The sequence below is a fragment of the Geomonas diazotrophica genome (assembly GCF_019063885.1).
GTDB classification, from domain to species: domain Bacteria; phylum Desulfobacterota; class Desulfuromonadia; order Geobacterales; family Geobacteraceae; genus Geomonas; species Geomonas diazotrophica.
Window position 1 is genome coordinate 755001 of sequence record NZ_CP077684.1, and the last position, 57671, is coordinate 812671.

The 57671-nt window shown below is 61.2% G+C and carries 47 protein-coding genes, 2 rRNA genes and 1 riboswitch (1 of these 50 only partly in view); of the genes, 34 read left to right on the forward strand and 15 right to left on the reverse strand.

Features of this window, described 5'->3' with window-relative positions:
• The 6 genes from KP003_RS03280 to KP003_RS03305 all read left to right on the forward strand — a co-directional run.
• A 23S ribosomal RNA gene (locus tag KP003_RS03280) occupies positions 1-2908 on the forward strand; it begins 51 nt to the left of the window's first position.
• Between the two features lie 123 nt (positions 2909-3031).
• A 5S ribosomal RNA gene (gene rrf / locus KP003_RS03285) occupies positions 3032-3148 on the forward strand.
• 296 nt (positions 3149-3444) lie between these two features.
• Entirely contained in the window at positions 3445-5136 is a 1692-nt protein-coding gene (locus tag KP003_RS03290) for a methyl-accepting chemotaxis protein (RefSeq protein WP_216500467.1), read from the forward strand.
• Between the two features lie 217 nt (positions 5137-5353).
• Complete coding sequence (locus tag KP003_RS03295) at positions 5354-6847, forward strand: DUF3943 domain-containing protein (protein WP_236027062.1); 1494 nt, start codon at positions 5354-5356, stop codon at positions 6845-6847.
• 42 nt (positions 6848-6889) lie between these two features.
• On the forward strand, positions 6890-7696 hold the full coding sequence (locus tag KP003_RS03300; protein WP_216790510.1) for a M48 family metallopeptidase: 807 nt from the start codon (positions 6890-6892) through the stop codon (positions 7694-7696).
• Between the two features lie 84 nt (positions 7697-7780).
• Positions 7781-9235 carry an aminoacyl-histidine dipeptidase gene (locus tag KP003_RS03305; protein WP_216790512.1) on the forward strand — a complete coding sequence of 485 codons (1455 nt, stop codon included), beginning with the start codon at positions 7781-7783 and terminating at the stop codon, positions 9233-9235.
• A gap of 3 nt (positions 9236-9238) precedes the next feature.
• Here KP003_RS03305 and KP003_RS03310 read toward each other — a convergent pair whose 3' ends face one another.
• Positions 9239-9481: a hypothetical protein gene (locus KP003_RS03310; protein WP_216500457.1), complete on the reverse strand. Its 243-nt coding sequence runs from the start codon at positions 9479-9481 to the stop codon at positions 9239-9241.
• 106 nt (positions 9482-9587) lie between these two features.
• Positions 9588-11264, reverse strand: coding sequence for a B12-binding domain-containing radical SAM protein (locus KP003_RS03315; RefSeq protein WP_216790514.1), 1677 nt, complete (start codon positions 11262-11264; stop codon positions 9588-9590).
• Between the two features lie 332 nt (positions 11265-11596).
• Between KP003_RS03315 and KP003_RS03320 the strand changes: the two genes are divergently transcribed.
• Positions 11597-12943 carry a radical SAM family protein gene (locus KP003_RS03320; RefSeq protein ID WP_217300348.1) on the forward strand — a complete coding sequence of 449 codons (1347 nt, stop codon included), beginning with the start codon at positions 11597-11599 and terminating at the stop codon, positions 12941-12943.
• Positions 12944-13063: 120 nt separating this feature from the next.
• On the opposite strand, the gene KP003_RS03325 is transcribed toward KP003_RS03320, so the two are convergent.
• From KP003_RS03325 to proC, 3 genes are read right to left on the reverse strand one after another with little or no spacing between them, the layout of a single operon-like run.
• Positions 13064-13567 carry a thioredoxin fold domain-containing protein gene (locus KP003_RS03325; RefSeq protein ID WP_216500451.1) on the reverse strand — a complete coding sequence of 168 codons (504 nt, stop codon included), beginning with the start codon at positions 13565-13567 and terminating at the stop codon, positions 13064-13066.
• Between the two features lie 2 nt (positions 13568-13569).
• The gene (locus KP003_RS03330; RefSeq protein ID WP_216500449.1) at positions 13570-13845 is read right to left on the reverse strand and encodes an acylphosphatase; all 276 of its coding nucleotides are present in this window, start codon (positions 13843-13845) and stop codon (positions 13570-13572) included.
• Positions 13842-14645 carry a pyrroline-5-carboxylate reductase gene (gene proC / locus KP003_RS03335; RefSeq protein WP_216500448.1) on the reverse strand — a complete coding sequence of 268 codons (804 nt, stop codon included), beginning with the start codon at positions 14643-14645 and terminating at the stop codon, positions 13842-13844. The genes KP003_RS03330 and proC overlap by 4 nt, the downstream gene beginning before the upstream one ends.
• A 160-nt stretch (positions 14646-14805) precedes the next feature.
• Between proC and KP003_RS03340 the strand changes: the two genes are divergently transcribed.
• From KP003_RS03340 to KP003_RS03410, 15 genes are all read left to right on the forward strand, one after another.
• Positions 14806-15981: an MFS transporter gene (locus tag KP003_RS03340; protein WP_217300349.1), complete on the forward strand. Its 1176-nt coding sequence runs from the start codon at positions 14806-14808 to the stop codon at positions 15979-15981.
• 899 nt (positions 15982-16880) lie between these two features.
• The gene (locus KP003_RS03345) at positions 16881-18209 is read left to right on the forward strand and encodes a hypothetical protein (protein WP_217300350.1); all 1329 of its coding nucleotides are present in this window, start codon (positions 16881-16883) and stop codon (positions 18207-18209) included.
• Positions 18199-18636: a cytochrome C gene (locus KP003_RS03350; protein ID WP_217300351.1), complete on the forward strand. Its 438-nt coding sequence runs from the start codon at positions 18199-18201 to the stop codon at positions 18634-18636. The genes KP003_RS03345 and KP003_RS03350 overlap by 11 nt, the downstream gene beginning before the upstream one ends.
• A complete protein-coding gene (locus tag KP003_RS03355) occupies positions 18624-19271 on the forward strand; it encodes a hypothetical protein (RefSeq protein WP_216790523.1) in 648 nt (215 codons plus the stop codon). Before KP003_RS03350 ends, KP003_RS03355 begins: the two co-directional genes overlap by 13 nt.
• 51 nt (positions 19272-19322) lie before the next feature.
• Positions 19323-20825, forward strand: a complete 1503-nt coding sequence (locus KP003_RS21455) for a fibronectin type III domain-containing protein (protein WP_216790525.1) — start codon at positions 19323-19325, stop codon at positions 20823-20825.
• Between the two features lie 93 nt (positions 20826-20918).
• Positions 20919-23966, forward strand: coding sequence for an OmcA/MtrC family decaheme c-type cytochrome (locus KP003_RS03365; RefSeq protein WP_217300352.1), 3048 nt, complete (start codon positions 20919-20921; stop codon positions 23964-23966).
• Between the two features lie 121 nt (positions 23967-24087).
• Positions 24088-24708: a hypothetical protein gene (locus tag KP003_RS03370; RefSeq protein WP_217300353.1), complete on the forward strand. Its 621-nt coding sequence runs from the start codon at positions 24088-24090 to the stop codon at positions 24706-24708.
• A gap of 566 nt (positions 24709-25274) precedes the next feature.
• A complete protein-coding gene (locus tag KP003_RS03375) occupies positions 25275-26606 on the forward strand; it encodes a hypothetical protein (RefSeq protein ID WP_217300354.1) in 1332 nt (443 codons plus the stop codon).
• A complete protein-coding gene (locus KP003_RS03380; RefSeq protein WP_216790533.1) occupies positions 26596-27033 on the forward strand; it encodes a cytochrome C in 438 nt (145 codons plus the stop codon). The genes KP003_RS03375 and KP003_RS03380 overlap by 11 nt, the downstream gene beginning before the upstream one ends.
• Positions 27021-27668, forward strand: coding sequence for a hypothetical protein (locus tag KP003_RS03385; protein WP_217300355.1), 648 nt, complete (start codon positions 27021-27023; stop codon positions 27666-27668). The genes KP003_RS03380 and KP003_RS03385 overlap by 13 nt, the downstream gene beginning before the upstream one ends.
• Before the next feature lie 48 nt (positions 27669-27716).
• Positions 27717-29222, forward strand: a complete 1506-nt coding sequence (locus KP003_RS21460) for a fibronectin type III domain-containing protein (protein WP_217300356.1) — start codon at positions 27717-27719, stop codon at positions 29220-29222.
• 100 nt (positions 29223-29322) lie between these two features.
• Positions 29323-32448, forward strand: coding sequence for an OmcA/MtrC family decaheme c-type cytochrome (locus tag KP003_RS03395; protein WP_217300357.1), 3126 nt, complete (start codon positions 29323-29325; stop codon positions 32446-32448).
• Positions 32449-32616: 168 nt separating this feature from the next.
• The gene (locus KP003_RS03400; RefSeq protein ID WP_217300358.1) at positions 32617-33225 is read left to right on the forward strand and encodes a hypothetical protein; all 609 of its coding nucleotides are present in this window, start codon (positions 32617-32619) and stop codon (positions 33223-33225) included.
• Between the two features lie 15 nt (positions 33226-33240).
• Positions 33241-34722 carry a glycerol kinase GlpK gene (gene glpK, locus KP003_RS03405; protein WP_217300359.1) on the forward strand — a complete coding sequence of 494 codons (1482 nt, stop codon included), beginning with the start codon at positions 33241-33243 and terminating at the stop codon, positions 34720-34722.
• 61 nt (positions 34723-34783) lie between these two features.
• The gene (locus KP003_RS03410; protein WP_217300360.1) at positions 34784-36397 is read left to right on the forward strand and encodes a glycerol-3-phosphate dehydrogenase/oxidase; all 1614 of its coding nucleotides are present in this window, start codon (positions 34784-34786) and stop codon (positions 36395-36397) included.
• Between the two features lie 186 nt (positions 36398-36583).
• Here KP003_RS03410 and KP003_RS03415 read toward each other — a convergent pair whose 3' ends face one another.
• From KP003_RS03415 to KP003_RS03430, 4 genes are all read right to left on the reverse strand, one after another.
• Entirely contained in the window at positions 36584-37429 is an 846-nt protein-coding gene (locus KP003_RS03415; protein ID WP_217300361.1) for a cytochrome C, read from the reverse strand.
• The gene (locus KP003_RS03420) at positions 37417-37851 is read right to left on the reverse strand and encodes a cytochrome C (protein WP_216500428.1); all 435 of its coding nucleotides are present in this window, start codon (positions 37849-37851) and stop codon (positions 37417-37419) included. The genes KP003_RS03415 and KP003_RS03420 overlap by 13 nt, the downstream gene beginning before the upstream one ends.
• A complete protein-coding gene (locus KP003_RS03425) occupies positions 37851-39152 on the reverse strand; it encodes a porin family protein (protein WP_217300362.1) in 1302 nt (433 codons plus the stop codon). The genes KP003_RS03420 and KP003_RS03425 overlap by 1 nt, the downstream gene beginning before the upstream one ends.
• 102 nt (positions 39153-39254) lie before the next feature.
• Positions 39255-41996, reverse strand: a complete 2742-nt coding sequence (locus tag KP003_RS03430) for an OmcA/MtrC family decaheme c-type cytochrome (protein ID WP_217300363.1) — start codon at positions 41994-41996, stop codon at positions 39255-39257.
• A 383-nt stretch (positions 41997-42379) separates the two neighbouring features.
• Here KP003_RS03430 and KP003_RS03435 point away from each other — a divergent pair, with 383 nt between their 5' ends.
• The gene (locus KP003_RS03435) at positions 42380-42655 is read left to right on the forward strand and encodes a GSU3473 family protein (RefSeq protein WP_239027604.1); all 276 of its coding nucleotides are present in this window, start codon (positions 42380-42382) and stop codon (positions 42653-42655) included.
• Between the two features lie 7 nt (positions 42656-42662).
• Here the strand turns inward: KP003_RS03435 and KP003_RS03440 are convergent, their stop codons facing one another.
• Positions 42663-44954, reverse strand: a complete 2292-nt coding sequence (locus KP003_RS03440) for a coiled-coil domain-containing protein (RefSeq protein WP_217300364.1) — start codon at positions 44952-44954, stop codon at positions 42663-42665.
• 63 nt (positions 44955-45017) lie between these two features.
• A riboswitch (cyclic di-GMP riboswitch) is annotated at positions 45018-45094 on the reverse strand.
• Between the two features lie 361 nt (positions 45095-45455).
• On the opposite strand from KP003_RS03440, the gene KP003_RS03445 reads away from it, so the two are divergent.
• A complete protein-coding gene (locus tag KP003_RS03445) occupies positions 45456-45662 on the forward strand; it encodes a hypothetical protein (protein ID WP_216500423.1) in 207 nt (68 codons plus the stop codon).
• Between the two features lie 305 nt (positions 45663-45967).
• Positions 45968-46660, forward strand: coding sequence for a C40 family peptidase (locus KP003_RS03450; protein WP_239027605.1), 693 nt, complete (start codon positions 45968-45970; stop codon positions 46658-46660).
• 81 nt (positions 46661-46741) lie between these two features.
• Here KP003_RS03450 and KP003_RS03455 read toward each other — a convergent pair whose 3' ends face one another.
• From KP003_RS03455 to KP003_RS03465, 3 genes are all read right to left on the reverse strand, one after another.
• Entirely contained in the window at positions 46742-47296 is a 555-nt protein-coding gene (locus KP003_RS03455; RefSeq protein WP_216500419.1) for an NADPH-dependent FMN reductase, read from the reverse strand.
• A 139-nt stretch (positions 47297-47435) separates the two neighbouring features.
• Positions 47436-48557, reverse strand: coding sequence for a sensor histidine kinase (locus tag KP003_RS03460; protein WP_216790556.1), 1122 nt, complete (start codon positions 48555-48557; stop codon positions 47436-47438).
• A 172-nt stretch (positions 48558-48729) separates the two neighbouring features.
• Complete coding sequence (locus tag KP003_RS03465) at positions 48730-49095, reverse strand: MGMT family protein (RefSeq protein WP_367620867.1); 366 nt, start codon at positions 49093-49095, stop codon at positions 48730-48732.
• Positions 49096-49393: 298 nt separating this feature from the next.
• Here KP003_RS03465 and KP003_RS03470 point away from each other — a divergent pair, with 298 nt between their 5' ends.
• From KP003_RS03470 to KP003_RS03495, 6 genes are all read left to right on the forward strand, one after another.
• Complete coding sequence (locus KP003_RS03470; RefSeq protein ID WP_216500413.1) at positions 49394-49732, forward strand: ArsR/SmtB family transcription factor; 339 nt, start codon at positions 49394-49396, stop codon at positions 49730-49732.
• Positions 49733-49890: 158 nt separating this feature from the next.
• Entirely contained in the window at positions 49891-50838 is a 948-nt protein-coding gene (locus tag KP003_RS03475; protein ID WP_217300366.1) for a permease, read from the forward strand.
• A 14-nt stretch (positions 50839-50852) separates the two neighbouring features.
• The gene (locus KP003_RS03480) at positions 50853-51083 is read left to right on the forward strand and encodes a thioredoxin family protein (protein ID WP_216790560.1); all 231 of its coding nucleotides are present in this window, start codon (positions 50853-50855) and stop codon (positions 51081-51083) included.
• Positions 51080-51457 carry a thioredoxin family protein gene (locus tag KP003_RS03485; protein WP_216790562.1) on the forward strand — a complete coding sequence of 126 codons (378 nt, stop codon included), beginning with the start codon at positions 51080-51082 and terminating at the stop codon, positions 51455-51457. Before KP003_RS03480 ends, KP003_RS03485 begins: the two co-directional genes overlap by 4 nt.
• Complete coding sequence (locus KP003_RS03490; protein WP_217300367.1) at positions 51454-52140, forward strand: cytochrome c biogenesis CcdA family protein; 687 nt, start codon at positions 51454-51456, stop codon at positions 52138-52140. Before KP003_RS03485 ends, KP003_RS03490 begins: the two co-directional genes overlap by 4 nt.
• A 156-nt stretch (positions 52141-52296) precedes the next feature.
• Complete coding sequence (locus KP003_RS03495) at positions 52297-52707, forward strand: hypothetical protein (protein ID WP_216500407.1); 411 nt, start codon at positions 52297-52299, stop codon at positions 52705-52707.
• A 78-nt stretch (positions 52708-52785) separates the two neighbouring features.
• Here KP003_RS03495 and KP003_RS03500 read toward each other — a convergent pair whose 3' ends face one another.
• On the reverse strand, positions 52786-53388 hold the full coding sequence (locus tag KP003_RS03500; protein WP_217300368.1) for a DUF6944 family repetitive protein: 603 nt from the start codon (positions 53386-53388) through the stop codon (positions 52786-52788).
• 150 nt (positions 53389-53538) lie between these two features.
• On the opposite strand from KP003_RS03500, the gene KP003_RS03505 reads away from it, so the two are divergent.
• The 3 genes from KP003_RS03505 to KP003_RS03515 all read left to right on the forward strand — a co-directional run bounded on the left by KP003_RS03505 (position 53539) and on the right by KP003_RS03515 (position 55946).
• Complete coding sequence (locus tag KP003_RS03505) at positions 53539-54048, forward strand: hypothetical protein (protein ID WP_216790565.1); 510 nt, start codon at positions 53539-53541, stop codon at positions 54046-54048.
• A gap of 675 nt (positions 54049-54723) precedes the next feature.
• Positions 54724-55362 carry a hypothetical protein gene (locus tag KP003_RS03510; protein WP_217300369.1) on the forward strand — a complete coding sequence of 213 codons (639 nt, stop codon included), beginning with the start codon at positions 54724-54726 and terminating at the stop codon, positions 55360-55362.
• A 17-nt stretch (positions 55363-55379) separates the two neighbouring features.
• Positions 55380-55946: a hypothetical protein gene (locus tag KP003_RS03515; protein WP_216790569.1), complete on the forward strand. Its 567-nt coding sequence runs from the start codon at positions 55380-55382 to the stop codon at positions 55944-55946.
• A 128-nt stretch (positions 55947-56074) separates the two neighbouring features.
• On the opposite strand, the gene pdxR is transcribed toward KP003_RS03515, so the two are convergent.
• Entirely contained in the window at positions 56075-57466 is a 1392-nt protein-coding gene (gene pdxR, locus KP003_RS03520; RefSeq protein WP_216790571.1) for a MocR-like pyridoxine biosynthesis transcription factor PdxR, read from the reverse strand.
• Positions 57467-57671 lie beyond the last annotated feature (205 nt).

Sequence of the window (57671 nt, forward strand, 5' to 3'; positions counted from 1 at the left end):
AAGGACGTGGTAAGCTGCGATAAGCTTCGGTGAGCCGCTAAACAGGCTTTGACCCGGAGATTTCCGAATGGGGAAACCTACTGGAGGTAATGCTCCAGTAACGTAGAGTAAATTCATAGCTCTACGTGGCGAACGAGGGGAACTGAAACATCTAAGTACCCTCAGGAAAAGAAAACAATAGTGATTCCGTCAGTAGCGGCGAGCGAAAGCGGAACAGCCCAAACCGGCACCATTTCGATGGTACCGGGGTTGTGGGGCCCCGACGTGGGATTGATGATTGGTAGGAGAACGGTCTGGAAAGGCCGGCCATAGTGGGTGATAGCCCCTTATCCGAAACCATGACTCACCCTAGGGTGTCCCCGAGTACTTCGAGGCACGTGAAACCTCGTGGGAATCCGGGAGGACCATCTCCCAAGGCTAAATACTACTCTCTGACCGATAGTGAACCAGTACCGTGAGGGAAAGGTGAAAAGTACTCCAATGAGGAGGGTGAAATAGAACCTGAAACCGTATGCCTACAAGCAGTGGGAGCACTATGGAGCAATCCAGTGTGACCGCGTGCCTTTTGCATAATGAGTCAGCGAGTTACCCTCAGCAGCGAGGTTAAGTTCATAGAACGGAGCCGCAGCGAAAGCGAGTCTTAATAGGGCGAATTAGTTGCTGGGGGTAGACCCGAAACCGGGTGATCTATCCATGTCCAGGGTGAAAGGAAGGTAACACTTCGTGGAGGCCCGAACCCACTGGCGTTGAAAAGCCAGGGGATGAGGTGTGGATAGGAGTGAAAGGCTAATCAAACTCGGAGATAGCTGGTTCTCCCCGAAATATATTTAGGTATAGCCTCACAAAGTAAGTAGCGGGGGTAGAGCACTGGATGGGCTAGGGGCCTCACCAGGTTACCAAACCTAACCAAACTCCGAATACCGCTAACTGTTATTGTGGGAGTCAGACTGCGGGTGATAAGATCCGTAGTCAAAAGGGAAAGAGCCCAGACCGCCAGCTAAGGTCCCAAAATCTATGCTAAGTGGAAAACGATGTGGAAATGCCCAGACAACCAGGAGGTTGGCTTAGAAGCAGCCACCCTTTAAAGAAAGCGTAATAGCTCACTGGTCGAGTGGGTCTGCGCGGAAAATGTAACGGGGCTAAGCATAGTACCGAAGCTGCGGATTTGATCCTTAAGGATCAAGTGGTAGGGGAGCATTGTGTAAGCCTGCGAAGGTCGACCGTGAGGACGGCTGGAGGTATCACAAGAGATTATGCTGACATGAGTAGCGAAAAACAAGGTGAGAAACCTTGTCACCGAAAACCCAAGGTTTCCTACGTAAAGGTAATCTGCGTAGGGTTAGTCGGTCCCTAAGGCGAGGCCGAAAGGCGTAGTTGATGGGAAACAGGTTAATATTCCTGTACCACCTGTTGTTGCGATGGGGGGACGGAGAAGGGTAGACGATCCTGGCGCTGGTTGTCCAGGTTTAAGGTTGTAGGCGGGAGAAGGAGGCAAATCCCTTTCTCCATTCAACGCTGAGAACTGATGACGAGGGGGTATCCCCGCAAAGTCGTCGATCCCATGCTTCCAAGAAAAGCCTCTAAGCTTCAGACAGCAGGTGACCGTACCGTAAACCGACTCAGGTGGGTGAGGATAAATGTCCTAAGGTGCTTGAGAGAACACTGGTTAAGGAACTCGGCAAAATGATACCGTAACTTCGGGAGAAGGTATGCCCTTTTTGGTGAAGGCGATTCGCTCGCACAGCTGAAGAGGGTCGCAGAGAAATGGCGGTAGCGACTGTTTACTAAAAACATAGGACTCTGCAAAGTCGCAAGACGACGTATAGGGTCTGACGCCTGCCCGGTGCCGGAAGGTTAAGGGGATTTGTTAGCCGCAAGGTGAAGCTTTGAACCGAAGCCCCGGTAAACGGCGGCCGTAACTATAACGGTCCTAAGGTAGCGAAATTCCTTGTCGGGTAAGTTCCGACCTGCACGAATGGCGTAACGATTTCCGCGCTGTCTCAACCAGTGGCTCAGCGAAATTGAATTCTCGGTGAAGATGCCGAGTACCCGCAGAAAGACGGAAAGACCCCGTGCACCTTTACTACAGTTTGACAGTGACATTCGAATAAGCTTGTGTAGGATAGGTGGGAGACTTTGAAGCTGGGACGCTAGTCTCGGTGGAGTCAACCTTGAAATACCACCCTGGTTTGTTTGGATGTCTAACCCAGGCCCGTCATCCGGGTCGGGGACACTGTCTGATGGGTAGTTTGACTGGGGCGGTCGCCTCCCAAAGAGTAACGGAGGCGCGCGAAGGTTCCCTCAGGCTGATTGGAAACCAGCCGTAGAGTGTAAAGGCATAAGGGAGCTTGACTGCGAGACCAACAAGTCGAGCAGGTACGAAAGTAGGTCTTAGTGATCCGGCGGTTCTGTATGGAAGGGCCGTCGCTCAACGGATAAAAGGTACGCCGGGGATAACAGGCTGATCTCCCCCAAGAGTTCACATCGACGGGGAGGTTTGGCACCTCGATGTCGGCTCATCGCATCCTGGGGCTGAAGTAGGTCCCAAGGGTTTGGCTGTTCGCCAATTAAAGCGGTACGCGAGCTGGGTTTAAAACGTCGTGAGACAGTTTGGTCCCTATCTTCTGTGGGCGTAGGATACTTGAGAAGAGTTGACCTTAGTACGAGAGGACCGGGTTGAACGTACCTCTGGTGTTCCAGTTGTTCCGCCAGGAGCAGTCGCTGGGTAGCTATGTACGGAAAGGATAACCGCTGAAAGCATCTAAGCGGGAAGCCTCCTTCAAGATTAGGTATCCCTGGGAGCAATCCCCTAAAGGCCCGTTGTAGACCACAACGTTGATAGGCCGGGTGTGTAAGTGCAGCAATGCATTCAGCTTACCGGTACTAATCGGCCGTGAGGCTTGACCATAAAAAATTCTTAGAGAGGGGGGTGGTTCTCCACCCCCCGATCATAAACTGCCAAAAATCCTACAGACACGAAATGCGATTGTGAGAAACATACTGCGATGGCGCAAGCCAAAGCTAAGAGTTTCTCTGTGGCTATGCCGAGAGGGTCACACCCGTTCCCATCCCGAACACGGAAGTTAAGCCTCTCAGGGCCGATGGTACTGCATTGGAAACGATGTGGGAGAGTAGGTCGCCGCAGGGAATTTAATAGAAAAAGCCCCGTCTGGAAACAGACGGGGCTTTTTCGCGTCCTGAGGCTGGCTTCTACTCTCGCAAGCTCACCCCCCGGCACCGTCCCTCACCCGAACACCCTCTCCCCCTGGTCGCAGTTTGGAATTCCTTTCCCCCTTTTGACGCCACGCTGCACGCGTCCGCAGATATCGGCGTCGCTGCGCAACAGTCATAGATCGGCTCCGTTTGGGGTGATATACCTATTGGATTGACAGTATGTCTATTTTAATGTAGTAATTGGAATATTTATATGCGATCGGGGTCCCTATGTTTTTCAAGAAATACCTTTCTTCACTCCGCAGCACGTACATATTCATGGTCTGCTTCGGCCTGCTTATGGGGCTTGTCTTTCCTTTTTATTCATGGCTATTTTTTGGAGCCAAGGCCTTTGCCCCACTGTACGCCATCGGCTGTCTGGCGGCAGGCTTCATCGTCGGCACTTTCTGCTACCACATCATCAAGGAAGCCCTCAGGCTTTACGTTGAGCAGCAACTGAAGATGCTCGGAAAAATAACCGGTGAAACATCCATCCGGTCGGTGTCTGGAAAGGGCGATGAGCTGCAGCAAGTGATGGAGTGCAACGAGGCCCTGATGAACCGGGTCCTGGTGATGGTGGAAAACGTATCGAAGCTTGCCGCAGACATCTCCAGCCGGCACGGCCGTCTGACCGCCGACTTCAGCAAGACCGTTCACAACAACGAGAAACAGGCTGCCAGGGAACAGGAAACGATCGGCGCTGTGGATGACATGAACGCCTTCTTCAGGGACCTCTTGAAAGAGATCGAGGACATAGCGGTGCGCACCGATGAGCGCGCCTCCATCTCCACTGAAATGAGCGCCGCCACCGACGCCATCGCTCTCAGCATCCAGGAATATTCGGCATCAGTCATGGAAACCTCCGCTTCCATCGAGGAAATGGCCGTCAGCATCAAGGGGACCGCCTCGAATATCGAGGCCCTCACCAATTCTACTGAACAGACCTACAACTCCATCCTCGCCATAGGCAGCTCCACCGTCGACATCCGCGATAACGCACGCCGCACCTCCGACTGCTCGGACAAGGTCCGCGTCCAGGCCGCCGAGGGGATGGAGGCCATGTCGGCTACCATTGCGGCCATGACCGCTATCGAAGAGCACAGCGACCGCTCGGTTGATGCCATCAACAGGTTGTCGCAGCATTCCCTGCGCGTCGGCGAGTTTCTTGATGTCATCAAGGAGGTGGTCGCGCAGACCAACCTTCTCTCCCTCAACGCGTCCATCATCGCTGCCCAGGCGGGAGAGCGGGGCAAGGCCTTTGCCGTGGTTGCCGAAGAGGTTCGCGCCCTCGCCAAGAGAACCTCGGCTTCCACCAACGAGATCGAGGAGCTGGTTGCCAACATCCAGAAGGAGACCGCCGCTGCGGAGACGGCCGCCCGCCTTGGCAAAGACAAGGTTGCCGAAGGTGTAGCGGTTTCCGAGAAGGCCGATGAAGCCCTGCACAGGATCGAGGACAGCGCCGCCGAGGCATCACGCATGGTGCAGCAGATCGCCGCCGCCACGGACGAGCAGGCATCGGGGAGCCAGCTGATAACCGAGGAGGCGGAGAAAAATCTGGCCCGCGTCAAACAGTTCAGCCGCGCCATCCAGGAAGAGGAGACCGGTGCTCAACTCATCGTCCGCAGCCTGGAGCGCATGCGCGCCCTTTCTGCGAAAATAACGAACTCCACCGAGGAGCAGGTCCGCGGCAACCGCCTGTACATGCAGAGCGTGCAGGAAGACAACGACAAGGTGAAGCGGTTGAAGGATACCTGCATGGAGCAGATTGCCATCGGTGACGTGCTGCGCAGCGACGTGGCCGAGGTCGATCGCCTGATCCAAGGGACCGCAGAGGATGCCAAGAAGATGCTCGGGGAAATCGAGACCATCAACGAACTGATAGGATCGATGCACCGGGAGATGGAAACCTTCCGCAAGATGTAACCTGCTCCTTCACCTTCCTCTCAAGCCCCGTCGGCGCCACCGGCGGGGTTTTTTGCATTCCGGGGATGGGGTGGGAGAGAGGGAGGCGAGACCTTGACAAAGAAAGGGGGGGGGGTAAATTATAGCCTGTTGATTTGACCGACATTCTGCCTACACCGGTCGGCCAGACATCCCCCAGGTTGGGCGACAAGCGGATGGTTTCCAAGTGGGAGGCGGTATGAGAAGCTTACCGAGGTCCGTTGCCTCCTTCCTGCTTGCGGTGGGCGTCTTGTGCCTTGTTCTGGGCGTGCCCAAACGTTCCCGGGCTGACACTGTTCCCCAGCTTACCGCGGGGAGCGAATCGGCCCAGGTCCTCTCCTGGGAGACGGGCGCGGGGAAAAGCTACCTCGTCCCCGCGGCCGAGATTCCCGCCTTTATCATCCTCTTAAACGGCTTCGACAGGGTCGTGCTGCACGACAAGATGACCGAGGATGGGAAGAGGACCTATGCGACCAACCCCTCCACCTTTTGGCGCCAGCTTACCCAGCAGGACTGGTCCTTCGACCAGGACACCTTCAAGGTCAACCAGTTCGGGCATCCGTACGAAGGGGCCACCATGTACGGCCTGGCCCGGTCCTCGGGGCTGAATTTCTGGCAATCCCTGGTGTACAGCAATGCCGGGAGTTTCCTGTGGGAAATGGCCGGCGAGAATTCGCGTCCCTCGACCAACGACCTGATCACCACAGGCAACGCCGGAACCCTGCTGGGAGAGGCACTGTTCCGGATGGCCGACCTGGTGCTGGAAGAGGGTGGGAAGAAGCCGCCTGTCGGGTACGAAATCGCCGCGGCCGCGATTTCCCCGCCGACGGCGGTGAACCGGGCGCTCTTCGGAAAGCGGTTCGATACGGTGTTTCCGAACCACAGCCCGGCCACACTATGGATGTGCAGGGGCGGCTTCAGCCTCGACGTTCATTCCAAGAACCTCAGCGCACCGGTCAAGGAGCCGAGCAAGGAGGGCATAGGCATCGCCGAATTTTCGATGGAGTACGGGCTCCCCGGGAAACCGGACTACAGCTACCACCGCCCCCTTGACTACTTCAACTTCGAGATTTCGACCAGGGCCAGGAAACACAACCTGGTGGACACCCTCACGGTACGGGGGCTGTTGAAGGGGACCTCGTACCAAGTGGGGAGAGACTATCGCGGCATATGGGGACTCTACGGCAGCTACGACTACATCTCACCCTACCTGTTCAGGGTCTCGAGCACGGCCCTTTCCCTGGGAACCACCGGGCAGTACTGGCTTGCGCCCGGCGTGGCCGCCCAGGGCTCGCTGCTCGGTGGGGTAGGTTTCGGCGCAACGGGTCTCGAATCGGAGGTTGCCGAGGAGCGGGGCTATCATTACGGTGCGACGCCGCAGGTGCTGTTGGCGATGAAATTGCTCTTCGGAGACCGGACAATGGTGGACCTGACCGGACGCTGGTACTATGTAAGCAGCTGGGGGCCTGATCATGACGGCTCGGAGAGTGTATTCAGAGGGCATGGCGGTTTGACTGTTAGAGTTTACGGCAGGCACGCTATAGGCCTGCGATATTCTGAGTCGATACGCGATACGAACTATGCTAACATAGCCAGCAAACATCGGTCGGAAGGTACGATAAGTCTCGTCTATACCTTTGTAAGTGACAGGTACTTTGGCGCAGTTGAATGGAGAGATCCCGCCGGACGTTGATTCCTCCCGTACTGAACGATACGCTGTTTCGGAGGTTCCCTGATGAACTGCCTAAAAAGGCTATTTCTCCCCGTCCTGCTGGGCCTTTCCCTCATCTGCGGCTGTGCCGTCAACAAGTCCTCGGTGGGCGGTTTCAACATGATCTCGGTCTCCGAGGAGAAGGACTTGGGCGACAAGTTCGCGGTGGAGGTGGAGAAGCAGCACAAGGTGGTGCGGGACCCGGAGGTGCAGGCCTACATCGATGGAGTGGGGAGGAAGCTCCTGACCGGGGTGCGCAAGCAGGATTTCCCTTTTACCTTCCAGGTCGTCCAGGACGACAGCGTCAACGCCTTCGCCATCCCGGGAGGCCACACCTACGTCAACACCGGTCTGCTCAAGGCGGCGGCCAGCGAGGCGGAACTCGCGGCGGTCATGGCGCACGAGATGAACCACGTGGTGGCCAGGCATTCGACCCGGCAGATGACGCAGCAGTACGGGTACGGCCTCATCGTCAGCCTGCTGCTGGGGGGGCAGGGGGGCGAGCTTTCCAAGATCGCGGCCGACCTCTTCGGCAAGGCCGGCGGCATGTACTACAGCCGGGAGATGGAGAGCCAGGCCGATTACCTCGGCGTGGAGACCATGTACAAGGCGGGCTACAACCCTCAGGGAATGGTCAGCTTTTTCAGGAAACTCGATGCCGCGGAGGAGAGGCAGCCGGGCAGTATCGCCAAGTATTTCTCGTCTCACCCGGAGACGGTGGACAGGATCAAGGATATCCAGCAGGAAATCTCCAAGCTGCCACCCAAGAGTTGGCTGCCTGACTCGACCCAGGAGTTCGCCAGGGTGAAGGCCAAGGTGAAGAACCTCTAGCCTCTTGCCTGTACCAAGATCATCGAGATACACCTTCATCCCCTGCAAGGACGTTGCAGGGGAATTCTTTATTCGGGAGCCGACATGACTGACGCGATTCGTGGCATGGAACCTCACATCTTTTGGAACTGCTTCGCTGCTATTTCGGCACTGCCCAGGCCGTCGGGACACGAGGAGCGCATCGGCGCGTACATCCTGGAGCGTGCCGGACAACTGGGGCTGGAGCGGGCCAAGGATGACTGCGGCAACATCGTGGTGAAGCTCCCGGCCACGTCGGGGAAGGAGCGGGTGCGCAGCATCTGCCTGCAGTCTCACCTGGACATGGTCTGCGAGAAGAACGCGGACAAGGTGCACGATTTTCTCAAAGACCCCATCGAGCTGGTTCGCCAGGGAGAGGTGCTGACCGCAAACGGGACCACCCTCGGCGCCGACAACGGCATCGGCGTGGCCACCTCGCTGGCCATCATGGAGGACAAGAGCCTGGAGCACGGTCCGCTGGAACTCCTCTTCACGGTGGAGGAGGAGACCGGGCTGCGCGGGGCGAAGAACCTCAGTCCTCAACTGGTGGCAAGCCGAACCCTCTTGAACCTCGACTCCGAGGAGGAGGGGGCGCTCTACATCGGCTGCGCCGGCGGCAAGGATACCGTGGCGCGGTGGGGCGTGGCCAGGGAAGCCGCTCCTGCCGGTTGGAGCGCGCTCCGACTCGCCGTAAAGGGGCTGAAGGGGGGGCACTCCGGTCTCGAGATCGACAAGGGGCTGGGCAACGCCATCAAGCTCCTGAACAGGGCGCTCGTGCCGCTGGCTGAGCTGGGGGCGAGGCTGGCCACCATCGACGGCGGCAACATGAGAAATGCCATTCCGAGGGAGTGCGGCGCCATCATCTACCTGGCGCCGGAGCAGGCGGCAAAGGCGCAGGCGGTGGTGACGGAGCTCGCGGCGACCTTTCTTGCCGAACTGCCGACGGTCGATCCCGGGGTGAAGCTGGTCCTGGAACGCGCCGAGGAGGGGCCGGCAACGGTAATGGATCTGCAGCTGCAGCGGCAGGTGATGAAGACGATAGCCGCCCTCCCCAGTGGCGTGCAGCGCATGAGCGCCGAGATTGCCGGGCTGGTCGAGACATCCACCAACGTGTCGGTGATCGGCACGGAAAAGGACGCGTTGGTCCTGGTAACGAGCCAGCGCAGCTCCAGCGCTTCGCGGTTGAACGAGGTGGTGGAGACGGTCCAGTCCATCCTGGAGCTGGGTGGCGCCGTGGTCGAGGTGAGCGAGGGGTACCCGGGGTGGCAGCCGAACATCGACTCGCCGATACTGAAGCTGGCGCAAAGGTGCTACCGGGATCTTTACCAGAAGGAACCGGAGGTGAAGGCGATCCACGCCGGGCTGGAATGCGGCATCATCGGAGAGCGCATTCCCGGCATGGACATGGTGTCGTTCGGGCCGAACATGGAGAAGGTGCATTCGCCTGACGAACGGGTCTATATCGAGAGCGTGGCCAGGCACTGGAGGTTCGTGCAAGAGATACTGAAAACCGCGCAGTAGCCGCTACTGCTGCAGGTCGCAGAAGAAACGGACCACCAGGGGGACGATGGCGTTGGTGCCACAGATGGTAACCCTCTGGGTCATCTCCCTGCATTTCTGACCCACGCGGCACCGCAGCGAAATGTCGTGCAGTCCGGCGTTGCACCGGAACACCCGGGGCGTGTCGCCGTCCTTGTTCTCGCCCTGGTAGGCCCCATCCAGCGAGACGCTTCCCCTGCGCTGGCAGCAAACCGTGAAGTATTCCATGGTCTCTCCGCTGCGGCATGGCTTGATTGGAAAACGCTAAGCGTTTAGTATCGCCTGCTGCGCCGAGAGTGCAAGCGGGGGGAGTGCGGCGGAAAGGGAGGCGGGCCTAGAGTACCTGCACCCGGAGTCCGGCACCCGGGGCGGAGCGGTAGACGAAGGTGATCGTGGCGGGCCCTTCGCACCAGGGAGTGCAGCGGTAATCCCTGGCGAAGGTACGGCGGTAATAGCGGACGCGTTCGCCCGGCTTCGACTCCAGGCGCAAGGGCACGCCGGGTTCGCCCTGCTCCTGCCCGCCGGCGAAGAAACTGGGCAGGTTGCCCCCGGGGTAGCCGGTCAGGCAGAAATCGAAGCAGAGCGCGTCGCGCAGGCGCTCCCGTTGTTCCCCGTCGCTCCACTCGGCCACGAAACGCCAAAGGGCATCGAAGAGCGAGGCAAGGGAGAGGGTGTTGGTCAAGAACCCGGCCGAGTCGAAGAACTGCGCCGCCTCGTTGAAGAGCCGTGACAAAGGGCGGTCGGTGGCGAATACCTGCAGCGTCGCGGCGAACCTGCCGCTGTTGTAGACCAGGTCCAGGAGCCGGCTGATGCCTTCGATGCGCCTGATCTCCTCGAAGCTGAGCCAGGGTGTGCGCAGAATCTTGTAGGGGGCGGCCTCCGAGTAGGCGTACCCTTCCTTGCGCGCGATGCCCCGCATGGCCGTCCCCTTCAGGACCTTCAACGGCTCGACCTGGATGTGGTCGGCGTTGAGCGCGAAGAGCCCCTGCACCGAAGCCAGAAATCCTTCAAGGGATTCACCCGGCAGCCCGGCCACCAGGTCGAGATGCACGGTAACCCCCGTCGCAGATTTGAGTCGTTCCACGTTGGCGTACAGCTTTTCGAGACTCGATGTCCTTTCCACCTTGGCCAGCGTCTCCTCACCGCCCGACTGAACCCCTATCTCGAAACGGAACATCCCCGCCGGCACCTGCGCGAGCAGGGCCAGGTTGTCCTCGGTCAGCAGTTCCGCCGCTATCTCGAAATGAAACTTGCTGCCGCGGTTGTGCTCGAGGATGAAGCGCCAGATCTCGTCCGCCCTCCTGGCGTCGTAGTTGAAGGTGCGGTCGGCGAGCTTCACGGTCTGCACCCCGGCTTCCATGAGCAGCAGGAGATCCCCCTTGGTCCTCTCCAGGGAAAAGGAGCGGACGCCGCTCTCGATGGAAGACATGCAAAAGGCGCAGGAGAATGGACAGCCGCGCGAGGTCTCGTAATAGACCAGCGGCTTTCCCAGATCGACGAGCCCGGCCGCAAAGGGGGAGGGGATCCGGTCCAGCTCGGCGAGCGCGAGGCGTTCGGGGTTGGCGATCACCTCCTCGCCCTCGCGGTAGGTGATCCCGGCGATGTCGTCCAGCGGCATGCCCCCGTCCAGGGCCTGGAGCAGTTCGCGGCAGCTTTGCTCCCCCTCGCCGCGCACGATGCAGTCGATGGCGCCGTTGCGCACCATCATGTCGAAGGAGCCGAAGGAGACTTCCGGGCCGCCCAGGACGATGAAGGTATCGGGTGCCAGCTGCTTCAGATCAGAGGCCAGCTTCAGCGTCAGTTCGGTGTTCCAGATGTAGCAGGAGAACATGACCACGTCTGCACGCTCGGCGTAAAGCTTCGCCAGCAACTGGTCCGGCTGTTCGTTGATCGTCAGCTCCAGGATGCCGCACTCAAGGCCGGGGAGGGTAGCAGATGCCGAGGCGAGATAGGGGAGGGCCAGGGAGGCGTGGACGTACTTGGCATGCAGGGTGGCGAGCAGGATCTTCATGGGCGGGGATTGTAGCCGATTAGAGGAGGCGTTGCCAGAAAAATGGTGGCAGCGGTGCAGCGGCGCCCAGAGCGGTACGGGATGCATCCCTTGCCCGCGCCACGGTTTTTTGTTACTGTAGGCGGCCGCGGAAATAAAACCCAAACCATTGGCCACGGAGAAAATCTGAGGACTTCTGAGAAAGGCACAACCCCGGAGGCTTTTGTTAGTTCAAAGTCTTTGGCTAGTTTCTAACCCTGCTTTTTGCAGTTCTCGGATTGTCTCAGAAGTTCTCGAGCCTCCGCGACGCTACGTCCCGCAAGCTCGTGGCTAACGGTTTTCACAGGATAAACATGAAAGCAAAGAAACTACCGAAACTGCTCTACGCCGACAGCCAGGGCAACATCTACGACCATCCCTATCTCACCATGGCGGGGATGAGCGCCGACGAGGCTGTTTTGCCGGAATCGGTCGAACTGATCCCGCTGCCGGACGACAGCCGCCTGTTCACCATACCCGACACCCCACCCATCGCCTGGGACGAGGACCAGGGAAGCTTCGTGACGCTGAGCCAGGTCAGGGAGGGGCGGCGCAGCATGAAGATCCAGGCCGTTTCCGCCTTCATGGCCCCGGGATACATGCGCACCCTGCTCCCCGCCTGCGACTACAGCAAGAAGAAGGTGCATCTCCCGCTTTGGTCCTACACCGCCGTGGGGTGGGACGAGGAGAGGGAGTGCTTCGTGGTGGCCGCAACCCGCGTGGACGACAACGAGAACTGGCTCCCCAAGAACTACGACGACAGAAAGCTCGATCCGCTGGTGCGGAGCATGCTGGCCGAGTTCCCCAAGAACCGGCTCATAGAGCAGCTGTCCCGCTGCGCCGTCGACTACCACTGCTTTGCCGCCAAGAACCTCTTCTTCCGCAGGTGGGAGGCGCCCATTCCGACCTCGCCGGTCTGCAACTCGCGTTGCCTTGGGTGCATCAGCCTGCAGCCTTCCGACTGCTGCCCGTCCAACCACGAGCGCATCCCCTTCGTCCCGACGCCGGAGGAGATCGTTGAGCTCATGCTGCCGCACCTTTTGCAGGCGCCGGAGCCGATTGTCTCCTACGGGCAGGGGTGCGAGGGGGACCCGATCATGCAGGCGGACACCATCGCCGAGGCGACCCGGAGGCTCAAGGCCGGGACCTCGCGCGGCACGGTCAACTTCAACTCCAACGGCTCCATCCCCGACCGGGTCCGCATGCTCTGCGATGCCGGCATGGACTCCATGCGCTTCTCGATGAATTCGGTGCAGGAAGGGTTCTACAACAGCTACTACCGGCCCAAGGGGTACCGTTTCGCCGACGTGGTCGAATCGGTCCAGGCGGCGAAGCAGAAGGGGCTTTTCACGATGATCAACTACCTGGTCTCCCCGGGGGTCACCGACAGCCCCTCCGAGCTCGAGGCGCTTTTGAAGTTCATCGAGAAGACCGGGGTGGACATGCTGCAGATGAGGAACCTTTCCATCGATCCCGCCTTCTACAACGAGAGAATGGGTGTGCAAAAGCGCGGGGTCGGCATGTACCGGATGTTGCAGGAGGTGAAGAAGGCCTTCCCGCGGATCCAGTACGGCTACTTCAACCGCACCAGGGAGCGGTTCTTCCCGGACGGGTTCGAGAAGGGGTGGCCTATTAAAGGCAAAGGCAAAGGCAAAGGCTGAGGTTGAGGTTGAGGTTGAGGTTGAGGTTGAGGTTGAGGTTGAGGTTGAGACTGGACAGGCTGGACAGGCTGGAACTGGGGACGGGGCTTTACTTAGCCCCCAGTCCCTAGCCCCAGCCTTTTATTTCAATAGCGGCACCAGCTTGTTCAGGTCGAAGCCCCTGACGACGCTGCCGTAGACCATGAAGATGGGGGTCGCGTTCATGCCGTGCTCTTTCGCGATCTGCTCGTGCTCCTGTTGCAGCGCGACTCCCTCGGGAGTGACCTCCGACAATTTCCACCTGTCGGCCGTGCCGGCCGCCACCTCCAGGTAGGCCTTCTCCTTGTCCTTCGCGGAGAGGATGTACTGCACCTTCCCCTTGGAGGCTGGATGGCTTTTCAGGGGAATAAAGAAGATGTATCGGGTGACATCGCTGCGCTTTTGGAAATAGGCCTCGGCCTTCCTGCAGAAGGGGCAGTCCGGGTCGGTGAACTCTATCACCATGATCTTGCCGTTTCCTACCTTCACCGCCTTGCTGAGGTCGAGGTCCCTGGCGGAGGCTGCCGAGACAAGGACCATCAAAAGGAGGGGCGCGACGAGCCAAAGGCCCAGGCGCCTGAACAAACCGCTGCTTGCTTTACGCATCACTATCCCCTTACCTGAAAACCGGTGAACTCCCCGGTGTATTCTCCCAGCTTTTCATTCAATTCGTCCACCCTGGCCAATTCCGGCCCTCTGCGACACCACTGCACCATCGCCAGTACGTCTGCTTCCTCGCCTTCCAAGCACGCCTCGACGGAGCCGTCGGGGAGGTTGCGGACCCAACCGGTCACGCCGTGCTGCTGTGCGGTGCGGGCGGTGTGGTGACGGAAAGCCACCCCCTGTACCCTTCCCCGCACGATAAGCGTGGCTCTTATTTTCATCTCTCCCCCAGTTCCTTGGAGCGAGCCACGCAGACGTCGACGGCGTTGATAGTGGCGGCGCGGAAGCCGTCGCGATCCAGGGAGTGCATGGCGGCGATGGTGGTTCCCCCCGGGGAGGCCACGTTGCTTTTCAGGACCGCCGGGTGCTCGTGGCTTTCCAAAAGGAGCTTCGCGGTGCCGTAGACGGTCTGGGCGGCCAGGGCGGTGGCGATGTCCCGGGTGAGGCCGTGTTTGACCCCGGCGTCGCTGAGCGCCTCGATGAAGGTGAGCACGTAGGCCGGGCCGCTTCCGGAAACGCCGGTGACGGCGTCGAGCAGTTTCTCGTCCACCACGCAGGTGGTGCCGACCAGGTCGAATATCCTGCGGGCCAGGACCTGGTCGTCTTCGGTGGCGTGGTAACCGCGGGAGATGGCGGAAGCTCCCTGGAGGACCAGGGCCGGCGTGTTGGGCATCACCCGGATCACGCGGGCGCCGGAGCCGAGCATACCCTCGATGGCGGCGCTTTTGACCCCCGCCATGATCGAGATGAAGAGCTTGTCGGTGAGACCGGCGCCGAGCGCGCCGAGCACCTGGGGCGCAACCTGGGGCTTCACCGCGAGGATGATGGTGTCGCTCATGCGGCACAGCTCCGCGTTGTCGGCCAGGACCTGCACGCCGTAGCGCTCGGCCAGCAGGTTGCGGCGCGCCTCGGACGGCTCGGACACGGCGAGTTCCGCCGCCGGCACGCCCCCGGCCAGAAGCCCCTTGATGATCGCCTCCGCCATGTTGCCGCCGCCGATGAACCCAGTTTTCTTGTCCATGTCTTTGCCTCCGTTCCTAAAGGTTTTTGGTTCAAAGATAGGTAATAAATCCGGTCACAAATGTCAATAGAATTGATTTGTTTTAATTATGATTGCGTCTGCTGCCGGCCTGTTGTTTCATGCTCCCGTTGGGGTTAGACTGAAACCCTGGAGGTGCGACGTGTTCACAGGCATAACGGGCAACGTGTTCATACTGGGGCTGGTCAGCTTCTTCACCGACGTCTCCAGTGAGATGATATACCCGCTGCTGCCCCTGTTTCTCACCGGCATGCTCGGGGCAGGTCCTGCCTTTCTCGGTGTCATCGAAGGTGTCGCCGAATCAACCGCCTCCCTGCTGAAACTTTTTTCCGGGATAGCTTCGGACCGGGTGCGTCGCAGAAAGCGCCTGGTGTTGATGGGGTACTCTCTGTCGGCACTGATGCGCCCCCTGATAGGGAGCGCGTCCTCGCCTCTGGCGGTTTTGCTGATACGCACCGGCGATCGGGTCGGCAAGGGTATCCGCACTTCTCCGCGCGACGCGCTCATCGCCGACTCGGTGGACCCGTCGCTGCGCGGCAAGGCCTACGGCTTCCACCGCTCCATGGACCACGCCGGGGCCCTGGTGGGGCCGCTTCTGGCCACCTTCCTGCTCGCCTTTTTCGTGAAGGACCTGCGCCAGCTGTTCTGGCTGGCGGGGATACCCGGGGTGGTGGCCATCCTCCTGATCGCCTGGAAGGTGACCGAGACCGAGCGCACGCCGGAGCCGAAGGCGCGGCTGCAGCTGGCCATGCTGCCGCCGGGGGGGCTCAGGAGATACCTCGTCATCCTGTTCCTTTTCACCCTGGGCAATTCCTCCGATGCCTTTTTGCTGCTCAAGGCCGGCGCCGTCGGCACCCCTTCCTACCGCCTCCCGCTTTTGTGGGCCTTCTTTCATCTGGTCAAGATGCTCTCCAACATGCCTTTCGGCGCCCTTTCCGACCGGATCGGCAGGAGGTCGGTGATCGTTGCGGGGTGGTGCGTCTATGCACTCTCCTACCTCGGCTTCGGCGTGGCCCGAAGCGAATGGCAGATCTGGCTCCTCTTCGGCGTGTATGGCCTCTTCTTCGGGCTCACGGAAGGGGTGGAGAAGGCGTTTCTGGTGGACATGGCGCAACCGGCGCAGCGGGGGTCCGCCTTTGGCTGGTACAACTTCGCGATCGGCGCGGGCGCCTTGCCCGCGAGCCTCATCTTCGGCGGCATCTGGCAGTACGAGGGGAACGTCGCGCCTTTTCTCTTTGGAGCATCGCTCGCCGGTGTGGCTGCACTCCTGCTTATCATGCTGGTGAGGCCTCAGAAAGACATAGACGATGCTGTATGAAGGACACGAAGCGTGTCACGTCGCGTCATCATTCGTTCACCTGGTACTGTTCTGTCTTTACCGGACTCACACAAGTTTTCTTCGCACAGTCACTGTCTTAGGAAGATTTACCCTCCAATAGCCATTTTCTCCTAAAGTCTCTTTTCCCCTCGCCGATTAGGGTCAAGTATGTCGCAGTAAAAGTTATCGTTTTGTCAAAAACCCTAATACCTGTGTCAAGGTTTTGAATTATAAGTGGCAAGGCACTCTACGTTGTGAGCTTAGATACGACGCTGCTTCAGTGGTTTATACAGTTGGTAGGGATCCTGCAAAAGCCACAGCCTGCTGCAGTGAGTGAAGTTCTTTCTGCTGCCCCTTTATTGAGGAACCTGTGCCTCGGTTTTGTAAGCTGCCGTTTAATCGTAGCCGACTCCAGAACCGATGCCGGCCCCGCTGCTCTGATTGAAATTGTCGCTGACGAATATCTGACGTTGCTGTCTCCAGACATTGAAGTTTTGCCACAGTATCTGTTTTGGTTGGGTGGTGTTAATTTTGTGGCCGCGGAATGTCACTGAGGCACAGTCACTAGTTAATATATGCTTTGCTGAAATAATTTTTTTGGGGGGCAACTTGCACTGCTGCAAAACTGTTGTAAGTTTAGCGAAGATTCCAACAGTCGAGCACATCCGTACAGACTCTCTGTTAAGTCAAATTTTTCTTAATATAGAGGGGCGGCTGATGTGTAAGCACGTCTAAGAGTTATTCCCAGTTTTTCTTTTCGATAATAGACCGGCGTAAATAAAAATAGATGGTTTCAGGCCTGACACCGCTGGTCATGTCCGGCCCGGCCCCAGATTACAGTCAACGCAGCAGCGGATTCCTGGATAACGATTCACACTACTGTAAAAGGAGGGGATGTCTTGATAAGCCACGAGAAACGATCAGGACGCGAACAAAGTAGTCTCCTGAAGATTGCGTGGGTGATGCTTGCCGCGTCGTCGGTGACGCTGGCCCAGCCGGTTATGGCTGCGGACTACACCATCACCGGCAGCTCCAACACCTACCTGCGCATGACCCGGACCATCAACAAGGACGACCTCTACCCGCTGTACGAGTACCTGCACTTCTCGGTCACCGCGGCGGAGAAGGATGGCAGCGCCACGTCCCTGCACCTGGGTGCCTGGGGACGTGTCGACCTCGTCGACAAGTCGAGCGACCACTACACCGACGGGGACATCCAGTACGGCTACCTGAGCTACCAGGCGGCGAAGAACAACCTGGTGGTTAACGCCGGGCGCCAGTTCATCACCGAAGGTGTCGCCACCGAGCGGGTGGACGGCCTCTATGCGCGCAGCGACTTCGCTGCCGGCATCACGGCGGCGGCCTTCGTCGGTTCGCCGGTGGTGACGACCCCCAACTACAAGGGGGGGGACTTCATCTACGGCGGGCGGGTGGCCCAGGGCAAGCCCGGCCTCTACTCGGTCGGCGTGAGCGCCCTCAGAAACGAGAGCGACATCGCGCGCGACCGCGAGGAAGAGGGGGTCGACCTTTGGGTGCATCCGGTGAAGCAGGTTGATCTCACCGGTCGTTCCTCCTACAACTCGATCACCGACGGCTGGATGGAGCATGCCTACACCCTCTCCGTCGCCCCCATCGATGCAGTGACCCTCAGCGCTGACTTCTCGAGGATCAACTACCAGGACTACTTCTACAACGTGACCACCACGGCCTTTGCCCTGCAAAACAACGGCGGGCTGCTTGACCCCAGGGAAAAGGTGACTGCGGCCGGCGTCAGCGCCGCCTGGACCCCGGTGAAGAACCTGACCCTCGCGGCCGAGTACAAAAACTACGGCTACGAGATCCTCGGGTCCGCCGATTACGTGGGGGGCAAGGTCGCGTACACCACCGCCGACGCCCTTTCGCTTGGGGCCTCCGGGCACCGGATGGATGGTTCCACCGACCGCACCCGCTATTACGACTACCGGCTCTATGCCCTGAAGAAGACGGGCCACGCCGAGTTCGGCGTCGACTTCTACAACGTCCTCTTCGATCGCCCCATCGACGGCGTGAAGAGCAGCTACGCACTCACCGGCATCGCGGGTTACGAGGTCACCGAAAAGCTCAAGGTAGGTGGGGACATCGAGTACTCACAGAGCCCTGATTTCGACAGGGAGTGGAGAGCGCTCGTGAAAGTTGCCTACGCTTTTGATATGAAGTGTGGCGAAAAGGGGGGCAAGGGTGAAAAGTAATATACTGATTCTGTTGATGATGCCGCTCATGGCCTGCCTGCTCTTTGCCTGTGCCAACACCAAGAGCGGTGCGCTGATCCACCCGGAGGCGGTGACCGGTACGCCCAACTGTACCGAGTGCCACACCGATGCCTATGCGGCCATGAACCACCAGGCCGTGGACTTCTTCAAAAAACACAGCGTCTTCGCCAGCAACGCCAGAAGGGCCTGTGCTTCCTGCCATGCCGAATCCTTTTGCTCCGACTGCCATGCGCACAAAGAAGAGCTGAAGCCCAACGTGAAGTTCTCCGAGGCGGTGGAGAGGAGCCTGCCGCATAGGGGCGACTACATGAGCCAGCACAGAATCGACGGCAAGATCAATCCCGCGTCGTGCGCCAAGTGTCACGGGCGTACCAACAACGAGAGGTGCCTGACATGCCACAAATAACGACAAAAGTTCTGTCTTTTGCGGTACTTGGTGCGCTGGCGCTGGCCCTGTCGGGATGCGGGGACGCTAACCCGCAGACGAAATTTGACCCAGCCGCCGGCAAGCATCCGGCCAACTGGCTTCCGACCGGTCACAGCGTGGCCGCCGAGGAAGACATCAACGGCTGCGCCGAGTGCCACGGCGACGACCTCAAGGGGGGCATCTCCAAGGTCTCCTGCGTGCAGTGCCACGTCGAGGCGCCGACCGCGGTGCACCCGGTGCTCTGGGGACAGGCGGCCTACGCCCTGCACCCGGGTTACGTTCAAGCCCACGGCAGCGCGTCCTGCGCGGTCGCCGAATGCCACGGCACCGACCTCCTCGGCGGTGCCAGCGCCCCCTCCTGCGGCATCAACTGCCACGGGGGCGGGACTGCCGCGGCGCCCCAGATCCACGCCTGGGGTGGCGCCAGCGCGACTACGTCAGCAGATATCACGGGACACATCCAATGGATGGCGAACCCGTTCACCCACGTCAACGGTCACTTCAATTACGCGTCCTGCCGTAATGAATTCTGCCACGGCGCCAATCTGCAGGGCGTCTGGTTGAGCGGGCCAGCATGCACCAAGTGCCATAACAGCGGAGCACCGGCGGAGTAATAGCCTGATTGTTCCTTCATTCACCCGATCAAAGCAGAAGGAGAACTTAACATGTGTATTCCCTGGAAGAGACACATAGCCGCCGCTTTGCTGCTCATTTGCCTGCCTTTGTTGGTCATCGGCTGCGGTGGCGGCGGAGGCGGCGGTGGCACGAGGACAATCTCAGGCGTCGCGACCAAAGGGCCGATCGTCGGGGGGCTGATTTCGGTGTACCGGTTGACCACGGCCGGTGCGCGCGGGGCCCTGATCGGCTCCGGGACAACCGGCGCGGACGGCAACTACGCGGTCAAGATCCCGGCCTCCGTTACCGGTCCGGTAGTAGTGACTGTAACCGGCCAACCCGGCGCCACCTACCTGAGCGAGACTACCGGCCAGCAGGTCCCCTTCACGGCAGCTGAGTCCTTCAGCGCCGCCGTGGACAACTTCAACCCGGCCGTCCCCGTCACGGTGAGCCCGCTCACCGAGGCGGCCTTCGAGAAGCTGCCGCTGATCCTGGCGCAGAAGCCGGGCACCATCACCACCGAGGTGCTGCAGAGCTCGGTCGTCGCCGCCAACAATCAGGTCGGCGACCTGTTCAACGTCACCGACATACTGGCGCCCCCGGCCGGCAACGCGGCCTATGTAGCGGCCCTTACCGTCATCGACCAGATGATTGTCGACTCCAAGGCAACGGGGTCGGTCACCGATACCACCGCCGTGACGACCATCATCAACCAGGCCGTGGCCGACGTCAGCACGAGCGCTCCCGCCTACCAGACCTTCGCGCAGCTGTTCACCATCTCCGCGACAGAGGCCGTGGCGGCCGACCCGTCGCTCACCACCGTGGTGGGGAACCTGACCCAGTCGGTCACCAATCCGCCGGCTGAGCCGAACTTCAGCGACGTAACCGCGCCTTCCGTGGTCACCGGTCTCACCGCTACCACCTACGCGCTCAACGCGACCACCAGCGCCGTTGTCCTCAACTGGAACCCCTCCACCGACAACATCGCCGTTGCAGGCTACGACATCTACCGCGACGGCGGCAAGGTGGGAAGCTCCACGACGACCAGCTTCACCGACCCGGCGGTGACCCCCAACGTCACCTACTCCTACACCGTGGTCGCCTTCGACGCGGCCGGCAACTTCGCTGCCGCCAGCGCACCGTTGTCGGTGAAACCGAACCAGACGTCGCTCAACGTGACGGTGAGTGGTTCGCTCTCCAGCGACCTGCTGTCGCGCCTCGATATCCTGGCGCCCACCGCTCCGACGAGCCTCACCGCGGTCACCACCGCCCTTACCGGCACCACCAGCTCGGTGGCCCTGAGCTGGGCCGCCGCGACAGACACCGTCGGCGTGACCGGTTACGAGGTCTACCGCGACGGCGTGAAGCTGGCAACCGTCGCCTCGACCAGCTACACCGATCCGTCGGTCACCTCGGCCATCACCTATGCCTACACGGTTAAAGCGTTCGACGCGGCAGGAAACCGTTCGGACTTCAGCACAGCACTTTCGGTGACTCCGAACCGCCCGTCCCTCGGGGTAACGGTGAGCGGCCAGGTGAACACCGGACCGTAACAGTAACGACGATTCAAGCACAAGGGGGAAAAAACAGAAGTCGGCAGTAGAGATGGAACTTTCGGAGCAGTACACAAACAACAGGAGGAAACTATGATTGGCAGAAACCTAAGGTACCTCGTAGCACTCGTAGTATGCGTGCTGTTGCCTCTCGCAGGCTGCAGCGGGGGGGGATCCACCACCAAGATCACCAGCAAGGGCACCGAAGTAACCGTCGGCGGTAAAGTCGACGTTGCCAAGGCTGCCGCCAAGACCGCGTTCCTGTCATCGACCTCGGCCGGTGCAGTCAACCACGTCTTCGTCTACAACGCCCAGGACGGCGCCCAGCTCGGCACCGCTACCCTCGGTAGCGATGGCAGCTTCTCCGGCCTGACCTTCACCCTGCCGGCCGCCAAGACCGTGCTGGTGTTCAAGGCCATCGTGGCCCAGGGTACCTTCCGCTCCCTGGTACCGGTTGACCTGAGCAATCCTCCGACTGCCGGCGGGATCAGCGCAAGCAACCCGATCAGCATCGTGATCAGCCAGCAGAGCACCGACATCGCCACCGCAACGTCGGCAATGCTCGGCCTTTCCGGCCAGCTTGGCGATGCCAACCAGACCCTTGCTTCTGTCGGCAAGACCTACACCGACTGTGCGACCCAGGTCGTGAACGCAGGCGGCAGTGTCCTCGCTTACACCAGCACCGGCCTCCAGCTTTCCGGCACGCTTTCCAACTCCAACATGCTGCCGGCACGCGCCGCTTCCACCCTGACCTATGACGACCTGAACAACACCCAGTTGGACGGCCGCGTCATCAGCGCCTACATCCCGGGCAACAACCCGATCGTCAACTTCACCGTGGTCAACAAGGCCACCGGGAAAGGGATCTCCGGCCTGAAGACCTTCGCCCTCCATGTCGCGCAGCTCAAGCCTGAAACCGCAGGGAGCAACTCCTACTGGCTCAACTACATCCTGAGCGGCACCAACCCGCGCCCGTCCTCCGACGCGGTCTCCACCTACAATTCCACCACCGGTGCCCTCGCTACCCAGGGCTACACCATCATCGACCACGGTGACGGTTCCTACACCGCCATCTTCGGCAAGAACGTCAAGACCGTTGCCACCGTTCCGTACGACGGCAACCTGATCCACCGTATCGGCATCTCCGTCCGCTCCGTCGCAGTCCCGGGCGTGGTGGGCAAGACTCCGGGCGCCTATGCCGGCCCGATCAACCCGCAGACCAACGCAGCTACCGCCAACTTCGCAGTTCGCGGCGTGACAAACCTCATCTACGACTTCATCCCGGCTACCGGCGAGATGTACACCGTGAACGGCGCCCAGGCATATGCCCGCGACATCGTGACCGCTGACGCCTGCAACCAGTGTCACGACAAGCTCGGCTTCTCCGGCGGCCACTTCGCTTCCCGTCCGGACACCAAGCTCTGCGTCATGTGCCACACCCCGCAGAACATCGTCGGCACCGACCAGACCACCAACGGTGACTTCACCTCCTTCATCCACAAGATCCACATGGGCGAGGAGCTCTCCCCGGCTGAGACCATCCTCGGTGTTTCCACCGCGGAAGTCACCTACCCGCAGGACGTGCGCAACTGCGCAATGTGCCACAAAGGTGTAGACGGCAACAACTGGAAGACCAAACCGACCATCAAGGCCTGCGGCTCCTGCCACAGCACCGTCGACTTCGCCTCCCACATGGGCGGCCAGACCAACGATTCTTCCTGCGCAGGCTGCCATGCCGGCACCACCTCTACCGCAGAGATCGCCACCGCGCATCTCCCGGTACAGGATCCGGACCCGAACGCTCCTGAGCTTGGCGGCACCAACACCCATACCTACGCTGGCTACCTCCCGGCAGCAGGCGTCGCTGTTCCGGGCGCAGCAGTGGTAACCTGGGATGTGAAGAGCGTGGCACGCGACACCAACAAGCATCCGTCCATCACCTTCCGCTTCGTGAAGGATGGCACCCCGGTGGTGTTCAACACCTACGCTGCCGGCTCCGTCACCGAGCTCATGAACGGCTTCACCGGTTCCCCGAGCGTATACTTCGCCTTCGCGGTACCGCAGGACGGCGTCACCGCTCCGGCCGACTTCAACGCGACCGCCAGCGCCTGGATCAAGAACGTCTGGAACGGCACCACCGCCACCTCGACCATGACCGGTCCGGACACCAACGGCTACTACACCATCACCATCAACAACGTCATCGTTCCTGATACCGCCAAGATGCTGACCGGCGGCATCGGCTACACCTACGGCTCGGCCACCACCCCGCTAACCCAGACCGACCTGAGCGCACTGACCGTGCCTGCAACCCTGAAGACCAAGTGGGCCTACAATGCCGGCACCAACGTCGGCGGCCTGATGGTCGTAACCCCGAACGTCTGGAAAGTGGCAACCAACTACAGCGCGCGCCGCACCATCGTCAGCAACGCGAAGTGCAACGCCTGCCACGTCGCCCTCGGCATCGCACCGACCTTCCACTCCGGCCAGAGGAACGATGCACCGACCTGCGTATTCTGCCACAACGTGAACCGCGTCAACTCCGGCTGGGGCGTCAACGCGAAGGACGCCATCCACGCCATCCATGCCGGCGCCAAGCGCACCAACAAGTTCTCCTGGGAAGTCTCCGCAGGCGACAAGTACTGGGAGATCAGCTACCCGGGTTACCTGAGGGATTGCGAGCAGTGCCACGTAGCAGGTACCTATGACTTCAGCGCTTCCGCATCCTCCTCCGCGGTAGCAAACCTGCTGCCCACCACCGTCGCAACCGGCAACATCCCGGCCTCCGTGCCGGCCATCGTGACCGGCAGCGAAGCCGTCCCGGGCACCTACTACGCACCGCAGCTCGCTCCGTTCGCGAGCGCGGCCCTCGGCTCCGGCTTCAGCTTCAGCGGCGCCGCCGGCACCTACACCGATGCAGCCGGCACCACGCTGATCATCTCGCCGATCTCCGCGGCCTGCTACTCCTGCCACGACACGGCACAGGCCAAGGCGCACATGGTGGCCAACGGTGGTTCCATCTACGAAGCACGCAGCACCGCGCTGCTCAAATCTGAGACCTGCCTGGTCTGCCACGGCACCGCTCAGAACACCCTGAACACCACGGTACCGACCATCAAGGCCGTTCACCGCTGGTGGTAACCCGATGCACTCCCGACGGGGGAAGGTCCTCCTTCCCCCCGAAGGGACGCCGGAGAAAGACTTGCAACTGATAACCCGGGGGTGGCGACATCCCCGGGCTATTTACATTCAAGGAGACGCTATGAGAAATGCAGTCAGGCTGGTAATCTTCGCTGCCATCGCGACGGCCGTCGCGGCATGCAACGGCAAGCCCACCGACCAGCCAGCCGGGAAGGTTCAAGCCGAGCAGAAGGGGACCAAGGACCAAGGGGCCGCCCAGGCGCGCGCCACCTCTTTCCTCACCGCCCTGCAGGCGGGAGACAAGGCCAAGATGTACCAGGCCGCGAACCTCACGGCGGAGCAGGTCGCCTCAAGCCGCGACAAGTTGATCCACATCAAGCAGACCAAGATGACCGATGCCCAGCGCGCCGCCTGCGAGCACGTGCTGAAGATTTCCGGTGACGTCGATTTCTACGCTGCCAAGCTGCGCAAGATAGTTACTCCGACCGCTACGGTGAGGATCACCCAGACCGCCGGGGCGACCGGGGGGACACCGCACCTGGTGCACACGGTTACGGTCACCTACAGCAAGAAGGAGGATGCGGTGCAGGATAAGACCGGCAAGACGGTCAAGGAGCTTAAGCTTCCCCTGCAGCAGTTCGACTATCCGGTCGACGCCGGAGAGGTCCACGAGTTTGCTTTTGCCAGCCAGGATTTTGAGAAGATGGCCAACAAGGAGTTCGAGGTGGTCTCCTACTTCTGATACTTCCGTCCCCGCTGGCAAAAGAGTAGCCAATACAAGCAAAAAGCCCCGATTCGTCGGGGCTTTTTTTTGCCTGCCGGACTGCAGTAGCCGGCCTCAGCTGCCGACATTTGAATCCCTGCAGGCACTGGACGAGGCGGCGCTTCGGCAGCATCTGCGGAAGGTCATAACTGTATCGGGTAAAATTTGAATCTCTTAAGTGAGCGTGGCTTCCTCAACAGTTAGACGCTTTAAATATTTATTTTGCTTATGTCTGAAACAAAAAACGTTTTTGGAAGCTTGCACTAAAAAAAAACTGTTGTACGTTTACAAATAGTCCCATCAGTCAAGCACATCCAAGCGTATCCCTATTGAATTAGGTTTTTCCAATAGATAGTAGTGGTAGGTGTGCCAGCACGTCCGAGAGTATTCCCAGGTAGTTTCCGTACGACAAAGTAGTAAAGACTAATAAATCTGGTTTATGCCCGCGCGGCTTCTTTGCGTGCCGAGCCGGCGCCCGACGTACGCCCGACGTAGCAGCGGATTTCGAGAAGAACGATTCATACTACGGAAAAGGAGGGGATGTCTTGATAAGCCACCAAGAGAAAAGATCAGGACGTGAACAACGCAGTCTGCCGAAGATTGCGTGGGTGATGCTGGCCGCGTCGTCTGTGACGCTGGCCCAGCCGGTTATGGCTGCGGACTACACCATCACCGGCAGCTCCAACACCTACCTGCGCATGACCCGGACCATCAACAAGGACGACCTCTACCCGCTGTACGAGTACCTGCACTTCTCGGTCACCGCGGCGGAGAAGGATGGCAGCGCCACGTCCCTGCACCTGGGTGCCTGGGGACGTGTCGACCTCGTCGACAAGTCGAGCGACCACTACACCGACGGGGACATCCAGTACGGCTACCTGAGCTACCAGGCGGCGAAGAACAACCTGGTGGTTAACGCCGGGCGCCAGTTCATCACCGAAGGTGTCGCCACCGAGCGGGTGGACGGCCTCTATGCGCGCAGCGACTTCGCTGCCGGCATCACGGCGGCGGCCTTCGTCGGTTCGCCGGTGGTGACGACCCCCAACTACAAGGGGGGGGACTTCATCTACGGCGGGCGGGTGGCCCAGGGCAAGCCCGGCCTCTACTCGGTCGGCGTGAGCGCCCTCAGAAACGAGAGCGACATCGCGCGCGACCGCGAGGAAGAGGGGGTCGACCTTTGGGTGCATCCGGTGAAGCAGGTTGATCTCACCGGTCGTTCCTCCTACAACTCGATCACCGACGGCTGGATGGAGCATGCCTACACCCTCTCCGTCGCCCCCATCGATGCAGTGACCCTCAGCGCTGACTTCTCGAGGATCAACTACCAGGACTACTTCTACAACGTGACCACCACGGCCTTTGCCCTGCAAAACAACGGCGGGCTGCTTGACCCCAGGGAAAAGGTGACTGCGGCCGGCGTCAGCGCCGCCTGGACCCCGGTGAAGAACCTGACCCTCGCGGCCGAGTACAAAAACTACGGCTACGAGATCCTCGGGTCCGCCGATTACGTGGGGGGCAAGGTCGCGTACACCACCGCCGACGCCCTTTCGCTTGGGGCCTCCGGGCACCGGATGGATGGTTCCACCGACCGCACCCGCTATTACGACTACCGGCTCTATGCCCTGAAGAAGACGGGCCACGCCGAGTTCGGCGTCGACTTCTACAACGTCCTCTTCGATCGCCCCATCGACGGCGTGAAGAGCAGCTACGCACTCACCGGCATCGCGGGTTACGAGGTCACCGAAAAGCTCAAGGTAGGTGGGGACATCGAGTACTCACAGAGCCCGGATTTCGACAGGGAGTGGAGAGCGCTCGTGAAAGTTGCCTACGCTTTCGATATGAAGTGTGGCGAAAAGGGGGGCAAGAGTGAAAAGTAAAATATTGATTCTAATGATGGTGCCGCTCATGGCGCTCCTTCTCGTTGCCTGCGCCAACACCAAGAGTGGTGCGCTGATCCACCCGGAGGCGGTGACCGGTACGCCCAACTGTACCGAGTGCCACACCGATGCCTATGCGGCCATGAACCACCAGGCCGTGGACTTCTTCAAAAAACACAGCGTCTTCGCCAGCAATGCCAGAAGGGCCTGTGCTTCCTGCCATGCCGAATCCTTTTGCTCCGACTGCCATGCGCACAAAGAGGAGCTGAAGCCGAACGTGAAGTTCTCCGAGGCGGTGGAAAGGAACCTGCCGCATAGGGGTGACTACATGAGCCAGCACAGGATCGACGGCAAGATCAATCCTGCGTCGTGCGCCAAGTGCCACGGACGTACCAACAACGAGAGGTGCCTGACATGCCACAAATAACGACCAAAGTTCTGTCTTTTGCGGTTCTTGGCGTGCTGGCGCTGGCCCTGTCGGGGTGCGGGGACGCGAACCCGCAGGCGAGCTTCGACCCCGCCGCGGGCAAGCATCCCGCCAACTGGCTCCCGGCAGGCCACAGCGCGGCCGCCGAGGAGGACGTGAACGGCTGCACCGAGTGCCACGGCGAGGACCTGACCGGCGGCATCGCCAAGGTTTCCTGCCTCACCTGCCACATCGGCGGCGCCACCTCGGCGCACCCGGTACTGTGGGGGGGGCTGGCCTATGCGCTGCACGGGGGATACGTGAGAACCAACGGCACCGCTTCCTGCGCCACCATCCTTTGCCACGGCACCGCCCTCAGCGGCGTGACCGACTCGGGCCCGACTTGCACCAACTGCCACATGGCGGGAACGGCGCAGGCCCCGCAGATCCACCAGTGGGGCGGGGTGGGGGCCACGACCGCGGCCAACATCGCGGGTCATGTCAACTACTTCGAGACCGCGACGAGGATAAGCTTCACGACCTGCCGCAACGCGGTCTGTCACGGTGCGACCCTGGCCGGCGTGTTCGCCAGCGGCCCGTCTTGCATCAAGCTCGGTTGCCACGGCAGCGGTAACCCGCTTCCGGCGGAGAACTAGCGAGAAGGCGCGATCATTTTCCTGACTCTAGTAGAAGGAGAAAATAATATGTGCATTCCCTGGAAAAAACAGGTTGTGGCGGTCCTACTGCTCCTCTGCCTGCCGCTGATTTTCATCGGTTGCGGCGGCGGTGGCGGCGGTGGCGGCACGAGGATAATCTCCGGCGTCGCCGTGAAGGGCCCCATCATGGGCGGCCTGGTGTCGGTGTACCGGCTGCAACTGAACGGCAGCCGCGGGGCCTTGCTCGGCACCGGCACCACCGGTAACGACGGCAGCTATGCGGTACGCATCCCCGCCTCGGTCACCGGGCCGGTGGTGGTCACCGTTACCGGCCGAGCCGGCGCCACCTACCTGAGCGAGAGCACCAACGGGCCGGTCCCCTTCACGGCGGCCGATTCCTTCAGCGCGGTAGTGGACAACTTCAACCCGGACGTCCCGGTAACGGTGAGTCCCCTTACCGAGGCCGCCTTCCAGAAGCTCCCCCTGATCCTGGAGCAGAAGGCCACCGTCACCACCATCACTACACAGGTTCTGCAGAGCGCGGTTGTGGCGGCGAACGCCCAGGTGGGAGACCTGTTCAACGTCGCCGACATCCTGGCGCCGCCGGCCCAGAGCACGGCCTACCAGGCCGCCCTGATGGTTATCGACCAGATGATTGTCGATTCCAAGGCCGGCGGTACGGTCACCGATACCACAGCCGTCATGACCGTGATCAACCAGGCCATCGCCGACGTCAACCCGGCCCTCCCCGCTTATCAGACCTTCGTCGACGTCTTCACCACCGCGGCCGCCCAGGTCGCCGTCGACAACCCGGGAGCAATCGCCGCGGCAGTGGTCAGCATGACCGCCCAGGTCACCAACCCGCCGCTCGAGCCAAACTTCGCCGATATCACGGCCCCGTCGGCGGTAACCGGGCTGTCGGCAACCACCGCTGCCATAGACTCGACCACCAGCACCGTCGTCCTGACCTGGACCGCGGCCAGCGACAACATCGCCGTGGCCGGCTACGAGGTGTACCGCGACGGCACCAAGATCGGCACCACGACCACTGCCACCTTCATCGATTCGCCGGTCACCTCCAACGTCACCTACGTCTACACGGTGGTCGCCTTCGACGCGGCGGGCAACTTCTCGGCAGCCAGCGCACCGCTCTCCGTGAAGCCGAACCAGGCCTCGCTCAGCGTCACCGTGAGCGGACAGCTCTCCGGCGACCTGCTCGCGCAACTGGACCTGACGCCCCCGACCGCACCGACCGGCCTGGCGGCGGTCACCACCGCTATCACCGGCACCGCCAGCTCGGTCGCTCTTTCCTGGAACGCCTCCACCGACAACGTGGGCGTCACGGGCTACGACGTGTTCCGTGACGGGGTCAAGGTCGGCACCACCGCCGCCAGGAGCTTCACCGACGCCTCGGTCACCTCGGCTATCCTCTACTCCTACACGGTCAAGGCCTTCGATGCAGCCGGGAATCGCTCGGCGGCAAGCGCTGCCCTCTCGGTAACTCCGAATCGTCCGTCCCTGGGCGTCACGGTCAGTGGACAGGTGACTCCCTAGCCATAAACGGCGCAGCATCACGATCTAAAGGAGGACTTTGCTTACAGTTCAAGATGCCACGATGTAGAACGACGCAGGACACCAACAACAGGAGGAAACTATGATCGGCAGAAACCTAAGGTACCTGGTAGCACTCTTAGTATGCGTGCTGTTGCCTATGGCGGGCTGCAGCGGAGGAGGATCCACCACCAAGCGCACCGAGAAGGGGACGGAGGTGACGGTGAGCGGTAAGGTCGACGTCGCCAAGGCCGCCAAGGTCGTCTTCCTCTCCTCGACCTCGGCCGGTGCGGTGAACAACGTCTTCGTCTACAACGCGCTGGACGGTGCCCAACTCGGTACCGCAGCCATCGGTACGGACGGAAGTTTCAGCAACCTGACCTTCACCCTCCCTGCGACCAAGACCATCCTCGTGTTCAAGGCGGTCGTGGCCCAGGGAACCTTCCGCACCGTGGTGCCCATCGACCTCAGCAATCCTCCTGCTGCCGGCGCCATCACCGGGTCCAACCCGATCAGCATCGTGATCAGCCAGGACAGCACCAACAGGACCGTCCTGTTGTCGCAGCTTCTTGGGCTTACCGGCATCCTCGGCGACGCCAACCAGACCCTCGCCTCGGTCAGCAAGACCTACACCGACGCGGCCAGCCTCTGGGTGAACAACGGCGGCCAGCAGCTCGCCTACAGCAGTAACGGCCTCGCCCTCTCCGGCAAGTTCAGCTCGGCGGCACTGCTGCCGGCGCAGGATGCCAACACTCTCGGCGCCGAGGACCTGAACAACACGACCCTCGACGGCTCCATCAGCTCGGTCTCCATCCCGGGGAACAAGCCGATCGTCAGCTTCACCGTCACCAACAAGGACACCGGCAAGGGGATCCGGGGCCTCAAGGCCTTCAACCTGGTCATAGCCCAGCTGCAGCCGGGGACCAGCGGCAGCCCCGACCAGTGGCTCTCCTACATGGTGACGGCTACCAGCCGCCCAACCACGGATAGCGGCTACACCGTCATCGACAACGGCGACGGTTCCTACACCGTCATCTTCGGCAAGGACATCAAGGCTGGCACCGGCGGCATGGTCACCTACGACGCCAACCTGACCCATCGCCTCATGGTCGGGGTCCGCTCCACCCCGTCCATTGCCCAACTGAACGACGGCAGCACCCTGAGCAACTTCTACAACGAGAAGTACTTCGTCTCCACCTTCGTCCCGGCGACCCCCGACGTCGCCCCGACCGTCATGAAAGATATGGTCACCACCGCGGCCTGCAACGAGTGCCACGGCAAGATCGGCGTCACCACCCCGCACGGCGGCCGCGGCGACGCCAGGTACTGCCTGATGTGCCACACCTCGCAGCGTGCCATCGGCCGGACCAACGTCGCCTCCACCTCCGGCGCCTTCCCGGCCATCACCACGGACGCCAGCGGCGCCATCACCTCGGCTCCGACCTACATCGCCGACGGCGAGGTCTCCGGCGAGTTCGTCACCCTGATCCACAAGATCCACATGGGCAACAAGCTCACCAAGACCAACTACAACTACGCAGGCGTGCTCTTCAACGAGGTGGTCTATCCCAAGGACGTGCGCAACTGCCGTCAGTGCCACAAGGGGGACAACGCAGACCAGCTCGCGCTCGCACCCCAGGCCAACAACTGGAAGACCAAGCCGAGCCGCAAGGCCTGCGGCGCCTGCCATGACGGTGTCAACTTCGCCACCGGCGCAGGCCATGCCGCTGGTGCACAGGCAAGCGACGCCAACTGCGTAGGCTGCCATGCCGATGCCGACCTCTTGCACCAGACCGAGATCGCGACCCCGAACAACCCGAACACCCCGGCCGGACTCACCAACTTCTACTACGAAGTGGCCAGCGCCACCGTGGACGGCAGCAACAACCTGAGCATCAAGTTCAGGATCCAGAAGAACACCGGCTCGCTCACCGCTGCCAAGACCAACGTGGTATTCGACGGCAACTCCACCAACCCGCTGGTCGGCTACACCGGAGGCCCGAGCTTCCTGCTTGCCTACTTCAAGGACACCCCGAACCAGCCGGCCGCGCTCTACTCGGGCGACTACAACAACCTTGGCGTGAAGGCGGCCCAGCCGAAGTCCGTTACCATCGCGAGCCTCGTTGGCGGGACCACCGGCACCCTGGGCACCCCGGACAGCAGCGGTTACTACACCGCCGTGGTGAACGCCGCCTCGGCCTTCCCGGCCGGCTCCACCATGAGGGCGGTCGGTCTGCAGGGCTACTTCACCCAGTCGGCCGGCACTGGCGGCATTGCCACGGCCACCGCGCGTCACGCCCTCTCCTCGGTGAAGACCGTCACCGGCGACACCCCCCGCCGCGTCGTCATCGACCCGGCCAAGTGTGCCAACTGCCACGAGTGGTTCGAAGGGCACGGCGGTAACCGCGTGATCGGCAAGGATACCGTGGGCGAGGCGATCTGCGCCCTGTGCCACGTGCCGAACCTCTCCACCTCCGGCCGCGGCGCACAGCAGTCCCTGATCCAGTTCATCGTGGCCAACCCGGTGGGCACCTCGCTCGGCGCGGTCACGAACTTCCTGACCAACACCGCCTTTACCGGCACCATCAGCCAGGAAGCCAAGGACGCCATGACCGAACTGGTGGCAACCCTCGGGAGCGACCCGACCCAGTACCCCGAAGCTTCCAACAACTTCAAGGACATGATCCACGGCGTCCACGCCGGCAACAACTCGCTCGTTGTCGGCATCCCGCTCGCCTTCGTACGCGACAGGGGGACCAGCGGCGACTTCGACTTCAACTTCGAGGAAATCGCCTTCCCGGGTGTCCTCAAGGACTGCAGGGCCTGCCACAAAGACACCCTGACCAGCAGCGGTGCGGTCGACGCTTCCAAGGCCACCTACACCAGCATCGGCGCGAAGGTTCAGCCGAGCACCTGGCAGACCACGACCGGCGTGGCGCTCACCCTGCAGACCGCGGTTGCCACCGGCAACAACGTGACCCAGGTCGACGCGGACCGCAAGTCTGTGCCCAACCTGCAGGACAAGGTGAACTCACCGTTCACCGCCACCTGCCGCGCCTGCCACAGCAGGCCGAACGCCCTGGCCCACTTCGCCACCATGGGCGGCCAGGTCAACGTGGACCGCAGTGCGGTCAACCCGGCGGGCGAGGCCTGCATCACCTGCCACGGCACCACCGGGCCTAACGCCATCTGGAACGTCCACCGGTTCTCGGTAGTCGGCGACGACTAGCGACGGCCATTGACCCTGCGCGAGCCGCAGGAACAGCAGACGCCTCTGCCGACGCAAGAGGCAAAGAAAGGGCCCCGGGAGCGATCTTGGGGCCCTTTCCCTTTCGAGGTCGATTTTGTTAATTAATAATGGGGAGCGGGTGATGCGGTTTTTTGCTACACTATGCCCATGAAAGTTCTGTTAGCCGCCTTCTCATTACTCCTGGTACAGGGCACGGAGCTGTTCGCGGCGGGACTTGGCGCCCCCCCCCTTTCCGCCCCCATGGATACGCCGACGCTCTCCGAGCCGGCGGCGACCGCCCGCTTCTTCGACACGGATCGCTTCCTCACCAACGCGGGGCTCAGCTACAGCCCCAGTTACCAGTTGACGCTGGAGCCCGAACTGGGCGTAGGCTACCGGGGCACCGGGCAGGAGCTGCACGGCGGCATCGAGCAGTCGACCCATCGCCTGCACGCCCAGGCCGGATGGCGCGTGTCCCTCGCGCAGACCTTCTACCTGTCGGCTGCGGCCAAGTTCTCCATGGTTACCGTTGAGAACAGGGGGGTCACGGCGGGAGCAGAGCTTGGGACGCGTCCGGAGGCGGGGTGGCGCACCGGCTACGACTTCATCAACCCTTCGCACGCCCCGCTCAGGTGGACCGGTGAGCTCGGGGTGCATCTCACGCCGCGCACCGACCTCATGCTCTACTACGACCAGGACCCGGTCACGGGGTGGTCCTACGGCGGACAGCACCAGGAGGAGCGGGTCGGCACCAGGTTCATCTTCAGGTTCAAATAAGACAAGGGAGGATGCGTGAGCTACCTGCTATCCATCGACCAGGGGACCACCAGCAGCCGGGCCACCCTGTACGGCAGCGACGGCACCGCGGTTACCACTTTTTCTCAGCCGTTCACCCAGCACTACCCAAACCCCGGTTGGGTGGAGCACGACCCGGAGGAGATCTGGCAGGGGCAGTTGGAGTGCATCCGCAAAGCGCTGTCAGCGGCCCCGCGGCTGGCTGCGGTCGCAGGCATCGGGATCACCAACCAGCGCGAGACCACGGTGGTTTGGGAGCGCGCCACCGGAAGGCCCCTGCACCGTGCCATCGTCTGGCAGGACCGACGCACCGCGGAGTTCACCGAATCCCTGAAGCGCCAGGGGGGAGAGACGCTGGTCAGGGAGCGGACGGGGTTGTTGCTCGATCCCTACTTCTCCGCCAGCAAGATCGCCTGGATACTCGAGCACGTGGACGGGGCGCTGGGGCGGGCCGAGCGGGGGGAACTCTGTTTCGGAACCATCGATTCCTGGCTCATCTTCCGGCTGACCGGAGGCAAAAGCCACGTCACCGATGTCTCCAACGCGAGCCGCACCATGCTCTTCAACACCCAGACCCTGGAGTGGGACGAGGAGCTCTTGCGGCTTTTCAAGGTTCCGCGCGCCATGCTTCCCGAGGTGCGCGGCAGCGCGGCTCGCTTCGGGCACACCTCCCCCGAGATCGTCGGCGCTGAGATCCCCATCACCGGCGTCGCGGGCGACCAGCAGGCGGCGCTGTTCGGGCAGGGTTGCTTCGCGCCGGGGATGGCCAAGGCCACCTTCGGCACCGGCGCCTTCGTGGTCATGAACTGTGGCCCCTGCACCGGGAGCGGCGAGGGGGTGCTCTCCACCATCGCCTGGCAGCTCCCGGGAGAGCCGGTGCAGTACGCCCTGGAGGGCTCCATCTTCATCGCCGGCGCCGCGGTGCAGTGGCTGGAGGAGGGGCTCGGGATGATCGGAGGCCCCGGCGAGGTCGAGGCGCTCGCCCGCAGCGTGGCCGATACCGGCGGAGTCTACTTCGTGCCGGCGCTCTCCGGGCTGGGCACCCCCTACTGGGACCCCTATGCCAGGGGGGTCATCGCCGGTCTCACCCGTGGCAGCGGCAGGGGGCACCTGGCGCGCGCCGCCCTGGAGGCGATCGCCTTTCAGACCGTGGACGCCATCCGCGCCATGGAAAGCGCGAGCGGCATCGACCTGAGGGAACTGCGGGTGGACGGCGGTGCGACGCGCAACGACCTCCTGCTGGAGATCCAGGCCGACCTTCTGGGCGCCCCGGTGCTCAGGCCTAGCTGCACCGAGAGCACCTCGCTGGGGGCCGCGTTCCTGGCCGGGATCGGTGCCGGGGTGCTGGATACGGAGCGGATAGGGAGGCTGTGGTCGCTGGACCGGCGCTTCGACCCGAAGCTTACACCCGAGCGCCGCGAGGAAATGTGCCGCGGCTGGAAAAAATGCGTGCAACTCGCGCTTGGTTGGGCTAAGTAAGAAAGGCGCTCTTTGCGCCTTTGCGGCGTTGCGTGAGCGATTTTGGGTTTGGGAGGCACAAGTGACGGACCGCAACACCAACCTGGAGATACTGAAAAGCGGGCGCACCTTCGACATGCTGGTGATCGGAGGGGGGGCGACGGGGTGCGGCATCGCGGTCGACGCCGCCAGCCGCGGCCTGTCGGTGGCGCTGGTGGAGCGCGGCGACTTCGCCTGCGGCACCAGCAGCAAGAGCACCAAGCTGATCCACGGCGGGGTGCGCTACCTGGAGTCGGCGGTGCTGCACATGGACCGGGTGCAGTTCAACCTGGTGCGCGACGGGCTGCACGAGCGCAACATCCTCTTGAAGATCGCCCCGCACCTCTGTCACCGGCTCACCCTGGTCACCCCCCTCTACGGACTGGCCCAGGTCCCCTACGTCTGGGCGGGGCTCAAGCTCTACGACCTCCTGGCGGGGGAGGCGGGGCTCGGCCACAGCCGCTTCGTCGGGCGCGGGGAGATGCTGCGCCGCTTCCCCATGATCCGGGGGGAGGGGTTGAAGGGGGGGGTGCAGTACTACGACGGGCAGTTCAACGACGTGCGCATGAACGTGGCGCTGGCCCAGACCGCCGCCAGGGAAGGCGCGGTTGTCGGCAACTACGTGGAAGTAGTGGCGCTGATGCGGGAGAAGGGAAGGGTGGCCGGAGCCCTGGTGCGGGACCCACTGGTGGGGGTGTCCTGGCAGATCCGGGCCCGCTGCGTGGTGAACGCCTGCGGCTCCTCAGCGGATATCGTGCGTCGCCTGGACGACCCGACCGCCGCCTCGCTGCTTCGGGTGAGCCGCGGCATCCACATCATCCTGCCGGGTAGCTTCGCTCCGGCGGGGGCAGGCATCATGGTTCCCAAGACCGATGACGGCCGCGTGCTCTTCATCCTCCCCTGGGAGGGGGCCTGCCTGGTGGGGACCACCGATGAGCCGGCCGAGGCGGGCGAGGTGCCGGTCGCTCCGGAGAAGGAGGTCGACTACCTGCTGCGCCACCTGCGGCGCTACTTCAACCTAGGCGCCAAGCCCGCCGACATCACCTCTTCCTGGGCGGGGCTGAGGCCGCTGGTGCATGACCCCTTCACCGCCGACACAGCCGAGCTCGCCCGCGACCATGTCGTCAGCTGTTCCCCGACCGGACTCATCACCATCGTCGGCGGCAAGTGGACCACCTACCGCAAGATGGCCCTCGACGCGGTGGATTTCGCAGTGAACAACGCGGGGCTGGCCCCGCGGCAACCCTGCCGCACCGACCGGATCGTGCTGCAAGGCGGGGAGCACTTCGGAGAGGAACTGCTCAAGGAACTGGAGCGTAAATACGGCTTCCCTCCCGACGTCACCAAGCACCTGCACCGCTCCTACGGGGACCGCTCCCTGCTCGTGGCCGAATACTGCCACGGCGCCCTGGGGGGGAGGCTCGTCCAGGGGCACCCCTACCTCAAAGGAGAGGTGCTCTACGCGGTGCACCACGAGATGGCGCTGCGTGCGCTCGACTTCCTGGAGCGGCGCATCCCCCTGGTCCTGCTGGACCGCAAGGCGGCGCGTGCCGCGGCACCGGAGGTGGTCGAGCTGATGACTGCGGAACTGGGGTGGAACCCCGAGCGGCAGACGCGCGAGCTCGAGGAGGTGGCGGACGCCCTGGCCGTGGCATGACGCCCCGCTTGCATAGGGGGACGGGCGGGGGGGACGCCGCACTTCAGGAAATGACGGCGCCTTCCTCCGGCCCCTGAAGGGACGGTGGGCACCGTTGCCGGCATATGCCGGATGGACCGAAAAAAGAGGGGCTCCTGGCTGTCGTCAGGGGCCCCTCTTTGTCGTTTCTTCCGGCAGCGGAACGTTTTAGAAATGGCAGGCCGCGCAGAGGCGTCCGGTGTTGGTCACCGTGACCTGCGTCCTGCCGGTGGTGAACCCGGTGAAGCCGTTGTAGCCGAACGCCTGGTAGTCGGGCGTGGTCGGCGTCGTGCCCGTGATCCTGGTGCTCCCCACCCCGACGTCGATGGTCGGGGGCGAGCCGTTGCCGTGACAGACGGGGATGATGCACTCGGCCGCGCCGTAGGTCTGGACGTAGGGGGCGTGGGCGGGAAGGATGGTCGGCGCGATGCCGGCCCTCACGGTCAGCCTGGCCGGGAACCAGTCCAGGGGGTGGACGGAGAAGGGGCTCCCCGCGTGGCAGCTCGAGTCGACGACGCCGGGCCGGTCGTCGAAGCAGGACGGTCCCGAGTTGCGCACGCCTCGGTAGTCGGTGCCGTGGCAGACGTCGGTGGCGCAGCTTTGCGTCGCCGCGCGGGCCTGGTCCGGGAAGGTGGTGGCCAGGGCACCCGTGGTGAGGGCGGCGGGAGCGACGCCGGTGGCGATCACCCTCTGCCTGATCCAGTTGCCGTGCAGCGCATAGTCGCGCCCGTCCCATTCCACCGGGTGCACGTCGACCTCGTTGCCCAGGTGGCAATCGGTGCAGGCGACCTTGGAGATGCCGCCGCTGAAATCCGCGCCGTGGCACGGCCTGCAGTCGTCGAGGTGCCCTATCGCGGCTACCGCATGCCGAGCCGGGAGCCAGTCGCCCGGGTGGGCTCCCTGGTCGGGATCGAAGTTGGCGTGGTTGTTGTTATCCCCGCAGCCGACAAGCGACAGGACCAAAAGGCACCAAAGCATGGCAAGAGCTTGAGCTGGTCTGGTTACTTGTGACATGTTTTGCACCTCTCATTGTTTTGCCGCCCGTGGCATTTCAGGCAGGAAGCGGGGTTGATCCTCCCCTCAACCCTGTGACGGCTGAGGTAGTCGCCCCGGTGAGGCAGCGACAGTTCGGGCCTCTCCTTGTACTTGTCGCTGGGCTTGATCTCTTCCTTGTGCGCGTGGCACCGGACACAGAAGGATTCTTTGTGGCAGGTGCTGCAGGCGTCGCGCTGCTGGGCGGCATAGATTTTATGCTTCAGGTAGAAGTCCTGGGTCTGGTGGCTGAGCGCCGTCCACTGGTCGGTGTGGCATTCCGCGCACCTGGGAAGCCCCTTGACCTCTTCGGGGTGCACCCGGGCGACGCTGGTGGTGTTGGCGCAGGCGTAAAGGAAGGAGAGCATCACTCCCATCACCGTTAGATAAACTGTCTTTTTCACTATTTCCCCTCCTTTCCAACGCCGAAGGCATAGCTTACCTTGATCAGGCCGCGCAGCTCGTTGTCGAAGTCGGCACTGCGGATGTAGTCGACGTCGGCTGCGACCCTGAGGTTTCGGCTGAAATCATACCCGGCCGCCGCCGCCAGGGAAAAGGTGTTCTCCCGCCCGCCGATGCTCCCGTCGAAGTCGACGTCGAAGAAGTCGAGGGTCAGGTCGGCGGGACCGAGCTTCTGCGTGGCCCAGGCGCGGTACTGGTTGTAGCGCAGGCGGTCGTTGGACCCGTCCATGCGGTGGAAGGAGGCGCCGGCGGCAAGGCCGGTGGTCGTGCTGAACGTGCCGTTGACACCGTAGTAGTCGGCTCCGCCGGCCAAGTCGTACTCGTAGTGGTTGTACTCGGCGGAGAGGGCAATGTTCTTGGTGGCGCTGTAGCCGACGCTCCCTCCTACGTTCCACATCTCCTCCCCGGGGACGATGATGCCGTTGGTGAGGCTGAGAGCGCTGGTGGTGACCTGGTAGAAGTAGTCGTCGTAATGAACGTTCTGCAGCGAGGCGGAGAACCTGAGCGCCTCGGTGGGGGTGACGCTGGCCGTGTAGGCGTGCTCCATCCAGCCGTTACTGAGCGAGTTGTAGGTGGAGCGGCCGGTGATGTCGACCATGCTGATCGGATGCAGCCACAGGTCGATCCCCTCCTCTTCACGGATGCCGTCGCCGCTGACCTCGGTCCGCAGGGCGCTCAAACCGACGGAGTAATACCTGGGGACGGAATGGGCCAGGCGGCCGCCGTAGATGAGGTCGCCGCCGTCGAAGTCGGGCTGGGTGACGGCGGGGTTGCCGACGTAGGCTGCGGCGGTCAGGCCCGCGATCAGGTCGCTTCTCAGGTAGAGGCCATCGATCCGTTCGGTCCCCACCCCCTCGACCACCCACTGCCGCCCAGCGTTGACCGTGAAGTTGCTGCGGTTGGCGCGATAGCTCAGGTAGCCGTACTGGATGTCCCCCTCGGTGCGGTGCTCGAAGCTCCTGTCTCCCAGGTCGACGCGACCCCAGCCGCCGATCTCCAGCGAGATCGCGCCGGGACCTGCGGCGTCGCTGGCCGAGATGTTCAGGTATTCGTAGAGCGGGAACAGGTGATCGCCAAAGACCCCCTCCCTCATGCGCAGGATGGTGGTCGAGTCTCCGTTTATGGCAGTGGCGTTGGCCGTCTGCTGGCCGAAGACGAGCAGCGAAAAGGCCAACAGGAAGCTCCCCACCGTCTTGACTGCGCCGGGGGGCGCTGGTGCCGTTATTTTTTCTTTGATTTTCAAGACATTTCCTCCTTTCTTGGTTCGATCTGGTTACCGGTGGGGAAATGCAGTCGCAAATGAAACCGGGGGCGCTGAGGCCCCCGGCGGGTCAGAAGCTGAATATCACCAGTTCAGGAGCAACTTCACCATGCGCGCAGCCGAGCTCCCCGTGTTGACGCTGGTCGGCACCAGTGCCGGGCGGTTCTGGCCGTGCATGATGATCACATCGGCCACCCTCCCCTGGCCGTGGCACAGCGTGCACTGTTCCGTAGCCGACGGCAGGGTGGAGCGGGCAACCCCCATGTTGGTGTAGGAGGGGCCGGCGAGTGCCGCGCCCAGTTGGGCGCCGTTGGCGTTCATGTGCGCCTTGGCGAGCGGGGTGTCGTGGCAGGCGACGCAGGCCGCGGTTACCGGGGCTACCACCAGGTCCTCGGGGTTGGGCACGGTGGTACGTGCCGCGGTGAGGGTGGCGGTGGTCGGGGTGGCGACCGAAGCGGCGCTCCTGGTCACCTCGGTCGAGGGAAGCACTCTCGGGCGCAGCGCCTCGATCACGTCCGGGGTGTAGCTCTGCTGGGTGATGTGGCAGGCGTCGCAGTTCCCCAGCATGTTCGGGAAGGCGATCTCCTCGCCGGCGATCAGGGTGATGCCGGTGCCCGGGCCGTTACGCACGTCGCGGATCGGGTTGGTGCGGGTATCGCCGGCGTGGATGCCGTGGATCAGGTCCTTGAAGTTGTTCGAGAACTCCGGGAAGGTGAGGGCGTAACCCGGGGTTGCCTTGTTGAAGGCGGGATCCCAGGTGGTCAGGATGCCAAGCTGGATCGGGGTAAAGGCGAAGCCGGCGAGCTTGGCGTCGCTGATGGTGCGGCCCGAGGTGGTGAGGTTCGGGTTGTGGCAGGTCACGCAGACCTGGGTCTGGTAGACGCGCTGGCCGCCGTGGGCCTCGAAGAACTCATGGCAGTTCCTGCACTTGTCCGGGTCGACCACGGTGCGGCGTACCGCGTCGCCGGTCACCGGGATGATCACCGCCTTCGTGTGGCGGCCGGCGATGGAGGGGTCGAAGCCGGTCTGGGTGAAGTAGCTTTGCATGGCCACGGCTCGCATCTGTGCCCCCGCGGGGAACGCCGAGGCGGAGTTGATGGTGGCGGTGTAGACGCCGCTGCTGTCGGGGCCGGTGATGGCGCCGATGGCGGCGTTGTTGGTGTTGAGGAGCGTGGTGATGGAGATGGTGTCAGGCTGTGCCGCCACCTTGCCAAGGTTGTTGTAGTCGGCGGGGACTGCCGTGCCGGTCTCAAACTGCGGCTTGGCGTAGGCCAGGATGAAGCTCGGGCTGCCGGTGAAGCCCGGGAGCGCCGTGGTGAGCCCCGGGGCCGGGGTCGCCAGGGTGATCGGCGTGCCGTTGCCCAGGATGCGGAACTTGATGGTCAGGTTGTTGCTCGAGTCCACGGTGGCGCTGGAGAGCTGGTATTCGAAGCTGGTAAGGCCTGCTGGCGCCGCCGGGTTGAGCGGGCTCACCAGGGCCTGGGCGTGCGATTCGGTGATGGCAGTCGGGGTATGGCACGCGTTGCAGCTCGCGTCGTTCAGGTAGACCGGGTGCGCGGCCCCCGTGGTGTTGGTGCCGGTGGCGAAGTTGATATTGTCGTGGCAGCTGCCGCACGCCTTGCGGTTGGGCATGGTGCGCCAGTTGTCACCCTGCGGGGTGACCGCCAGCTGCTGCGGGGTCTCGGCGCGGTGGCACTTGCGGCACAGTCCGGCGCTTTGCGGGTAGCCGGTCTCGTTGAAGTGGATGCCGGCGTAGTTGTAGCCGGTCTCGGTGAGGTTGCTCCCCATGTGGATCTTGTGGATCAGGGTGACGAATTCGCCCAGGATCTGCACCTCGTCGGTGGAGGGGTCAGCCGTGGTGGTGGCGGCTGTGACGTAGGTGTTCCCGGTGAAGGCGCCGGCGGTCGGTGTCGAGATCGCCCTGCCGTAGGCGCGCTGGCTGGTGTGGCAGAGCACGCAGTAGCGGGTGTCGACACGGCCGGCATGCGGCGTGGTTATGCCAAGTCCCCACCCCTGCTGGTTCAGGTCGCTGGGGTCGCCAGGGTTGCCGTGGCACTCGTTGCAGTACTTGGTGAGCACGATGTTGCGCTCGGCGGCGCCCGTGGTCGACGAAGTCACCCTGGCGCCGGTGGCCGGGATGAAGTCGTAGACGATGTTGATCGAGTTCTTGTAGATGAGGCTCGGGGTGGTGTTGGGGATGGTGCCGCCGTACTCGACCACCAGGCGGTGGGTGAGGTTCGGGTCGTAGGTGAGGTCGCCCAGGTCGTTTCTGCGGTTGTTTCCGGTGAAGGTCATTGCATTCACCTGGCTCTGGATCAGCTTGATGTCACGGGCGAAGGTGTAGCGGTACTGGCCGTTGCCCAGGTACACCAGGGTCCCTTCCCGGTCCCTGGTCGGCCTGGTGGCGGCGGGTGCCGAGCCGTCGGTGGGGAAGGTGGTCACGATGTAGCTGACCCAGTGGGACGGGGTGCCGTTGCTCGCCGGGACCAGTTTGGCGAGGGTAAAGGCCAGGTTGTTCAACTGCCCCGAGGCGTTTCTCCTGCCGATCCCCTCCACCGGCTGCCCGCTTGCGGTCTTCAGGGTGAAGGTGACCACCGGGGGGCTCTGGATGGTGACGCTGTTCACCGTGCTGTTTTGCTGGTCGAAGGTGATGTTGGCCTGCTGATCGGCAGTGGAGGAGCTGAGGTTGGTGAAGACACCGGTGCCTGCAGGGCCCTGTGCGCCTCTGGGGCCCCGGTCCCCTTCGCAGCCGCCCAGCAACAGAGCGGCGGCCGCGGTCGATGCAATCAAGAAGCCGGAAAACCTTTTTAAAAGCTTGTCTTGCATAAATCCTCCTTGTCTCTGGTTGTCGCATGAAGGCTGCTTCTGGATCCGGAATGAAGCCACGGCAGATATGCCCTACAGGGGACTTCGGGGTCGGCGCGATTTATGAGCTGTCGTAGTCCGTCACAATCATGTGAACACCTCCTGATTATTATTAAAGATTTCAAACACAAGGTAGAAACTTAGCAGTTGTTCATGAAATAGCAAGGGCGCTACGCGTTTTTTGACGACGGTTCTTGCTCGGGCACAGGGGACGGTGACGGGCACGCCGCGAGCGGGTCGCCTGCGGCGCTACCGGCGCTCTCTCCCGCCAATAAGCCCTTGAATCGGTGGGGCCCGTGGGATAGAATGCTTTAGGTGGCTGGCATGATTTATGAAGAAAGGGGGTGGGTGTCGAATTCGACGATTCAGGTCAGAAAGGGGAGTACTACCAAACGGAGAACCGCATGGGCGTCACGGTGATTTTTCACAACGGGGAAGAGAAGAAGGTCCCTTCATATATGCTTGATTACCTGATCCGGGAAAAGAAGATCATCGCCTTTCAGAGGTCTTCCGGGTGGGTACAGATCGGGCGTGACCCGATACGGAAGTCGCAGCAGCCTCTCACCAGGGCAGGGGAGAGGTGGAGCGACTTCCTTTTCAAGAGAAAGCAGCAGGCTTGAAGCCGCGTCATTTCGTTTCGGCTAACCTCAAGGCCGGGCACCGCTTGAGGCGATCCCGTCGTTTCGGTCCGGTCGCCTCGAGCGGAACCCGCTCCATCATCAGCCCTACCTCCTCAGCGAAGCTTATGGCACCGCGTACCGTCCTGGCGTAGGAATCGTCGTCCTGGGGCTGACTCTCCGGCAGGTAGACCCTGGTCCGGTGGCTCTTCGTGCCGTAGATGGCGGCGAAAACCCGTTTCCCCTCCCCTTTGCTCAGACAGCAGATGTACCCCTGGCAGCTTTCCTGGCCTCCCGTTCCCTCCGGCGAGAGGTAGGCGTTGTTGATGGACTGGTGCAGTTCCAGGACGTTTTCTGCGGCCGGGCATTCGATGGCGTCGAGGCCGGTTTCCAGCAGGAAGCGGACCGGCGCCGCATCGTCGCCCGCCGAGAAGAAGCCGTCCTGCAGCTCCCCCAGGGGAACGAACGAGGTTTCCTGTCCTCCGAAGGAGTAGTCTCCCGCCGTTTCGGTAGCCGCGGGGATCTCGTCAGCGTCTGCCGCCGTGTCCCACGGATGACCGAGGAGAGGCGGCGCCTGCAAGTCGGCGAACGGAGGGAGAGTGCTTTCCGTGAACGCCGGAAGCGGCTCCAAGGCATCCTGGAGTCCCGGCAGGATCCGGCCCGTGAAGAGTTCCTCGCCCTGGCGGGGCCTGGCGGGCTCATCACCGCGCCCCGGGGGGGGCGCCGACGTGGTCTCCTCCATTGGTTCGGGGGGGGACTGCCGGGCACGCATCCATTCCGGTTCGTGCCCCGACTTTTCGACCCGTGCAGCCACCTGCCCCTCTTCCAACACGGCGACTCGCTGCAGGGCTGCATCCCTTTCGGCCCCCATCCGCTCAAGCTCCTGTCGCAACCGCGCCGACTCGCCATCGGCTGCGGACCGCTGCAGCTCTTCGCTGGCGGCCAACCGCGCCAGGGCCGCGTCCCTTTCGTCGCCGACGCGCTCCAGTTCCTGGCGCAGCCGTTCCAGGTCGGCCTCTGCACTCCCCTTCGAACCGTCCTCAGAAGCAAGCCGCTGCAGTGCCGCATCCCTTTCCGACATCACGCCTGCCAGTTCCTTCCGCAGGGAAGCCAGCTCCCCTTCCTGCTTTCTTACGGACGCTTCCAGTGCCTCGATCCGCTGCAGGGCCCGCGCGGCCTCGTCGGAGGTCCTCCCGAGTTCCTGCCTGGTCTCGTCGAGTTGGGTCGCCGCTTCCCGGTGTTGCTGCGTCACCGATCCCACGCCTGCCAACGCCGCGTCACGTTCGGCGCAGAGCTTGGCGATGTCCTGCCGGGCTTGGGCAAGATTTTCCACCATCGCGTCGCGCTCGCGCGATATTTCGGCGTTCCGGTTCGCCGCTGTCTCCAGCTCCAGGGCAAAGCCGTCGGCCTGCTTCTGCAGTTCAGAGATCTCGGTGTCTTTTGCCGCCATGAGTTCGTCGGCCTGCCGCTGCCGGGAAAGGAGCGCGTCCCTTTCCCCGGCAAGTTCCTCCAAGCTCTTCCGCGCGGCCGCAAGTTGGTTTGCCGCCTCGCTCTGTTGCGCCGCGAGCTGTTGCAGCTGCTCCGTCAGGACATCCCGCTCCGTCGCCAGGGTCCGCTGCTCGTGTTGCAACCGCGCCAGGGCGATCCCGAGCTCCGCAGTTTCGGTTCCTTCAGCCGCACGCGCGGCGGCCGGAGAGCCGACCGGGGCATCAGTCGGAGCTTTGGAGGGAGCGGCAGTCGGAGGAGTGGACGGAGCGATGGCGGAAACATGGACGGGAATAGGGACGGGAATAGGGACGGGAATAGGGACGGGAACGGCAACGGGAGATGTGATTGCGGCAGGCGCTTCAGGAGCCTCGAGCTCGCTCTTGTGAAGGATGGGGAGGACCGGGGCGCCGGCGAGACCGTGCTTCAGGTTGCCGGTCCCCTTGGTTCCGGGAAGGCGCAGGACCTTGGTGTTGCGTACCACCACCTCGCGCATTGCCGGGCTGTAGCTGAGATCGACCCGCTCCGGCGCGAAACCCATGGCCCTGGCGTAGCCGAGGGCTTTCTCGACTTCCCTGGGATACTCCTGCTCGCTCCTGCCCTTGCCGGGGGTGGTGTAGACGTAGATCCTGTGGTCGTTCACCACCAGGGAGAGGTACACCTTCACCAGTGTCTTCCTTCTGATCGCGCAGAGGTAGGCTTCCATGGTCTCGGAGCGTTTGTCGGAGCTCCGGGTGATGGGGGAAGAGCGGTAGATATCGACGACTTCTGATTCGGATACTTCGATACAGCCGATGGTGCTATCGAGTGCCAGCATGAGACCTCCAGTATCCGCTACTCGGTTACCGAACAAGAAAAGCCGCGTTGCCTAATATGATATTTCGGCAACCCGGCTGTCTTCGTGAGACCCAATGGGCTTTCCGTCCCACCCTCGCGGGTGGTTTAGTATTATCGTGTATCGATCTGTATGAGAGGGCGGCCGGGGTGGACCGGCCGCTATGTCTATGACGTTGAATACATTACACTATTACGGGGGGGTAAAGCAACCGGCATTTGACTGAGAGCAACCTGCCGGCGTCACTCTGGGTGACGGCCTCCCGATAAATAGCAAAGGGACGATTTGCAATTCGCTCGTACGGGGAAGTTGACTTTCATGTGAAGCTGCATAGAATCGTATACAGAAAAAACGGCGGCCGTTTTAATGGGGCCGACGGCAGGTTCTTCGTGCTAAGATAGTTGATATAACGGAGAAAAACCTGCGAACTGGATTTGAAGCTGGAATCTTCATTATTTTGTTGTGGCAGGGCAGGGGGACTTCATGGCGAATATAGAGCACGACAAGAACGGGTTTACCTGTGAGTGCGGCTTGCGTAACGAATACCCCGGTTACGTGCAGGCCCACTGGAGCGTCAGGCTGTCCTATTCCTGCGCTTGTCAAAGACAATACATCCTTTACCGCGGCACGGTGGTGAAGACTTCGCGGGAGTCGTCAGAGATTTCCGACAGCGAAGCCTTCGGCGACTGAACCTTCACCTCCCGTCATCAGCCAAGCCTCTGCATCCATCTCCCTTCCAGCGTGTCACCCTTTCCATCTTGGCTGCCTAATTGCAAGTCACACCACGGCCGTTCCATCTTCGCTGAAAATGCCGCCAAAACCGGCGCTGCTCCGCGCTTGGGGGGCAACGGCAGTGACGGAGCGTTGACTCGCGTCAAAAACGCGCCAGCTGCGGCACCCCTATCTGCCGGGGCTACACCACCGAACCGAGTGAGAAAATGACCATAAATCCTTTGCAGGTAACATCCACCTTGGCGTCGCTCCGTGACGCGTGCGTGGAAAAGAAGATCCCTGCCGCATCCTCAGGGTTCGAGTCGCTGCTGCAGTCAGTCAGTGCAGCGGCCGGCAGGGAGGCGGTTTCTCCCCAGGTTGCAGCCGAAATGCTTCGGATCCAGATGATGCAAAGCACCCTGGCCCTGTCCGTTTCCGGCTCCGGTTCCAACGCCTCTTCCTTCCAGTCGACGCAGTCGTTGCCCGGCGCCCTCGAATTCGGGCTTGGACTCCCCACCGCCTACCGCGGAACCGCGGCCCTGGAGACGGCAGAGGTGGAGGGCGAACCGGTGCCCGCACCCCTTCCACCCATGAGGCCCGCGGCGGCAGCCGAGGTAGAGCAGATCGAGGAAACCGCGGCGCAGTACCTTGGCACCCCTTACCGGTTCGGCGGCGAGGGGGCGGACGGTATCGACTGCTCGAGCTTCGTGCAGCAGGTATTCCACGCCAACCAGATCGACCTGCCGCGAACGGCCCGGGAGCAGATCAACGTCGGCAGCGACGTCCCCCCGGGCGAGTTGCGCAAGGGGGACCTGGTGTTCTTCCAGACCTACGCGGAGTACCCGTCCCACGTCGGGATCTATCTTGGCGACGGCAAGATGATACACGCCTCATCCGGGAAAGGGGAGGTGACCATCTCCGACATGAACAGCGACTATTATCGACCGCGTTATCTCGGCGCCAAGCGCATCATCTGATGGCCTGCTGTGCCGCCTGACGAAAAAGCCCACCGGGGTCTGAGCCGGTGGGCTTTTTTTGTGTAGGTTGCCTGCGGGGTATCATTCGGCGTGGCGCTTCACCCACTGAACGTAGCGGTCCATCCACCCCTGCAGGAATTTGATCGTTTCGGGACTGGTGATGGCGCCTGCCGCATCGAAGAAGCCTTCCTTGACCTGGATGAAGACCTCCGGCTGCCCCATGGTCGGGACGTCGAGGTAGGCCAGGGTGTTGCGCAGGTGCTGCTGGGCCAGTGCGGTGCCGATCTGCCCGATGGAAGCCCCGAGGACCCCGGCGGGTTTCCCGGCCCAGGCGCTGGTGCCGTAGGGGCGCGAGGCATTGTCGAGGGCATTCTTGAGCACCCCGGGCATGGAACGGTTGTACTCGGGCGTGACGAAGATGAGCCCCGTTGCCGCCTTGACCTCGCTTTTCAGGCGCACGACCGACTGTGCCTGGTTGTCATCCTCGTCCTGGTTGTAAAGCGGCAGGTCTCCTATCTCCAGCATCTTGAAAGAGAAGTCGGCAGGCCCGAGCTTTACCAGCGCGTTGGCCAGCTTGCGGTTGATCGAATCGCGGCGCAGGCTCCCCACGATAACGGCTATCTGATACTGACTCATACGCCTCTCCTCCCTTGATAGCGAAATAATCACAGCTATGACTATAGCACTCGATCATTGCTTTGCTATCAGGAGCGGCAATAAGGCCCGAATCAGGCACGATTAGGGGATTCTCGGCGGTTTGAAGGGGGACGTCCGGTCAGCTTGCAGGTATCAGGAACTTGAACAGGGTTCCCTGCTGTGTGGAGGAGGAGAAGCTGACCTTGCCACCCAGCATCTTCTCGCCGATCAGTTGCATGGAGAAGGTTCCCACGCCGCGGCCCGCCCCTTCCTTGGTACTGAAGCTGCGCTGGAAGATCCGGCACTGGATCTCCTGCGGGATGGCCTTTTCATTCCAGACGCAGAATTGCAAGGCGTCCTGCTCCTGCTCGAACCAAAGCTTCACCTCGCCATGCTCCTCCGTTGCCTCCAGGGCGTTCATGACCATGTTCGACATCACCCGCAATGCCAGTGACTTGTCGGTCTTCACGGTAAGCGACGGGAGCGAGTCGGGGAGCTGCATCGACTTGTCGGCTGCGGCATCGTGCTTGACGAATATCCCTTTGAGCTCGGCCAGCAGTTCGGCAGCGGTCGTGTCATCGTGCGATGGGCGGTACTCGAGGAAATCGTTCTTGAAGAGGCACTTCTGGATCTCCATTTCCTTGTACAGTCTCTGGGCGGCACGATAGATCATGGCGGCCAGCTCGGACTGATTTTCCCGGACCAGGTACTGGCTCGCCCCCAGCAGCCCGGTGAACATGTTGCCCATGTCGTGGAAGAAGGTTCTCTCCAGCGCCGCGCGCAGATGCTCCAGGGTTACGTCGTGCAGGAAGAGCAGGATGAAGGTCCGTTCCTCCAGCTTCAAGGCACTGGCACGGACCATTATCGCGTAGTCCGCGACCGCCTCCCCCTTCCGGGTGGTAAGCGAGCAGAGTTCCTCCACCGGCTTACCGTCGGCCAGCACGGAAACCATGGCGATAACGGCCCCGCAGGTGCTGCAGTGCCGCGTAGTCCCGCAGCCGTGCGGCTCGTCAGCGCAGTGGATGCACCCGAGCGCTTCGCCAAGGCGGAGCCCCAGTACCGAACCGGGGTCGTCGACGCCGAGGGTTTTCAGGAAGGAGACGTTGAGGCCGACGACCTGTCGGTGCTCGTCCAGTACCGCTATCAATCCGCCTATCGAGTTCAGCAGTTCGTGGATAATCGGGTTAGTTGCGACTTTGGCGATTTCTTCTTTGAGCTGTTCTTCGGTAGCGCGTTCGGCGGGAGCAAAATAGGTGTCCACAACAGCCTCCAAGGGAAATCCGATCAGAACAAGCTGTCTATGCCAAAGCGATGGTCGGGGGGGAAGGGAAGTTCAATGCGGACTAATTTAATCTTTTTCTACTTCTCATGTCAATTGGTTATTACAAAGGGTTCATGGTCGTTCGTCAGGAAGACGTGTTATCGCGCCCCGCTCATACCGATACCGTGTAAAGGAAGGCTTCTTGGGGGCGCCAGCGGTAGAGGTGAAGCGGGATGCGCCCGTGGGAGTCGAAGCGGATTCCCTCGTCCTCCAGCCGCAAGCGCTGCAGTTCATCCGCCTCGCTGCCGCCGGAACGTGGGCTGATCTCTCCCTTGGCGTTGATGACGCGATGCCAGGGGACCGACGGATCGTTGAGGGCGCTCAGCGCGTAGCCCACCTGGCGAGCCCGTCCGGGCAGTCCCGCCAATAGGGCTATCTGCCCGTAGGTCGCGACCTGACCTCGGGGGATCCGGGAGACGGCAGCATAGATGTTTCTATAGGTGGATGAGTTCATCGCATGTCGGCAACGGAGTTTCATAGTCAACCAGAGGGTGAGAAAATGCGCAGGCGGACCGAAAACAGGGTTTCGAGTCGTTCTGAGCGACCGATCAAACGCTGCAGGGGCGTATCTGGCGCAATCGGGCAAGCAGGACGGACTTTACCACGAATCGATGCTGCGGAGCAAAGCGGTTATTGCGGAGCGTGAAGCCGGGCGGACGGTGCCTCTCCTTGGCCATCTGCCCCGACCCGGCTCCTTCCAGGCGCGTTTTCTCAACCAGTAACGCGCCGGCAACCTTTTATCTTGACATATTCGCTTATCCGGATATATTGCCAGCATGAAAAACACGGTTCAATATTTCAGAGCCTTGGCGGATGAAACCCGCCTCCGCATATTGGCACTCCTTCTGAACTCGGGAGAACTCTGCGTCTGCGACCTCACAGCAACGCTGCAACTTCCGCAATCGACGGTATCCAGGCATCTGTCCTATCTAAAGAACGCAGGATGGGTGAACGACCGCAGGGAAGGGGTCTGGATCTTTTACATGGTCTCCGCGGATAACGACCTTAAGCGGCAACTCGCCGAGGTGCTCAAAGAGCGTTTGGCCGACATCGCCGTCGTAGAGGAAGATATCAGGCGACTCGCCTCCTTTGCCGAAGGCGCTCACTGCGCCTGATTTTTTTTGTCATAGACATCCGTCCATTCGGATGAAAAGAAACGTTCATGGAGTCCCTGCGACGCGATGCGATGAGGGGCCGGGTGGCGAACTGGGTCCCTTCGGCTGCACCGTGGTGCGCCGCCGAACTGATGGACCCGTAGAGAAAGGAAAGCGGGATGCTGAAGGCGTTGGCTGATTATCTGGTTTTCGGGGTTTTCGGGATGGCCCCCGGGAGCCGCCTGGGTGAGGCGCTGGATTTCTTCGTCTACGACACGATGAAGATATTCCTGCTGCTGACCACTATCGTCTATGTCGTGGCGGTGATCCGCTCCTACTTCTCCCCGGAGCGTACCCGGCGCATCCTGTCCCACAAACGCGAGCACGTCGGCAACGTCCTTGCGGCCCTTTTGGGCATAGTCACCCCCTTTTGTTCCTGTTCGGCCGTGCCCCTGTTCATCGGCTTCGTCGAATCCGGCATACCGCTCGGTGTCACCTTTTCCTTTCTCGTCTCCTCTCCGATGGTGAACGAGGTGGCGCTCATCATGCTCTGGGGGCTGTTCGGCTGGAAGATCGCACTTATCTACATCGGCTCCGGAGTCGCGGTGGCGGTTGTCGCCGGAATGGTTATCGGCAGGCTCCGCATGGAGCGGCACGTCCAGGACTATGTCTGGGAGATCAAGGTGGGGGCGGCGGAGCTTCTGGAACAGACCTTTCGGGAAAAACTCGAGTACGCCAGCGGCTACACGGTAGGGCTGCTGAAGAAGATCTGGCCCTACGTGGTCGTCGGCATCGGCCTGGGAGCCTTCATTCACGGATACGCCCCTGAGGATCTGCTGGTCCGGTACGCAGGTCGAGACAACCCCCTGGCTGTGCCGATGGCGGTACTCATCGGCGTTCCGCTGTACAGCAACGCGGCAGGGATCATACCTGTGGTCCAAGCCTTGATGGAGAAGGGGCTCCCCATGGGGACGGTGCTTGCTTTCATGATGGCGGTTACGGCCCTGTCCCTTCCTGAGGCCGTCATCTTGAAGAACGTCTTGAAGACAAGGCTTCTCTGCACGTTTTTCGGAATCGTCGCTGCTGCGATCGTGGTCGTAGGTTATATGTTCAACGCAATTTTATAGAAAGGAGAAAGAGCATGAAAATCGAAGTCCTGGGGACCGGATGCGCCAAATGCAAGACCCTGTATGAGAACGCGAAGAAGGCGGTAGAGGAGACCGGCACCGCTGCGGAAGTGCTGAAGGTTGAGGATATCCCCACGATCATGAAATACGGGGTCATGAGCACTCCGGCACTGGTCATCGACGGCCAGGTGAAGTTCTCCGGCAAGGTGGCGTCAGTAGTGGAAATCATGGGGATGCTGGCATGAGGCGCCTGCTCTTCGTGGCCACGCTGCTGATCGCCGTTCCCGCCCATGCCGAGCTCCCCTCCGCCTCAGGCGCCGATATCCGCCACGCTCTCGCCTCCGGTAAGCCCACGGTCATCGACCTCGGGGCGCGCACCTGCATCCCCTGCAAAAAGATGGCACCGATCCTGGAGGAACTGGCGGCAAAATACCGCGGGAAGGCCTCGGTGCTGTTCATCGACGTACATGCCGACAACGCCGCTGCCGAAAGGTTCAAGGTCCAGATGATTCCGACGCAGGTATTCTTCGACGCCAAAGGGCGCGAGGTGAAAAGGCATGTCGGTGCACTGGAAAAAGCGGATCTTGTCAGGGAACTGAACGCGCTGGGGGGGCGGTGAGTTTCCTTGACAACGCCGAACAGATCATCGCCGCCTACCCCCTGATCGCCTTCGGGGCGGTCTTTCTGGCCGGGGTGCTGTCCTCGGCCTCGCCGTGCGTGCTGGCGACCATCCCCTTGGTGGTCGGTTTCGTCGGCGGGTACGCCGATGGTGACCGGGGGCGCGCCTTCAGATACTCTTTGGCTTTTGTGCTGGGGCTGTCGCTGACGTTCACCGCCTTCGGCGCGGCCGCGGGTCTCTTCGGCACCATGTTCGGCACGCTGGGGGGATGGTGGTACGTGGCCGCAGCAGCGGTGGCCGTCACCATGGGGGGGCAGCTCCTCGGGCTGTACGAGTTGAGCTGGTTTTCCGGCATCAATTACAGGCCGAGTCGGGGAGGGATGCCGGGAGCGTTTATCCTGGGTCTATTCTTCGGTGTGGTTTCATCGCCCTGTGCGACACCGGTCCTGGTGATCCTTCTGACCGTGGTGGCCGCCAAGGGAGAGCTCCTCTATGGCATGGCGCTGCTGTTCACGTATGCCATCGGTCACTGCCTCCTTATGCTCGTAGCTGGGACTTTCACGGGGTTCGTCGACTCGTTCATAAAGGCGAAGGGGGTTGTCGCTTTTTCCACGTGGACCAAACGCGGAGCGGGGGCGCTGGTTACCGCGGTGGGCATCTTCCTGCTTTTGCAGGCCTTCTAGCCCGCCGTTTTCATTGTCGGACCAGGCGCTTTATTTTTTTTCTCCGCCTGGGTTGCGTAGCTTTGTGCCGCGTTGTATATATTTGTGCGTGGCGGATAGATTAGTGGTTGTTAACTTAGCGTGACCCCTTCGCAGACGCGAAGGAAGGAGGTTAAGGTGGCATATCACCGAATATTGCGAAACTATCGGACCATAGGGCCAACGAAGTTTCATGGCCTGAACCAGAGATTCAAAAACTCTCTCTTGGATATAAACAAAATTCCGGCGTGGTTCTGGGCGGCGTATCCCAAACTGCGAGAGGAGTATCTCGAGGCGTCGGACAAATATGCCGTGATTTACCACGAGTCGATGCTGGGGGGCAAACTGGCTATTGCTGAGCGCGAGCGCCTCCAGGAAGAACTCGTCGGGTACCTTGATGAGATCGCCTCTCTGCTGGAAATGGCAGCGGTGCGCAATCCTGAACTCCTTATCCTTTCTGGGTTCGATCTCGCCAAAGAAAGAAGGAGCCGCTCCAGGGCCAAGAAAGCTGCTGCAGCGCACGACGACCAGGACAGTGTCCCTGCTTGATCCCCTCCAAGCTCCGCCACAAGAGCCGCAGTGCAGAAAAGGATGGGGGGACTAAGGTCCCCCCTAACTTTGTTTCCTTCAGACCCTCCGCCTCGAAAGCAGGGTAGTTCGCCCCTGCACATTCCCGTTGCCTGCCTCTGATAGATCACCGAACACGTCGCGTAAGCCACCTAACGCCTCATGCGAGTCACCGGACGCGTCATGCGAGTCACCGAACGCGTCGAGCGAGTCACCGAACCCGTCGAGCGAGTCACCGAACCCGTCGAACGAGTCACCGAACCCGTCGAACGAGTCACCGAACGCGTCGAGTAAGTCCCCGAACGCGTCGAACGAGTCACCGAACGCGTCGAGTAAGTCACCAAACGCGTCGAACGAGTCACCGAACCCGTCGAGTGAGTCACCGAACGCGTCGAGCGAGTCACCGAACGCGTCGAACGAGTCACCGAACGCATCGAGCGAGTCACCGAACGCGTCGAGTGAGTCACCGGACGCGTCGAGCGAGTCACCGGACGCATCGAGCGAGTCACCGGACGCATCGAGCGAGTCACCGGACGCGTCGAGTAAGTCACCGGACGCATCGAGCGAGTCACCGGACGCATCGAGTGAATCACCGGACGCGTCGAACGAGTCACCGGACGCGCTGGGCGAGCCACCCGATGCGCCGAGTCGGTCACCGGACACGTTGTGCGAGTCATCGACGGCCCTGGGAGGCTCGAACTGGGCAATACTGGGAAAATTTAGCTTGAACAGGAGGTAACGTTAATTTAAAGTGGCTAACTGCTGTGGTTTCTTGACCATCCCCAGTTTGCCATTCAGGAGGTGTTTCCGCTCATGTCGTTTCGTAGTCTTTCTCTGCTACTCATGGTACCTGTTGTTGCTGGCTGCGCCATAGGTGTTCCACAGAACCGGCAAGAGTTCGTGGACATGTATAAGGATGCGAAGGTATTCGGCAAGGCCGAGCACTACACCATCAACCGTTCGGCGAAATCGGTTACCGCCGATGTAAAAGCGTACGCTCAAAAATGTCTCAACGTCCGGGTCGTGGATCCGCCGAATTATGCTTTGAAGGAGACGGGAGGTTCGACAACGTTCCGGCCGCGATTTGAAAGTCTAGGCAAGGACACCACCGCGCTCACGCTGCAGGAGGAGTATAACGACAGCCAGATGTCAGGGGCGCCGCGGGATGGTCTCTACACCTTGGTGGCCGAGATTCGTCCGGCAGGCAAAAACAAGACAGAGCTCGACATCTACCACGCCAGGCGCGGCAAGATTTCCGATCCCCTAAAGCAATGGGCTGATGGCGACAAGTGCGCCTGCCCGTCCCTGAATCGAGGCTGGTAAACCAGCAATATAAGACTTCGGGAATAACTGTCCCTCATGGTTGATGACCATTCTGACGAGTTGAATCATGATCATTAAGTACAGCCGGGTACCCTCTGCCTGTTCATTGTCGTCAGCCTCGCAATAGGGGTGCCGCTGCTGGTCGCGCTTGCTAAGCACTCTATCGCCCCAAAGTTCTCGTGGATAGCGTGGATGCTCGTAATTGTCTCGGCCTTGATCCTACTGCGAGGTGCTCAGCTTTTGGTGGCGCCACCAACCATCCTGAGACTTGATTCCGCAGGGGCACATGTTCACTATCAATTCGGAAGGTCTTTCACCAGGGATGCCGATCTATTGCCGTGGGAACTGATTGATAGGATGCAGTGTATAAGACTCAGAGCGAAGGACACACCTTCTATTGGGCCATAGAGCTCGCTTTGGCTGCACCTCCTTCTTTCGACCTCACCAAAAGGAATGCCTTGCCCGGGGGGGTGATCGACAAAACTGATCCCAACCTGTTCTACCTCGACACGTTTGTTCTCAGTCTCCCGAGAGAAAAAGCCTTTGCGGCTTTGGAGTCCGCATGGCATCAGTGGAAAAGGGGGCAGGGTACTTCAGCCGATCTTATGAACTTATCTGTGTCACTCCGATGATTGTCGTATGTTCCACGGAAGAGGACAGATAAAGGGAGAATACATGCTTTTAAAATTAATTTTACTGTGTCTTTTTCTTGCAACCATGTTTGGGTGTGGTGGGCAAGACGGACAAAATACCGCAGTTGCGGGTTCGCCGGATACTACACCAATAAAAAATGCAACGTTGTCCGAGTATCAGTTTGCTGCAACAGTTGAGGGAAAAATGGGAAATACACCATTTCCTGTTGCCATAGGAGACACTGTCACTGGAACTTTTTCTTTTGATCCAAAACTGGTAGATAACTTTATCCTACCAACGCAAGGAGGATACTTTCAGTCCCCCCCAGCAACTGCACAGGTTAATATCGGATCAGTTATATTTAATGCCGATCCCGATGACAAATGGTTGGGATACGTATTAAGAGTAAATGACAATGACGCAAGCGTTGCCCCAACTCGTGACGAATTCTCGTGGGATGCAGACGATTCGGCATTAGCTGCATCGTTTGGTTTGGACCGCGTAAGTGTCACATTCTCGTTGACAGATCTCACAGCTACAGCGCTAAACGGGGATGCAATTCCTACCAATATCAATTTGGATGATTATACTTCAGGATATTTGTATATTTCGGCGTCAAAAGGTAATGCAGCTTCATTTTATTTCTATTCAAAAATCAAATCCATCATCAAACTGCGATGACTTTTATGGGGTAGGCCGTGCTAACTGCGCTGAGTTTATGGATAGGCCTTTTTGTCGTTGCGGTGGTGTTAGCATGTGTCAGGTGCCTCTTGCACAATTCTTTTTCTCTCACCTATGGGATAGCTATATCCAAAAAGGAGCTCAATAATGTCAATGGGTTCACCATTCCGCCAGTATATATATTAGAAGCCATCTTTGATCAGGATATAGCGACGTGGAAACCGTCGCTGATTTTCAAGCAGGTCAATGCGAACGAAATACTGATGAAGGAGAAGGATGAGTTTACATTGGGATATCATGTAAAGCTGGGTGGGCCGGTATATGGCAAAGTGAAATACGATCCCTACCACCTTACCCTGTCATTAACCTGCTACTGTAGCCTAACCTTTATCGGCATATTACTCGTCGTCTTCTTCGGACTTCTCCCTTGGTATTACCGTGCTGATCCCTCCATAGATATAGCAAATCTCAGACTTCTAGTCCTGGTGTTCTGCTCTCCTGCACTCCTGCTCGGAGCTTACCAAGTGCGGACATATGATAAAGTCTTTCTCTATCTGTCCAGTAATAGGGCAACAAGGACGTGAGGAGTGTGATTTGAACCCGACGCGGCAGTATGCGGACACCGATTAAGTTGAAAAGCGACAAAAGAAAAGGGGACAGGCTACTTTTACTCCAGACTGCTGGAGATGGAAAAGTAGTCTGCCCCCTTTTTTCAGCAGATCTGGGAGAGCAAGGCAATGCCTTGCTCGATCTCGCTGCCGACCAGTCCACCAAAGCCGAGCACCAGTGTGACCGCTTCCGGATGGCCGGTGACGTGGAAATCCGAAAACCGGAGCAGCCGAATACCCTTTTGCGCCGCCTTGTCTATGATCTCCGCTTCACTGTAGGGCGTTTCGGGGAGCCTTATGACGACGTGCAGCCCGGCGCCCTGGCCGATGACGACGGCCCGTCTGCCAAAATGGGTCTCGACCGATCGCAGCAGCATGTCGTGCTTCTTTTTATAGACCGTGCGCATGCGCCTGATATGCCGCTCCCAGTGCCCCTGCTCCATGAAACATTCCATGGCTCTCTGCTCAACCAGCGACACCGAGGAGTTGTAGTCCCTGTAGAGCTGGCGGTACCTCGCCAGCAAAGAGTAGGGAAGTACCAGGTAGCTCAAACGGAGTTCGGGGGAGAGTATCTTGGAGAAGGTCCCCGAATAGATGATGTTCCCGGTCGGGCGCAGGCCCTGCAAGGAGGGGATGGGGTTGCCCTGGTAGCGAAGCTCGCTGTCGTAGTCGTCTTCGATGATGAACCTGCCACCGGATTCCGCCCATTCTATCAATGCCAGCCGGTTGGCCACCGGCATCACGTAACCCAGGGGGAGCTGGTGCGAAGGGGTGACGTAGGCGATGGTGGCGCTGCCGGCCTTGAGCTGGTCCAATTCGATCCCGCCAATACCGACGGGAACAGGACAGATGGTATAGCCATGGTTCTGGAAGACGGTACGGGGCAGGTGGTAGCCCGGATTCTCAACCGCTACCATCGTATGCTGCCCTTGCAGCAGGTGCGCGATGATCTCGAGGCCCTGGTGCAGACCGGCGCTGACGATGATCTGGTCCGGGTCACAGGTCACGCCGCGCGATTTCTCCAGATAACTGTGGATGGAGCAGCGTAATCCCCAGCTTCCCTGGAGGTCGCCATAGTGGCTGAACTCCCGGCTGTTGCGGCGCAGCCCCTCTGTCAGGCATTTTCGCCAGAGTTCGGTGGGAAAACTTTCCGGATCGAGGTGGGCAGGATGGAAATCATAGGCAAAGTGGGACTGGTAGGGCTGAACTAAGTTGTTTTCGCCTTTTTTGCCGGACAGGGAGTGCGGTGCAACCTCATGGTCGAGGGGCGACACGAAATAGCCGCTGCGCGGCCTGCTGTAGATGTATCCCTCGGCATAAAGCTCCTGGTAGGCTCCATCGACCGTGTTGCAACTGGCAGAAAGCTCTACGGCCATCTGTCTCACCGACGGAAGCCTGGTATTTGCAGGCAGCTTGCCTGACAGGATGTGCTCTCTGAGCTGGGTGTAGAGCTGTTTGTACAGCGGCACCGGATCACTGCTATTCAGGATGAACATGCTGCCCCCGTCTCCTCCAAGGTTTGGCTGCGCGTTAAGCAGGATCTGCCCCTCAACGCGACTCGCAGGCCGTCTCTGCATACTCGCATACTATCCAATCTGCTCCCATAAAAAAAACAAAAACTGCAGCTGTGAATGGTTGCACGTTGGGTCTATGCTCCCCTCACTGATATCAGTCCGGAAAAGCGCAGCCGGGAAAAACACA

What these genes read in the sequence shown, in the direction of transcription:
- KP003_RS03290 (WP_216500467.1), top strand. Translation starts at nt 3,445, where the DNA reads ATGTTTTTCAAGAAATACCTTTCTTCACTCCGCAGCACGTACATATTC.
- KP003_RS03295 (WP_236027062.1), top strand. Translation starts at nt 5,354, where the DNA reads ATGAGAAGCTTACCGAGGTCCGTTGCCTCCTTCCTGCTTGCGGTGGGC.
- KP003_RS03300 (WP_216790510.1), top strand. Translation starts at nt 6,890, where the DNA reads ATGAACTGCCTAAAAAGGCTATTTCTCCCCGTCCTGCTGGGCCTTTCC.
- KP003_RS03305 (WP_216790512.1), top strand. Translation starts at nt 7,781, where the DNA reads ATGACTGACGCGATTCGTGGCATGGAACCTCACATCTTTTGGAACTGC.
- KP003_RS03310 (WP_216500457.1), bottom strand. Translation starts at nt 9,481, where the DNA reads ATGGAATACTTCACGGTTTGCTGCCAGCGCAGGGGAAGCGTCTCGCTG.
- KP003_RS03315 (WP_216790514.1), bottom strand. Translation starts at nt 11,264, where the DNA reads ATGAAGATCCTGCTCGCCACCCTGCATGCCAAGTACGTCCACGCCTCC.
- KP003_RS03320 (WP_217300348.1), top strand. Translation starts at nt 11,597, where the DNA reads ATGAAAGCAAAGAAACTACCGAAACTGCTCTACGCCGACAGCCAGGGC.
- KP003_RS03325 (WP_216500451.1), bottom strand. Translation starts at nt 13,567, where the DNA reads ATGCGTAAAGCAAGCAGCGGTTTGTTCAGGCGCCTGGGCCTTTGGCTC.
- KP003_RS03330 (WP_216500449.1), bottom strand. Translation starts at nt 13,845, where the DNA reads ATGAAAATAAGAGCCACGCTTATCGTGCGGGGAAGGGTACAGGGGGTG.
- proC (WP_216500448.1), bottom strand. Translation starts at nt 14,645, where the DNA reads ATGGACAAGAAAACTGGGTTCATCGGCGGCGGCAACATGGCGGAGGCG.
- KP003_RS03355 (WP_216790523.1), top strand. Translation starts at nt 18,624, where the DNA reads ATGCCACAAATAACGACAAAAGTTCTGTCTTTTGCGGTACTTGGTGCG.
- KP003_RS21455 (WP_216790525.1), top strand. Translation starts at nt 19,323, where the DNA reads ATGTGTATTCCCTGGAAGAGACACATAGCCGCCGCTTTGCTGCTCATT.
- KP003_RS03365 (WP_217300352.1), top strand. Translation starts at nt 20,919, where the DNA reads ATGATTGGCAGAAACCTAAGGTACCTCGTAGCACTCGTAGTATGCGTG.
- KP003_RS03370 (WP_217300353.1), top strand. Translation starts at nt 24,088, where the DNA reads ATGAGAAATGCAGTCAGGCTGGTAATCTTCGCTGCCATCGCGACGGCC.
- KP003_RS03385 (WP_217300355.1), top strand. Translation starts at nt 27,021, where the DNA reads ATGCCACAAATAACGACCAAAGTTCTGTCTTTTGCGGTTCTTGGCGTG.
- KP003_RS21460 (WP_217300356.1), top strand. Translation starts at nt 27,717, where the DNA reads ATGTGCATTCCCTGGAAAAAACAGGTTGTGGCGGTCCTACTGCTCCTC.
- KP003_RS03395 (WP_217300357.1), top strand. Translation starts at nt 29,323, where the DNA reads ATGATCGGCAGAAACCTAAGGTACCTGGTAGCACTCTTAGTATGCGTG.
- KP003_RS03400 (WP_217300358.1), top strand. Translation starts at nt 32,617, where the DNA reads ATGAAAGTTCTGTTAGCCGCCTTCTCATTACTCCTGGTACAGGGCACG.
- KP003_RS03415 (WP_217300361.1), bottom strand. Translation starts at nt 37,429, where the DNA reads ATGTCACAAGTAACCAGACCAGCTCAAGCTCTTGCCATGCTTTGGTGC.
- KP003_RS03430 (WP_217300363.1), bottom strand. Translation starts at nt 41,996, where the DNA reads ATGCAAGACAAGCTTTTAAAAAGGTTTTCCGGCTTCTTGATTGCATCG.
- KP003_RS03440 (WP_217300364.1), bottom strand. Translation starts at nt 44,954, where the DNA reads ATGCTGGCACTCGATAGCACCATCGGCTGTATCGAAGTATCCGAATCA.
- KP003_RS03445 (WP_216500423.1), top strand. Translation starts at nt 45,456, where the DNA reads ATGGCGAATATAGAGCACGACAAGAACGGGTTTACCTGTGAGTGCGGC.
- KP003_RS03455 (WP_216500419.1), bottom strand. Translation starts at nt 47,296, where the DNA reads ATGAGTCAGTATCAGATAGCCGTTATCGTGGGGAGCCTGCGCCGCGAT.
- KP003_RS03465 (WP_367620867.1), bottom strand. Translation starts at nt 49,095, where the DNA reads ATGAAACTCCGTTGCCGACATGCGATGAACTCATCCACCTATAGAAAC.
- KP003_RS03470 (WP_216500413.1), top strand. Translation starts at nt 49,394, where the DNA reads ATGAAAAACACGGTTCAATATTTCAGAGCCTTGGCGGATGAAACCCGC.
- KP003_RS03475 (WP_217300366.1), top strand. Translation starts at nt 49,891, where the DNA reads ATGCTGAAGGCGTTGGCTGATTATCTGGTTTTCGGGGTTTTCGGGATG.
- KP003_RS03480 (WP_216790560.1), top strand. Translation starts at nt 50,853, where the DNA reads ATGAAAATCGAAGTCCTGGGGACCGGATGCGCCAAATGCAAGACCCTG.
- KP003_RS03485 (WP_216790562.1), top strand. Translation starts at nt 51,080, where the DNA reads ATGAGGCGCCTGCTCTTCGTGGCCACGCTGCTGATCGCCGTTCCCGCC.
- KP003_RS03505 (WP_216790565.1), top strand. Translation starts at nt 53,539, where the DNA reads ATGTCGTTTCGTAGTCTTTCTCTGCTACTCATGGTACCTGTTGTTGCT.
- KP003_RS03510 (WP_217300369.1), top strand. Translation starts at nt 54,724, where the DNA reads ATGCTTTTAAAATTAATTTTACTGTGTCTTTTTCTTGCAACCATGTTT.
- pdxR (WP_216790571.1), bottom strand. Translation starts at nt 57,466, where the DNA reads ATGTTCATCCTGAATAGCAGTGATCCGGTGCCGCTGTACAAACAGCTC.